Source organism: Mycobacterium sp. NGS35 (genome assembly GCF_059812855.1).
This window is the reverse complement of sequence record NZ_JCALDL010000015.1, coordinates 1-55748: the sequence shown is the minus strand read 5'-3', so window position 1 is coordinate 55748 and position 55748 is coordinate 1. Positions and strand designations below refer to the sequence as shown.

General features: G+C 67.0%; 58 protein-coding genes (1 of these 58 running past the window's edge). 32 read left to right on the top strand and 26 right to left on the bottom strand.

All coding sequences use genetic code 11. The features are described 5' to 3' along the window. The 4 genes from AC5Y4C_RS19875 to AC5Y4C_RS19860 form a co-directional block, all read left to right on the top strand. Positions 1-707: the 3' end of a fatty acid--CoA ligase gene (locus tag AC5Y4C_RS19875; protein WP_499964747.1), read on the top strand. It extends 919 nt beyond the left edge of the window; 707 of the gene's 1626 nt are visible here — the last part of the coding sequence; its start codon lies beyond the left edge, outside the window; its stop codon occupies positions 705-707. 14 nt (positions 708-721) lie between these two features. Beyond that, the gene (locus AC5Y4C_RS19870) at positions 722-2353 is read left to right on the top strand and encodes a fatty acid--CoA ligase (protein ID WP_499964749.1); all 1632 of its coding nucleotides are present in this window, start codon (positions 722-724) and stop codon (positions 2351-2353) included. Positions 2354-2501: 148 nt separating this feature from the next. After that, positions 2502-3368 (top strand): patatin-like phospholipase family protein, encoded by an 867-nt coding sequence (locus AC5Y4C_RS19865; protein WP_499964682.1) that lies wholly within the window; start codon positions 2502-2504, stop codon positions 3366-3368. Positions 3369-3452: 84 nt separating this feature from the next. Next, positions 3453-3944, top strand: a complete 492-nt coding sequence (locus AC5Y4C_RS19860; protein ID WP_499909449.1) for a DUF4383 domain-containing protein — start codon at positions 3453-3455, stop codon at positions 3942-3944. 14 nt (positions 3945-3958) lie between these two features. On the opposite strand, the gene AC5Y4C_RS19855 is transcribed toward AC5Y4C_RS19860, so the two are convergent. Both AC5Y4C_RS19855 and lpqV read right to left on the bottom strand, forming a co-directional pair. Next, positions 3959-4987 (bottom strand): patatin-like phospholipase family protein, encoded by a 1029-nt coding sequence (locus AC5Y4C_RS19855; RefSeq protein WP_499964683.1) that lies wholly within the window; start codon positions 4985-4987, stop codon positions 3959-3961. Between the two features lie 19 nt (positions 4988-5006). After that, positions 5007-5432: a lipoprotein LpqV gene (gene lpqV, locus AC5Y4C_RS19850; RefSeq protein ID WP_499964685.1), complete on the bottom strand. Its 426-nt coding sequence runs from the start codon at positions 5430-5432 to the stop codon at positions 5007-5009. Positions 5433-5564: 132 nt separating this feature from the next. On the opposite strand from lpqV, the gene AC5Y4C_RS19845 reads away from it, so the two are divergent. Beyond that, entirely contained in the window at positions 5565-6110 is a 546-nt protein-coding gene (locus tag AC5Y4C_RS19845; RefSeq protein WP_499964750.1) for a cysteine dioxygenase, read from the top strand. Then, entirely contained in the window at positions 6107-6577 is a 471-nt protein-coding gene (locus AC5Y4C_RS19840) for a rhodanese-like domain-containing protein (protein ID WP_499947611.1), read from the top strand. Before AC5Y4C_RS19845 ends, AC5Y4C_RS19840 begins: the two co-directional genes overlap by 4 nt. Here the strand turns inward: AC5Y4C_RS19840 and AC5Y4C_RS19835 are convergent. The 3 genes from AC5Y4C_RS19835 to AC5Y4C_RS19825 are packed head-to-tail and all read right to left on the bottom strand — an operon-like array spanning position 6489 to position 10044. Further along, complete coding sequence (locus AC5Y4C_RS19835) at positions 6489-8195, bottom strand: alpha/beta hydrolase (RefSeq protein WP_499964687.1); 1707 nt, start codon at positions 8193-8195, stop codon at positions 6489-6491. The genes AC5Y4C_RS19840 and AC5Y4C_RS19835 overlap by 89 nt on opposite strands. Before the next feature lie 10 nt (positions 8196-8205). Continuing rightward, on the bottom strand, positions 8206-8979 hold the full coding sequence (locus AC5Y4C_RS19830) for an enoyl-CoA hydratase (RefSeq protein ID WP_499964688.1): 774 nt from the start codon (positions 8977-8979) through the stop codon (positions 8206-8208). Positions 8980-8985: 6 nt separating this feature from the next. Next, entirely contained in the window at positions 8986-10044 is a 1059-nt protein-coding gene (locus tag AC5Y4C_RS19825) for an enoyl-CoA hydratase/isomerase family protein (RefSeq protein WP_499964689.1), read from the bottom strand. Between the two features lie 136 nt (positions 10045-10180). Here AC5Y4C_RS19825 and AC5Y4C_RS19820 point away from each other — a divergent pair, with 136 nt between their 5' ends. Continuing rightward, positions 10181-11023 carry a Bax inhibitor-1/YccA family protein gene (locus AC5Y4C_RS19820; protein ID WP_499964691.1) on the top strand — a complete coding sequence of 281 codons (843 nt, stop codon included), beginning with the start codon at positions 10181-10183 and terminating at the stop codon, positions 11021-11023. A 138-nt stretch (positions 11024-11161) separates the two neighbouring features. After that, positions 11162-12010: a type IV toxin-antitoxin system AbiEi family antitoxin gene (locus tag AC5Y4C_RS19815; RefSeq protein ID WP_499964692.1), complete on the top strand. Its 849-nt coding sequence runs from the start codon at positions 11162-11164 to the stop codon at positions 12008-12010. 65 nt (positions 12011-12075) lie between these two features. Here the strand turns inward: AC5Y4C_RS19815 and AC5Y4C_RS19810 are convergent, their stop codons facing one another. Beyond that, on the bottom strand, positions 12076-13293 hold the full coding sequence (locus AC5Y4C_RS19810; protein WP_499964694.1) for an acetyl-CoA C-acetyltransferase: 1218 nt from the start codon (positions 13291-13293) through the stop codon (positions 12076-12078). Positions 13294-13334: 41 nt separating this feature from the next. After that, complete coding sequence (locus AC5Y4C_RS19805; RefSeq protein ID WP_499909842.1) at positions 13335-14294, bottom strand: SGNH/GDSL hydrolase family protein; 960 nt, start codon at positions 14292-14294, stop codon at positions 13335-13337. Positions 14295-14489: 195 nt separating this feature from the next. Between AC5Y4C_RS19805 and AC5Y4C_RS19800 the strand changes: the two genes are divergently transcribed. From AC5Y4C_RS19800 to AC5Y4C_RS19780, 5 genes are all read left to right on the top strand, one after another. Beyond that, positions 14490-15542, top strand: coding sequence for an alpha/beta hydrolase fold domain-containing protein (locus AC5Y4C_RS19800; RefSeq protein WP_499964695.1), 1053 nt, complete (start codon positions 14490-14492; stop codon positions 15540-15542). Positions 15543-15594: 52 nt separating this feature from the next. Next, the gene (locus AC5Y4C_RS19795; RefSeq protein ID WP_499909473.1) at positions 15595-17001 is read left to right on the top strand and encodes a cystathionine beta-synthase; all 1407 of its coding nucleotides are present in this window, start codon (positions 15595-15597) and stop codon (positions 16999-17001) included. Between the two features lie 106 nt (positions 17002-17107). Then, a complete protein-coding gene (locus AC5Y4C_RS19790; RefSeq protein WP_499909475.1) occupies positions 17108-17458 on the top strand; it encodes a DUF4190 domain-containing protein in 351 nt (116 codons plus the stop codon). 52 nt (positions 17459-17510) lie between these two features. Continuing rightward, a complete protein-coding gene (locus AC5Y4C_RS19785) occupies positions 17511-17699 on the top strand; it encodes a hypothetical protein (protein WP_499964696.1) in 189 nt (62 codons plus the stop codon). A 195-nt stretch (positions 17700-17894) separates the two neighbouring features. Further along, the gene (locus AC5Y4C_RS19780) at positions 17895-18488 is read left to right on the top strand and encodes a hypothetical protein (protein WP_499964697.1); all 594 of its coding nucleotides are present in this window, start codon (positions 17895-17897) and stop codon (positions 18486-18488) included. Positions 18489-18508: 20 nt separating this feature from the next. On the opposite strand, the gene AC5Y4C_RS19775 is transcribed toward AC5Y4C_RS19780, so the two are convergent. Beyond that, a complete protein-coding gene (locus tag AC5Y4C_RS19775; RefSeq protein ID WP_499964699.1) occupies positions 18509-19678 on the bottom strand; it encodes an acyl-CoA dehydrogenase family protein in 1170 nt (389 codons plus the stop codon). 107 nt (positions 19679-19785) lie between these two features. Next, complete coding sequence (locus AC5Y4C_RS19770) at positions 19786-20745, bottom strand: NADP-dependent oxidoreductase (protein ID WP_499964752.1); 960 nt, start codon at positions 20743-20745, stop codon at positions 19786-19788. Positions 20746-20843: 98 nt separating this feature from the next. Between AC5Y4C_RS19770 and AC5Y4C_RS19765 the strand changes: the two genes are divergently transcribed. Further along, positions 20844-21431 carry a TetR/AcrR family transcriptional regulator gene (locus AC5Y4C_RS19765; RefSeq protein ID WP_499964700.1) on the top strand — a complete coding sequence of 196 codons (588 nt, stop codon included), beginning with the start codon at positions 20844-20846 and terminating at the stop codon, positions 21429-21431. Between the two features lie 152 nt (positions 21432-21583). Continuing rightward, positions 21584-22732: a cystathionine gamma-synthase gene (locus AC5Y4C_RS19760; RefSeq protein ID WP_499909483.1), complete on the top strand. Its 1149-nt coding sequence runs from the start codon at positions 21584-21586 to the stop codon at positions 22730-22732. Here the strand turns inward: AC5Y4C_RS19760 and AC5Y4C_RS19755 are convergent. From AC5Y4C_RS19755 to AC5Y4C_RS19745, 3 genes are all read right to left on the bottom strand, one after another. After that, complete coding sequence (locus AC5Y4C_RS19755) at positions 22724-23380, bottom strand: GOLPH3/VPS74 family protein (RefSeq protein WP_499964702.1); 657 nt, start codon at positions 23378-23380, stop codon at positions 22724-22726. The genes AC5Y4C_RS19760 and AC5Y4C_RS19755 overlap by 9 nt on opposite strands. 30 nt (positions 23381-23410) lie before the next feature. Beyond that, a complete protein-coding gene (gene greA / locus AC5Y4C_RS19750) occupies positions 23411-23899 on the bottom strand; it encodes a transcription elongation factor GreA (RefSeq protein ID WP_499909487.1) in 489 nt (162 codons plus the stop codon). A 221-nt stretch (positions 23900-24120) separates the two neighbouring features. Then, complete coding sequence (locus tag AC5Y4C_RS19745; RefSeq protein WP_499964704.1) at positions 24121-24537, bottom strand: DUF4307 domain-containing protein; 417 nt, start codon at positions 24535-24537, stop codon at positions 24121-24123. A gap of 86 nt (positions 24538-24623) precedes the next feature. Between AC5Y4C_RS19745 and mca the strand changes: the two genes are divergently transcribed. From mca to AC5Y4C_RS19725, 4 genes are read left to right on the top strand one after another with little or no spacing between them, the layout of a single operon-like run. Then, positions 24624-25496 (top strand): mycothiol conjugate amidase Mca, encoded by an 873-nt coding sequence (gene mca / locus AC5Y4C_RS19740; RefSeq protein ID WP_499964706.1) that lies wholly within the window; start codon positions 24624-24626, stop codon positions 25494-25496. After that, complete coding sequence (locus AC5Y4C_RS19735) at positions 25493-25759, top strand: hypothetical protein (protein WP_499964708.1); 267 nt, start codon at positions 25493-25495, stop codon at positions 25757-25759. Before mca ends, AC5Y4C_RS19735 begins: the two co-directional genes overlap by 4 nt. Further along, the gene (locus tag AC5Y4C_RS19730) at positions 25743-27737 is read left to right on the top strand and encodes a thioredoxin domain-containing protein (protein WP_499964710.1); all 1995 of its coding nucleotides are present in this window, start codon (positions 25743-25745) and stop codon (positions 27735-27737) included. The genes AC5Y4C_RS19735 and AC5Y4C_RS19730 overlap by 17 nt, the downstream gene beginning before the upstream one ends. A gap of 10 nt (positions 27738-27747) precedes the next feature. Further along, positions 27748-28113 carry a nuclear transport factor 2 family protein gene (locus tag AC5Y4C_RS19725; RefSeq protein ID WP_499964711.1) on the top strand — a complete coding sequence of 122 codons (366 nt, stop codon included), beginning with the start codon at positions 27748-27750 and terminating at the stop codon, positions 28111-28113. Positions 28114-28207: 94 nt separating this feature from the next. Here AC5Y4C_RS19725 and trhA read toward each other — a convergent pair whose 3' ends face one another. After that, positions 28208-28948: a PAQR family membrane homeostasis protein TrhA gene (gene trhA / locus AC5Y4C_RS19720; RefSeq protein ID WP_499964754.1), complete on the bottom strand. Its 741-nt coding sequence runs from the start codon at positions 28946-28948 to the stop codon at positions 28208-28210. A gap of 154 nt (positions 28949-29102) precedes the next feature. Between trhA and AC5Y4C_RS19715 the strand changes: the two genes are divergently transcribed. Together AC5Y4C_RS19715 and AC5Y4C_RS19710 are read left to right on the top strand one after the other, a co-directional pair. Further along, positions 29103-29897, top strand: a complete 795-nt coding sequence (locus AC5Y4C_RS19715; protein ID WP_499909499.1) for a (2Z,6E)-farnesyl diphosphate synthase — start codon at positions 29103-29105, stop codon at positions 29895-29897. Positions 29898-29947: 50 nt separating this feature from the next. Then, positions 29948-31339 (top strand): hypothetical protein, encoded by a 1392-nt coding sequence (locus AC5Y4C_RS19710; RefSeq protein ID WP_499964712.1) that lies wholly within the window; start codon positions 29948-29950, stop codon positions 31337-31339. Here the strand turns inward: AC5Y4C_RS19710 and AC5Y4C_RS19705 are convergent. From AC5Y4C_RS19705 to AC5Y4C_RS19685, 5 genes are all read right to left on the bottom strand, one after another. Next, the gene (locus tag AC5Y4C_RS19705; RefSeq protein ID WP_499964714.1) at positions 31324-31800 is read right to left on the bottom strand and encodes an Rrf2 family transcriptional regulator; all 477 of its coding nucleotides are present in this window, start codon (positions 31798-31800) and stop codon (positions 31324-31326) included. The two genes, AC5Y4C_RS19710 and AC5Y4C_RS19705, sit on opposite strands and share 16 nt — an antisense overlap. 12 nt (positions 31801-31812) lie before the next feature. Beyond that, positions 31813-32541 carry a 3'(2'),5'-bisphosphate nucleotidase CysQ gene (locus tag AC5Y4C_RS19700; RefSeq protein ID WP_499964716.1) on the bottom strand — a complete coding sequence of 243 codons (729 nt, stop codon included), beginning with the start codon at positions 32539-32541 and terminating at the stop codon, positions 31813-31815. Then, entirely contained in the window at positions 32538-34397 is a 1860-nt protein-coding gene (gene cysC / locus AC5Y4C_RS19695) for an adenylyl-sulfate kinase (RefSeq protein ID WP_500008519.1), read from the bottom strand. Before cysC ends, AC5Y4C_RS19700 begins: the two co-directional genes overlap by 4 nt. Further along, positions 34397-35314 (bottom strand): sulfate adenylyltransferase subunit CysD, encoded by a 918-nt coding sequence (gene cysD, locus AC5Y4C_RS19690; protein WP_499909509.1) that lies wholly within the window; start codon positions 35312-35314, stop codon positions 34397-34399. The genes cysC and cysD overlap by 1 nt, the downstream gene beginning before the upstream one ends. A 172-nt stretch (positions 35315-35486) precedes the next feature. Next, positions 35487-35699, bottom strand: a complete 213-nt coding sequence (locus AC5Y4C_RS19685; protein WP_499909511.1) for a (2Fe-2S)-binding protein — start codon at positions 35697-35699, stop codon at positions 35487-35489. 129 nt (positions 35700-35828) lie between these two features. Between AC5Y4C_RS19685 and AC5Y4C_RS19680 the strand changes: the two genes are divergently transcribed. From AC5Y4C_RS19680 to AC5Y4C_RS19670, 3 genes are read left to right on the top strand one after another with little or no spacing between them, the layout of a single operon-like run. Beyond that, positions 35829-36617 carry an SDR family NAD(P)-dependent oxidoreductase gene (locus AC5Y4C_RS19680; protein WP_499964720.1) on the top strand — a complete coding sequence of 263 codons (789 nt, stop codon included), beginning with the start codon at positions 35829-35831 and terminating at the stop codon, positions 36615-36617. Next, positions 36614-37429, top strand: a complete 816-nt coding sequence (locus AC5Y4C_RS19675) for an SDR family NAD(P)-dependent oxidoreductase (protein WP_499964722.1) — start codon at positions 36614-36616, stop codon at positions 37427-37429. The genes AC5Y4C_RS19680 and AC5Y4C_RS19675 overlap by 4 nt, the downstream gene beginning before the upstream one ends. Continuing rightward, positions 37426-38523, top strand: a complete 1098-nt coding sequence (locus AC5Y4C_RS19670; protein ID WP_499964723.1) for a phosphotransferase family protein — start codon at positions 37426-37428, stop codon at positions 38521-38523. Before AC5Y4C_RS19675 ends, AC5Y4C_RS19670 begins: the two co-directional genes overlap by 4 nt. Here the strand turns inward: AC5Y4C_RS19670 and AC5Y4C_RS19665 are convergent. Continuing rightward, positions 38508-39983, bottom strand: coding sequence for a class I adenylate-forming enzyme family protein (locus AC5Y4C_RS19665; RefSeq protein WP_500008518.1), 1476 nt, complete (start codon positions 39981-39983; stop codon positions 38508-38510). The genes AC5Y4C_RS19670 and AC5Y4C_RS19665 overlap by 16 nt on opposite strands. After that, the gene (locus AC5Y4C_RS19660) at positions 39980-41149 is read right to left on the bottom strand and encodes an acyl-CoA dehydrogenase family protein (protein WP_499964726.1); all 1170 of its coding nucleotides are present in this window, start codon (positions 41147-41149) and stop codon (positions 39980-39982) included. The genes AC5Y4C_RS19665 and AC5Y4C_RS19660 overlap by 4 nt, the downstream gene beginning before the upstream one ends. Positions 41150-41244: 95 nt before the next feature. Between AC5Y4C_RS19660 and fabG the strand changes: the two genes are divergently transcribed. Genes fabG through AC5Y4C_RS19635 form a run of 5 tightly spaced genes read left to right on the top strand, consistent with a single transcriptional unit; the run spans position 41245 to position 46253 of the window. Further along, positions 41245-41994, top strand: coding sequence for a 3-oxoacyl-ACP reductase FabG (fabG, locus tag AC5Y4C_RS19655; RefSeq protein WP_499964728.1), 750 nt, complete (start codon positions 41245-41247; stop codon positions 41992-41994). Beyond that, positions 41994-43208, top strand: a complete 1215-nt coding sequence (locus AC5Y4C_RS19650; RefSeq protein WP_499964730.1) for an acetyl-CoA C-acetyltransferase — start codon at positions 41994-41996, stop codon at positions 43206-43208. Before fabG ends, AC5Y4C_RS19650 begins: the two co-directional genes overlap by 1 nt. Beyond that, a complete protein-coding gene (locus tag AC5Y4C_RS19645) occupies positions 43205-44395 on the top strand; it encodes a CoA transferase (protein WP_499964732.1) in 1191 nt (396 codons plus the stop codon). Before AC5Y4C_RS19650 ends, AC5Y4C_RS19645 begins: the two co-directional genes overlap by 4 nt. Further along, positions 44392-45585, top strand: a complete 1194-nt coding sequence (locus AC5Y4C_RS19640) for an acyl-CoA dehydrogenase family protein (RefSeq protein WP_499964734.1) — start codon at positions 44392-44394, stop codon at positions 45583-45585. Before AC5Y4C_RS19645 ends, AC5Y4C_RS19640 begins: the two co-directional genes overlap by 4 nt. Beyond that, complete coding sequence (locus tag AC5Y4C_RS19635; RefSeq protein ID WP_499909531.1) at positions 45582-46253, top strand: GntR family transcriptional regulator; 672 nt, start codon at positions 45582-45584, stop codon at positions 46251-46253. Before AC5Y4C_RS19640 ends, AC5Y4C_RS19635 begins: the two co-directional genes overlap by 4 nt. A 55-nt stretch (positions 46254-46308) precedes the next feature. On the opposite strand, the gene AC5Y4C_RS19630 is transcribed toward AC5Y4C_RS19635, so the two are convergent. From AC5Y4C_RS19630 to AC5Y4C_RS19605, 6 genes are read right to left on the bottom strand one after another with little or no spacing between them, the layout of a single operon-like run. Further along, the gene (locus tag AC5Y4C_RS19630) at positions 46309-47853 is read right to left on the bottom strand and encodes a class I adenylate-forming enzyme family protein (RefSeq protein WP_499964736.1); all 1545 of its coding nucleotides are present in this window, start codon (positions 47851-47853) and stop codon (positions 46309-46311) included. Further along, positions 47846-49414, bottom strand: a complete 1569-nt coding sequence (locus AC5Y4C_RS19625; RefSeq protein WP_499964738.1) for a class I adenylate-forming enzyme family protein — start codon at positions 49412-49414, stop codon at positions 47846-47848. Before AC5Y4C_RS19625 ends, AC5Y4C_RS19630 begins: the two co-directional genes overlap by 8 nt. Beyond that, a complete protein-coding gene (locus AC5Y4C_RS19620) occupies positions 49404-50849 on the bottom strand; it encodes a class I adenylate-forming enzyme family protein (protein ID WP_499964740.1) in 1446 nt (481 codons plus the stop codon). The genes AC5Y4C_RS19625 and AC5Y4C_RS19620 overlap by 11 nt, the downstream gene beginning before the upstream one ends. Beyond that, positions 50846-51625, bottom strand: coding sequence for an enoyl-CoA hydratase/isomerase family protein (locus AC5Y4C_RS19615; protein ID WP_499909538.1), 780 nt, complete (start codon positions 51623-51625; stop codon positions 50846-50848). Before AC5Y4C_RS19615 ends, AC5Y4C_RS19620 begins: the two co-directional genes overlap by 4 nt. Next, on the bottom strand, positions 51622-52428 hold the full coding sequence (locus tag AC5Y4C_RS19610; RefSeq protein ID WP_499964742.1) for an enoyl-CoA hydratase/isomerase family protein: 807 nt from the start codon (positions 52426-52428) through the stop codon (positions 51622-51624). Before AC5Y4C_RS19610 ends, AC5Y4C_RS19615 begins: the two co-directional genes overlap by 4 nt. Positions 52429-52443: 15 nt before the next feature. Next, complete coding sequence (locus AC5Y4C_RS19605) at positions 52444-53259, bottom strand: enoyl-CoA hydratase/isomerase family protein (RefSeq protein WP_499909542.1); 816 nt, start codon at positions 53257-53259, stop codon at positions 52444-52446. A gap of 96 nt (positions 53260-53355) precedes the next feature. Here AC5Y4C_RS19605 and AC5Y4C_RS19600 point away from each other — a divergent pair, with 96 nt between their 5' ends. Genes AC5Y4C_RS19600 through AC5Y4C_RS19590 form a run of 3 tightly spaced genes read left to right on the top strand, consistent with a single transcriptional unit; the run spans position 53356 to position 55701 of the window. Further along, positions 53356-54009, top strand: a complete 654-nt coding sequence (locus AC5Y4C_RS19600) for a hotdog family protein (RefSeq protein WP_499964744.1) — start codon at positions 53356-53358, stop codon at positions 54007-54009. Then, on the top strand, positions 54006-54803 hold the full coding sequence (locus AC5Y4C_RS19595) for a FadR/GntR family transcriptional regulator (RefSeq protein ID WP_499909546.1): 798 nt from the start codon (positions 54006-54008) through the stop codon (positions 54801-54803). The genes AC5Y4C_RS19600 and AC5Y4C_RS19595 overlap by 4 nt, the downstream gene beginning before the upstream one ends. A 28-nt stretch (positions 54804-54831) precedes the next feature. Further along, positions 54832-55701 carry an enoyl-CoA hydratase/isomerase family protein gene (locus AC5Y4C_RS19590; RefSeq protein ID WP_499964745.1) on the top strand — a complete coding sequence of 290 codons (870 nt, stop codon included), beginning with the start codon at positions 54832-54834 and terminating at the stop codon, positions 55699-55701. Positions 55702-55748 lie beyond the last annotated feature (47 nt).

Below are 55748 nucleotides of genomic sequence, written 5' to 3'. Positions count from 1 at the left end.
TGGCGATGATGAAAGAGTTCCAGCACAAGCACGGCGTCGAGATCCGCCAGGCCTGGGGAATGACCGAGACCTCGCCGCTGGCGTCCATTGCCCGGCCGCCCGGCGACGTCGGCGAAGAAGAGCATTGGGCGCTGCGGAACACCGCGGGCCGGCCGATGTGCGGCGTGGAAGCGCGCATCGTCGACGACGACGGCAACGTGCTGCCCAATGACGGAAAAGCCGTCGGCGAGGTCGAAGTTCGCGGACCGTGGGTGACGGGCTCGTACTACCTCAATGCCGACGAGTCGAAGTTCCATGACGGGTGGCTGCGCACCGGAGACGTCGGCCGCATCGACGGCCGGGGCTTCATCACGCTCACCGACCGTTCCAAGGACGTGATCAAGTCCGGCGGCGAGTGGATCTCGTCGGTCGAGTTGGAGAACCACCTGATGGGCCACCCCGGCGTGTTCGAGGCCGCCGTGGTCGCCGTGCCCGACGAGCGCTGGCAGGAACGCCCACTGGCCGCGGTCGTCGTCGACAAGGGCGCCGACGTCACCGCCCACGAACTGCGGAAGTTCCTGAGCGACAAGGTCGCTCGATGGTGGCTGCCTGAGCGGTGGACTTTCGTCGACGAGATTCCCAAGACCAGCGTCGGCAAGTTCGACAAGAAGCTGATCCGCGCCCGGTACGCGGATCAGCAATACGACATCGTCGAGTGTCATCACTGATCGGAGAAGCCGTGTTGTACAGCACGATGCAAGACATTCCGCTGACGCTGACGTCGATGCTGCGGCACGGCACCACCATCCACGGCGACCGGGTAGTGATCACCGCGACCGACGACGGCTACCGCGAGATCAACTACCGCGAATTCGGGGTACGCGTCGCGCAATTGGCGCACGGCTTGCGCGCGTTGGGTGTGCGGCCCGGCGACCGCGTCGCCACGTTCATGTGGAACAACCAGGAGCATCTCGAGGCGTACTTCGCGATCCCGTGCATGGGTGCGGTGTTGCACACGCTGAACATCCGGCTCTCCGACGACCAGATCGAGTTCATCGCCTACGACGCCGAAGACACCGTGGTGCTTGCCGACACGTCGCTGGCGAAGCAACTAGCGGCTGTGCTGCCGAGGATGGAGACCGTGCGGGCGGTGGTGGCTGTCGGTGACGGCGACACCGCGGTGCTGGAGACCGCGGGCAAGGACGTCATCCGCTACGACGAGCTGCTCGCCGCCCAGCCCGGCGACTTCGACTGGCCGGACATTGACGAACGAGCCGCTGCCGCAATGTGTTACACCAGCGGCACCACCGGCCACCCGAAAGGCGTGGTGTACGGGCACCGGTCGACATATTTGCACAGCACGTCGGTGTGCAGCACCAACGGAATGGCTTTGGCCGAGGGGGACCGGGCGCTGCCGGTGGTGCCGATGTTCCACGCTAACGCGTGGGGCATCCCGCATGCCGCGCTGATGGCAGGCGCCGACCTGCTGCTGCCTGACCGCTATGCGCACGCACCCCGCTTGGTCGAGATGATCGAGAAATGTCGCCCGACGGTGGCCGCCGCGGTGCCGACTATCTGGAACGACATTTTGCACTGCTTGGAACAGGACCCAGCGCATGACATCTCGTCGCTGCGGCTGATCCTCTGTGGTGGCTCGGCGGTGCCGGAATCGCTGATGCGCGCCTATGACGAGAAGTTCGGCATCACCTTGATGCAGTTGTGGGGCATGACCGAGACGTCGCCTGTCGCGTCGATGGCATGCCCGCCGCGCGGGGTGGACGGTGACGCGGCGTGGCAGTTACGGGCGACGCAAGGCCGACCGCTGTTCGGGGTCGAAATGCGCATCGTCGACGACGATGGCAATGTGCTGCCCAACGACGGGAAGTCGGTGGGGGAGTTGGAGGTTCGCGGTCCGTGGATCACCGGCAGCTATTACCGGAACCGGGATGCCGAGAAGTTCGCCGACGGATGGCTGCGCACCGGTGACGTCGGGCGCATCGATGCGCTGGGCTATGTCACGCTGACCGACCGCGCGAAGGACGTGATCAAGTCCGGCGGCGAGTGGATCTCCTCGGTGGAGTTGGAGAACCACTTGATGGGCCATCCCGACGTGCTGGAGGCGGCGGTGGTGGGCGTGCCCGACGAGCGCTGGCAAGAGCGGCCGCTGGCTGCGGTGGTGCTGAAGCAGAACGCAACCGTCACTGCTCCGCAGCTGCGAGACTACCTGCGCGACAAGGTTGTTCGGTGGTGGCTGCCGGAACGCTGGGCCTTCGTCGACGAGGTGCCGCGCACCAGCGTGGGCAAGTTCGACAAGAAGGTGATCCGCGCCCGCTACGCCGACGACGCCTACGACGTCGTCGAATGCGCTGACTGACCTACGGCGAGCAGACACCAAATCGCATCGCGCAGCGCCTTCTCACGCAATTCAGCGTCTGCTCGGCGTAGGTCGGGGCTCGGTAGCCACGGCAATCGCCCGTCAGTCATGATGTTTAGGTGGCCTCACAATTCGGACGGAGGGCGCTGTGACTGGGACCGAGCGGCTGGCACTGGTACTCGCAGGCGGCGGCGTCGCTGGGATCGCATGGGAGACCGGGTTTTTGCTCGGCGTACAGGACGAGGCGCCAGGTGCCGCCCGGCGCCTGCTCGACGCGCAGCTTCTCCTCGGCACGTCGGCGGGTTCGGCAGTCGCAGCGCAGATCTCCAGCGGCACGCCGTTGCAGAGCCTCTACGAGCGCCAGCTCGAACCGGCTACGCACGAGATCGCACCCCACATCGACGTCGACGAGCTGATCGAGCTGTTCGAGCATGCCAGCGACCCGACAGTCTCGCTCTCCGAACGCTTGAAATGGATCGGCTCGCAGGCCCTTTCGACAAATACGGTCACTGAAGAGGCCCGGCGGGCCGTGATCGAGCATCGGCTGCCGTCCCATGATTGGCCGCAGCGTCGGCTCGAGGTCACGGCAATCGACGTCGGCACCGGCGAGCGTGTGCTGTTCGACCGAGACAGCGGCGTGTCGCTGGTCGACGCCGTCGCGGCCAGCTGCGCCGTACCGATGGTGTGGCCCCCTGTGACGATCGGGCAGCGGCGATTCGTGGACGGCGGCATCGGCAGCAGCGCCAACGTGGACGCGGTCACCGGCGCCGACGCGGTGGTGATGCTGTCACCCAGTCCGGAACCGGGGTTTTCGCCGTTCGGGCGGAGTCTGGCCGACGAGCTGGCCGAGTTCCCGGGCCGGGCGCTGGGCATCTTCGCCGACGAGGGGTCGGTCGCGGCGTTCGGGCGCAATCCGCTAGACCCGGACTGTCGCGCGCCCTCAGCGGTCGCGGGCCGCCAGCAAGGACGGCGCGACGCCGCCAAGGTTGCCGCGTTCCTCGACGCCGCTGGTTGACGCGGCTGTCCCGCGTTTGTACCCACCTCCTGGGGGTACCTCTCTATCTTGCTTGTTTGACGAAAGAAGAAGAGAGGTGCAGCGATGGCGACATCTCCTGCCGGCGGCGCCACCGGTCGGGCTGACCGCTGGGCGACGGTTCAAGGCGCCGCGCTCGTCGTCGGCGCGGTGTTTCTGTTAGTGGGCGTCTTGGGCTTCATCCCGGGTGTCACCGACTACGACGGCGGAATGAAAGTCGCCGGTCACCAGTCGGGTGCGATGCTTCTGCATCTCTTCCACGTATCGGTGCTGCACAACATCGTCCATCTGCTGTTCGGCGTGGCGGGGCTGTTGATGGCGCGCACCTTCAACGGAGCACGGACGTTTCTGATCGGCGGCGGCCTCATCTATTTGGTGCTGTGGATCTACGGGCTTCTCATCGATCAGCACAGCGCCGCCAACTTCATCCCCGTCAACACCGCCGACAACTGGCTGCACTTCGCTTTGGGTGTCGGCATGGTCCTGCTCGGGCTGCTCCTCGGCCGCACCACAGGGAACCGGGCGAGCGCTACCGGCCCGACCGGAACGGGAGTCTGATCGGGCGCAAAGGATCAGTCGCGGGACTCAGCGGGTGAGTCGTTGGCTGCGTCGTCGGTCGAATGATCGTGCGCCTCAAACGAATCCAGCGACTGGGCGGCGAGTGTGCGTCCCACGTCGATCACATCTGCGGCGCGATGGAAATCCAGACTTCGCGACGACGTGCGCGGCACCTCGATGAGGATGTCCGGTGGATACGCGGCGAGCTGATGACGGGCCAGCGCCGCCTGCATCACATCGATGGTGCGGTTCATCACCTCGAAACTGCCGAGTTTGGGCACCATCGCCGACGCCGTGGCCACGTCGTCGGATTCTGGGTCGGCCTCGGCCAGTTCCTCCTCCGCCTCGTCCTCGGCGGTCGAGCTGAACCGGCCGAGTACCGAACGCGCGGCCGGAGTTTCCAGAAGCGCCGACGTGCTGCGCACCAACCGGGTGAACCACTCCGCTGCCGCGTTGGGCTCCTCTGAGCGGCGGTAGCGCTCACTGCCGATGTCGTCGCCGTTGAGACTCACCGCGATCGTCACGTCGGCGTTCGCGCCCGCCAGCGGCCCGACCGGCAGCGGGTCCAGGATGCCGCCGTCGGCCAGGACCCGACCGTCGGCGACGTACGGCGCGATCATCCCCGGTATCGCGATCGACGCGCGAATCGCCACATCGAGCGGACCGCGTTGCAGCCACAGCGATTTACCGGTGAGCAGGTCAGTGGTGACCGCGGTGTAGGGGATCGGCAGCTTCTCGATCTCCGCCTCGCCGACCAGGTCGCGAACCACGTCGAGCACCTTCTCCGCGCGGAAGAACCCCGGACCGCGCCAGGCCGGGTCGAGCAGCCGCAGTACCCCGCTCTGGCTCAGCGTCTTGGCCCAGTCCGTGAATTCGTCCAGGGCGCCGGCCACATGCAAACCGCCGACCAGCGCGCCCATGGATGAGCCTGCGACACCGACGATCTCGTAGCCGCGGTCCAGCAGCTCGGCGATCACCCCGATGTGGGCGTAGCCGCGCGCGCCGCCGCTTCCGAGTGCCAGCGCGACGCGCTTGCCGTCCATTTGGCCATTGTGCGCGCGCTCAGTCACAGCCGGCGTCCGCGGCCGCCTTCGCCGCCACGATCACCCCGGCCTGGCGTTCCGGAGTCAGCTTGGTCCACGGGGTGTTCCACGTGCCCTTCTCGCCGGTCGCCGACGCCTGCACCATCGCCAGGTACGGCTCGATCTGAGCGTGCGGGTCGCCGGGCTTGTCCTTCATCCATTCCCGCGCCCAATGGCAGGCCTGGTAGTACTCCTCTTCGGTGGAGCTCGCGGGCACGTTCACGGCGGTCGTCACGCCGGCCGGTGAGACCTCCACCTGCGCCGGCGCGGTCGACGGCGCGGCCTGCGGGGCGGACGTCGGCTTGGCTTGATCTGACGGTTCCTCCGACGTCGAGCAGCCGGCCAGCAGCGTCACGACCCCGACACCGGCCAACAGCAGACCCTGGAAGCAGCGCGCAGCAGTCATGTGTGCCAGACTATTGGCCGTGATGGGACTCATCGGCACTCGGGAGTGTTGTCGGGCCTGACTGCCCGCCCCCGATTCGTCCACCCATCCTTCGGAGTTTCTCCCATGTCTTTGGCTCTTCGCGCGAGCGGCTTGTCGTCGCCCGCCCGCCCCGCCGCGCTGCGTCCGTCGACCATTCCGGCGGTGCCCGGTCCCACGAGACTGCGGCTGCCCGATCTTCTGCACATCACCGACCGCGACGCCGACCACGTTCTCAGCGGCGACTACGACCACCTGTTCCCGCGCCACGGCATACCGGTGAACCAACGGTGGTTCACCCGGCTGCGCAGCGACGACGAACTCGACGTCTGGCTGATCAGCTGGGTGCCGGGTGAATCCACCGAATTGCACGACCATTGCGGCTCGCTGGGCGCACTCACCTTGCTCAGCGGTGCATTGACCGAAACCCGTTGGGCCGGTGAGACATTGCGCCGACGACGGCTGGTCGCCGGTGACCAGGCAGCGTTCCCGCTGGGATGGGTGCACGACGTCACCTGGGCCCCGTCGGACCACGCGCCGACGCTCAGCGTGCACGCGTATTCGCCGCCGCTCACCGCGATGTCCTACTACGACGTCACCGAGCACAACACGTTGCGGCGGGTCCGCACTCAACTCACCGACACTCCGGAGGGACAGTGAGCCGCATCGACGACGTCCTCTTCGCCGCCCGGCAGCGGCTCCAGCGGTTGGCTGCGCCGGAGGTGCCCACCGCGGTCCGCCGCGGAGCGGTGCTGGTGGACATCCGCCCGCAGGCCCAGCGCGAGCGTGAGGGCAGGGTGCCGTCCGCGCTCGTCGTCGAGCGCAACGTGTTGGAGTGGCGCTGCGACCCCACCAGTGACGCACGGCTGCCGCAGGCGGTCGACGAGAACGTCGAGTGGGTGGTGGTGTGCTCCGAGGGCTACACGTCGAGCCTCGCGGCCGCCGCGCTGCAAGACCTCGGCCTGCACCGCGCCACCGACGTCGTCGGCGGTTACTGGGCGCTTCGCGAGTCCGGTGCTCTGGTCGCGTTGAGGTCTGCTACTCGGGCGCTTTCACCACGTCGCGCAGGCGCCCGGTCTTCCCCGGCGTCCATCCGGGTGGCTGCAGCACTGCGGCCCACGCGTTGACCACGTCTTTGACGTAGCGGTGCCCGTGCCCGTCGGGCACGTCCACGGCGACCGCCATGTCGGCCGACACCTGCAGGAACGTCACCACCGGGAACCAGAACATGTCCTGCGGCCGGTCGTAACCCGGCGGTTCCTTCAGCCAGTCCGGTTCGGAGAAAAGCAGATCCGGATTCCACCACGTGATCGGGTCGGATGCGTGCTGCAGGTACACGATTCGCGGAATGCCCCACGGTTGGGCCGGACGAGCGAGGTTGTCGGACTGGGCGGCGAAGCGAACGTTGTAGCCCTGCTGGTAGATGGGCAGCCACTCGGGCGAACCGGGATCCCGGTTGTCGGTGGCCTCCTGCCACATCGTGTTGTTGAACGTCGGCCCGGAGAACAGCGCCCCGTCGGTGCGGGCCACGATGTTGTTGACCGACAGGAACGGCGCTTCTCCGCCGAACGACCCCAGGCTTTCCCCGAACACGACGAGCTTGGGCCGTTGGCCTTCAGGTAGCGCCCGCACCCGTGCGGCCACCGCCTCGAACAGCGCCTGCCCGGCATGCCGGGCGTTTTCCTTGTCGACCAGAAACGACAGCCAGCTAGGCAAGAACGAGTACTGCATCGACACGATCGCGGTGTCGCCGTTGAACATGTACTCGAGCGCGTCGGCCTCGGCCGCGTTGATCCAGCCGGTCCCGGTGGTCGTCGCGACGGCGACGACCTTGCGCTTGAGGCCACCTGTGCGGTCCAGCTCGCGTGCTGCGAGCTCCGCGGCGGCCTCGATGCCGTCGGCGGATTCCAGTCCGGCGTACGCGCGGATCGGCTCGGTAGCCGGTGCGCCGTTGAACTTCGACAGCTGCTCCACGGTCGGTGCGCCGTCGACGAAGATGCGGCCCTGATTGCCCAGCGATGCCCAGCTCACCAGCGAACCGGGTCCGCCCGAGCGCAGCGGGCTGGTAGGCGGCGGGCTGTCGGGATCCTGCTCGTTGTTGACCGCTTCGAAGGTGTTGTTCATCGTGCTCATCGCGAACCGCAGCACCACGCCGTTGAGTATCGCGACGAACAGCACGACGACCAACAGCACTGCGACCACAGCCGAAACCCGCGGCGGCGCAAGACGATTGAGTTGTCGCACCAGGAATCGGATGAAACGCCCGATCAGCTGGCCGATTTCGACGAGCACGAACAGCGTGACGATGGCCAGGACTGCGGCCAGCGGATAGTCATGCCACTTCAGCCGGGGCACGCCGATGAGATCGCGGACGTGGTCCTGCCACACGTGAAACCAGACGATCATCGCCAGCGTGCCGACCACGCCGGCCACCACCAGCACGAACCACGCGGCGCGCGGCGGCTTGGGGCTCCTGTCCCGCGACATCATGAACCGCACCAACCAGACGGCGAACACGCCGACGGCGTAGCCGGTGGCGCCGGCGGCGCCGCTCACGAGTCCCTGGAACAGCGGTCCGCGCGGCAGCAGCGACGGCGTCATCGACAGCCACAAGAACACCAGCCCGACAGCCGTTCCGGTGAACGTGTAATGCCGGACCCACCAATCGGGCTTTGCGGCCGTCTTTTCGGACGGCTCTTCGGCGGGCGCCTCGGGTGTTTCCTCCGGGGCCTCGGCTTCGGTCATGTCCCCATCTTCAGCGATGGGTGAAGTTGGGGGCGCGTTTCTCGACAAACGCCGCCATGCCCTCGCTTTGGTCGTCGGTGGCGAACGCGGCATGGAAAAGCCGTCGCTCGTACAGAAGTCCTTCGGACAGCGGCGTTTCGAACGCGCGGTTGACGGCTTCTTTGGCCATCCGCGCGGCCGACAACGACATCTGCGCGATGGTGGTCGCCACCGACATCGCTTCGCGCTGCAGGTCATCGGCCGGCACCACCCGCGACACCAGCCCACTGCGTTCCGCCTCGGCGGCATCCATGTTGCGCCCGGTCAGAATGAGGTCCATCGCTTTGGCCTTACCGATCGCGCGGGTGAGCCGCTGAGAACCGCCCATGCCCGGCAGCACACCGAGTTTGATCTCGGGCTGCCCGAATTTCGCGGTGTCCGCGGCGATCAGCAGATCGCACATCATCGCCAGTTCGCAGCCGCCACCCAGTGCATAGCCGGCCACCGCCGCGATCGTCGGCGTGCGCACGGCCGCGAACTTGCCCCAGGCGGCGAAGTAGTCGGACGCGAACACGTCGGCGAACGACAGCTCCGCCATCTCCTTGATGTCCGCCCCGGCGGCGAACGCTTTGGCGGATCCGGTGAGCACGATCGCGCCGACGCCCGGGTCGTTGTCGAATTCTGCTGCGGCCGTAGTGACTTCGGCCATCACCTGGCCGTTGAGGGCGTTGAGCGCCTCCGGGCGGTTCAGCGTGATCGTGGCAACGCGGTCCTGGCGGTCGACGAGGATGGTCTGGTAGGTCATCGGCTTTCAGCTTTCGTTCTCGAACGACAGGTCATTGTCGGCGGGGGCGAAGAACGCTTCGACGTCTTCGGCGCTGACCTCCGCCAGGGAGGCCGGCGACCATTTGGGGTTGCGATCTTTGTCGATGACCTGTGCGCGGATGCCCTCCACCAGGTCGTGTGAGCGAAGCGTCGCGCACGACACCCGATACTCTTGGCGCAGAACGTCTTCCAGCGTTTGCAGGTTCGCAGCGCGGCGCACCGCCTCCCGGGCCACCGAGACGGCGGTGGGGGAGCGGGTGGCGATCAGGTTGGCGGCGTCATTCGCCGGGCCGGCGTCGTGTCCGCGCAGCGCGGCGACGATGTCGGTGACGGTGTCGGGCGCGAAGCATTCGTCGATCCAGTTCCGTTGCACCACAAGCTCACTGGGCGGCGGTGCGACGGCGTGACGCTTCACCGCCGCGTCTACGCCGTCGTCGACGAGGGTCTTGACGAAGTCGTCGAGCGCAGTGTGCGGGACGTAGTGATCGGCGAAGCCCATCGCGATCGCGTCGGACCCGGAGAACGGTGCGCCGGTGAGCGCGGCGTGCAAGCCCAGTCGACCGGGCGTGCGTGCCAGGTAGTACGTGCCTCCGACGTCGGGGACGAAACCGATGCCCACTTCGGGCATCGCGATCTTCGACGTGTCCGTCACCACCCTGGTGTTGCCGTGCACGGAGATCCCGACGCCGCCGCCCATCACGATGCCGTCCATCAGCACGATGTAGGGCTTGGGATAGCGGGCGATGTAGGCGTTCAGCAGGTATTCGTCGTGCCAGAACTGCCGAGCCTCGGCGCCGCCGTCGTTGTGCACGCTGTGGTAGATCGCGACGATGTCGCCGCCCGCGCACAGCCCCCGGTCGCCGGCACCGCTGACCACCACCGCCCGCACGTCGTCGTCGTGAGCCCATTCACGCAACGCCTGGTGCATGGTGGTGACCATCGAATGGGTCAGAGAGTTGATCGCCTTGGGCCGGTTCAGCGTGAGGAAGCGGACACCGTCTTGGGCGCTGGTCACGATCTCGTCGGCAGAGCGGTCACCCGTCACGGGAAAGCAATCTAGATCGTCTCCCCAGGTGGCGCGGCCCCGGGTAAGGTTTGCCTGGGAAGAGGCCGGGAACTGATGACGAGGTGTCAATCGTTAAACGTTTGTTCTCGGTACACATTTAGGAGAGGAACCGACGGTGCGGGAGACCAGCAACCCGGTATTTCGATCGCTGCCTAAGCAGCAAGGCGGATACGCGCAGTTCGGGCCCGGCTACGCCGCCGGAGCACAGCAGGTGTATCAGGGCTATCAAACCGAGCCCTACGTGCAGCAGGGCGTTTCGCGCCCGCTGACCGTCGACGACGTCGTCACCAAGACCGGCATCACGCTGGGCGTGTTGTCACTAGTCGCGGTGGTGTCGTACTACCTGGTGGGTGTGAACACGGCCTTGGCTGGGCTGTTCACCATGGTGGGCGCACTCGGCGGCCTGGTTCTGGTTCTTGTCGCCACGCTCGCCCGCAAGCAGGACAACCCGGCGATTGTGTTGAGCTACGCGGCGCTCGAGGGCTTGTTCCTCGGTGCGGTCTCGTGGGTGTTCGGCAACTTCGTCGTCTCGGGCGTCAGCGCCGGGACGTTGATCACGCAAGCCGTCCTGGGCACTTTAGGCGTCTTCGCCGGCATGCTCGTCGTCTACAAGACGGGCGCCATCCGCGTCACCCCGAAGCTCACCCGGATGGTCGTGGCCGGCCTCTTCGGTGTGCTTGTGCTGATGCTCGGCAACCTGGTGTTGTCGCTGTTCGGCGTCAACGGAGGCGCTGGCATGGGGCTGCGTAGCGGTGGCGCACTGGCGATCGTGTTCTCGTTGGTTTGCATCGCGCTGGCGGCGTTCATGTTCTTGATCGACTTCGATGCCGCCGACCAGATGATCCGCGCCGGCGCGCCGGAGAAGGCCGCATGGGGCATCGCGCTGGGCCTGACGGTCACGCTGGTGTGGCTGTACCTGGAGATTCTGCAGCTGCTCAGCTACTTCTACCGCGATTGATTCTCTGCACGGAAGGGCCGGCACTACGGTGCCGGCCCTTCGTCGTTGAGTGTGCGTCGAGGGCGCGGCCTACTCGACCTCTTGCACCCTCGCTGCACACTCAACTGCTCTGTCGGTCCGCGGTGGCAGCCTGCCGGCATGGGGGAGGGTCAACCGTTCATCGGCACCGAGGCGCTGGCCTCCGGTGCGCTGACACGGCATGAGCTGCGCCGGTACTACCGGGCCATCATGCCGAACGTCTATCTCGACAAGCGGGTGCAGCCAACCGTGCTCGGCCGCATCGCTGCCGCATGGCTCTGGTCTGGTCGAGCGGGGGTGGTAGCAGGCCTTGCAGCATCAGCACTGCATGGGGCGCGGTGGATCGACCGCGAAGTCCCTGTCGAGCTCGTGTGGTCGAACCCGCGAGCGCCACGCGGCGTCGTGACTCGCCGTGATGTCTTGCGAGACAACGAATTCGGCGTGGTGAGGGGCTTCCCCGTGACCACGCCGGAGCGCACAGCGTTCGACTTGGGGCGGCGCGGGCGGCTCGATGAAGCCATTGCTCGACTCGACGCCCTAGGCAATGCCACCGGCATCAAGGCCGCCGACGTTCGTCGCGTTGCGGCTGATCATCCGCGCGTTCGCGGTCTTCGTCAGCTGGAGAAGGCGCTCGATCTGTACGACCCTGGCGCGGCGTCTCCAAAGGAAACGTGGCTGCGGCTATTGGTCATACGAGCTGGCTTTCCGCGACCGCAGACGCAGATACCGGTGCTCAGTCCCGACGGCCTGCGGACGTACTTCCTCGACATGGGTTGGAAAGACCTCAAACTGGCAGCTGAGTACGAGGGCGACCATCATCGCGCCGACCCTGAACAGTACGGCTACGACATCCGCCGCCGAGACGATCTGCACGAGCTGGGCTGGACCGACATCAGGGTCACCAAACGACACGATTCCGCCGACGTCTTATGCCGACTCCGGCGGGCTTGGGACGCACGAACCCGTTGACTGTGCGCTAACGGCGCGGCCCACTCGTACTTTGGCGCCATAGCCGCACAATCAACGCCGCGATTTCAGCTCAGCCGCTCGATGACCATCGCCATGCCCTGACCGCCGCCGACGCACATGGTCTCCAGGCCGAACGTCTTGTCGTAGGTCTGCAAGTTGTTCAGCAGCGTCGCGGTAATGCGCGCACCGGTCATCCCGAACGGATGCCCGAGCGCGATCGCCCCGCCCGACACGTTCAGCTTGTCCTCGTCGATGCCGAGTTCACGCGCCGAGCCCAGTACCTGCACCGCGAACGCCTCGTTGATTTCGAACAGGTCGATGTCGCCGATCGACATGCCCGCATTCGCCAGCGCTTTGCGCGTCGCCTCGATCGGGCCGAGCCCCATGATCTCCGGCGAGAGCCCCGAAACGCCGGTTGCCACAATGCGCGCCAGCGGGGTCAGCCCCAGTTCGCGGGCCTTCTCGTCGGACACGATCACCACCGCCGCCGCGCCGTCGTTCAGCGGGCACGCATTGCCTGCGGTCACGGTCCCGTTCGGCCGGAACACCGGCTTGAGCTGGCTCACCTTCTCGTAGGTCGTCCCTGCCCGCGGGCCGTCGTCGGTGCTGATCACCGACCCGTCCGGCAGCGTCACCGGGACGATCTCGCGCTCGAAGAAGCCGTTGGCGATCGCCTGCTCGGCCCGGTTCTGCGAGCGCACCCCCCAGTGGTCCTGGTCCTCGCGGCTGATACCGGTAAGCAGCGCAACGTTTTCCGCAGTTTGGCCCATCGCGATGTACACGTCCGGTGGGACGCCGTCCTCGCGGGGATCGTGCCAGGAGTCGGCGCCCGCAGCGGCTTGGGCGGTGCGCTCCTCGGCCTCGGCGAACAACGGGTTGTGGGTGTCCGGCCAACCGTCCGAGGTGCCCTTCGGAAACCGCGACACGGTCTCGACGCCCGCCGACACGAATGCGCTGCCCTCGCCGGCCTTGATCGCGTGAAACGCCATCCGGGTGGTCTGCAGCGACGACGAACAGTAGCGGTTCACCGTGGTGCCCGGCAGGAAGTCGTAGCCCAGCTGGACCGCCACCGCGCGGCCGATGTTGAAGCCTGCTTCACCGGCGGGCTGGCCGCACCCCATGATCAGGTCGTCGAGGTCACGCGGGTCGAGCGCGGGCACCTTGTCCAGGGCGGCGCGCACCATCTGCGCGGCCAGGTCGTCGGGACGCATGTCGACCAGCGATCCCTTGGCAGCGCGGCCGATGGGGGAGCGCGCGGTCGAGACGATGACGGCTTCGGGCATGACGCCTCCTGAGGTCAGAGTTACCCCGAACCTAGTCCGCGTCAGTTGGCAGGCACCACGACGGGTGCCGGAACCCCAGTCGTGTGCCGGACAATCCGCGCGAGGCGCCGCAGTCTGTTGCGGAACGTCCTGGCTTCGGCCGCTTGCGACACCCACGGCAGCTCAGGCACCGGCCCGCCGGTCCACTCGCCCAACGCACTGCACAGGGCGGGAAACAGCTGTTTGGCCGCCAACGCATAACCTGCCGCGGACGGGTGGTACATGTCCTCGGAGAACAGCAACTCGGGAGCCTGCAGGAACTCCGGTGCCAGCAGGTCGGCCAGTGGCACCGGAACTCCCCCGGCGTTGCGCACCGCGGCGGCCTGCGCCCGCGCCAGCCGCAATCCCCGGGTCCGCGCGGCCCAGCGCAGCGGTTGCGGAATCGCGGTGATCACCCCGAAGTCGGGACAGGTGCCGACGACCACGACGGCGCCGCTGTCCCGCAAACGCTTGACTGCCGCGCCGAGACGACGCGCCGACGGGCCGACCCCGTTGAGCGCGGTGATGTCATTGGCGCCGATCATGATGACCGCGGCGTCCGGCGGCGGTCCCGCCACGAACATCGCGTCGACTTGACCGGACAGCCCTTTCGACGTTGCACCCGAAATTGCCTTGGTGCTCAAGCGAATTCGCTTACCGGTCTCTTCCGCCAGACCGCGGGCCAGAAGTACTCCGGGAACTTCGTCGGCGCAGTGGCAGCCGAAACCCGTTGCGGTCGAATCGCCGAAGACCATCAGGTGCAAGTCGAACGGCACATCTCGCGACCAGCGCTCGACGGGACCGCCTCCGGGGGAGTAGACGCCGTCGGCGCGCGGCGGCGGTTCCCAGATCCGCGGGATCACGCTGCGCGCCTGATCTGCTTGCCCGTTCAAGAAGTTTCGCGCGCCCACATAAGCCCCGCCGGATGATGCGATGACGCCGATGGCCGCCAATGCGATGGTTGACCGCCGCGGCGCGCGCATGTGCACGAGCCGAGTTTACGTGGCGCACCCGCATCGACGCGCAGGTGAAACTCGGTGCGATCACGGAGAAATAGGAATCCGATATCAAAACACCTCAGCCGATCGTTGAACGCGCCGAAGGTGTCAAGCTAAGTTACCGGGAACTGACGGCGTGACCCCGTGGGGTACCGGCCTACAACGGCGTAGGAGTGTGAAATGACCGCACCAAGCAAGGTCTCGGGGTCGCCCCGCGCACACATCGGCGCAGCTCGCGCCCTGAAATCCCGTCGCTACCCAGTCAGCGACGGCGCGCCCGTCGAGGTCGTCGAAGACGGTCCTAGCATCGCCGGGCGGCTGGCTTGGCTGGGCGCCCGGCTAACAATTCGTCCGACGCTGACAGTTGGCAGCCACGTTCCGTTTCTGCCATGGCCGTGGGGGCTGATCGATTTCGCGGCGCGGGCGTTGCTGCCCATCCCCGGCACTGTGCGGGCAACCGTGAAGCTGCCGCAGTGCACCGCGCAGCTGGTCCGCGCCAAGGGTGTGCTGCCCGCCGACGGCAAGCGGCGCGTGGTCTTGTACATGCACGGCGGCGCGTTCCTCACCTGCGGAGTGAACACGCACGGCCGGCTGACGACGATGATCTCGCACTACGCCGACGCGCCCGTGCTGGTGCTGAATTACCGGATGATTCCCAAGCATTCGATCGGCCAGGCCATCGACGACTGCTACGACGGCTATCAGTGGCTGCGTGACCTCGGGTACGGGCCGGATCAGATTGTGCTGGCGGGAGATTCGGCCGGTGGCTACCTGGCCCTGGCGCTCGCCGAACGATTGCTTGCAGACGGCGAAGAACCGGCCGCAATGGTATCCCTGTCGCCGCTGATGCAACTGGAGACCGAGGCCAAGAAAGAGCACGCGAACATCCGCACCGATGCGATGTTCCCGCCCAAGGCTTTTGACGCACTGCTCGATCTCATCGCGATGGCAGCGTCTCGACGCATGGTCGACGGCGAGCCCGAAGACGTCTACGAGCCACTGGATCACATCGAACCCGGCTTGCCGCGCACACTGATTCACGTTTCGGGTTCTGAAGTTCTGCTGTACGACGCACGGTTGGCTGCGCGGCGGTTAGCCGCTGCCGGGGTGCCGGTCGAGGTGCGGGTGTGGCCGGGGCAGATGCACGTGTTCCAGCTGTGCGCGCCGCTGGTTCCCGAAGCTGTGCGGTCGCTGCGGCAGATCGGCGGCTACATCCGCGAAGCCACCGACTAGCCTCGTTCGGTCCGCGCGACGGGCGCCGAACCGCGGCTGCGATCATGGACCCATGCGGATTGCGCAGCACATCGGCGAACTGATCGGCAACACCCCTCTGGTCGAGTTGCACTCGGTCGTGCCTGAGGGCGCCGGCCGGGTCGTGGCGAAGGTGGAATACCTCAATCCCGGCGGCAGCGTGAAGGACCGGATCGCCGTCAAGATGATCGACGCTGCCGAAGCGAGTGGTGAATTACGCCCTGGCGGAACGATTGTCGAGCCGACGTCGGGCAACACCGGCGTCGGCTTGGCGCTGATCGCCCAGCAGCGCGGCTACAAATGCATCTTCGTCTGCCCGGACAAGGTCAGCGAAGACAAGCAGAACGTGCTGCGCGCCTACGGTGCAGAGGTGGTGGTCTGCCCGACGGCCGTACCGCCCGGCCATCCCGACAGCTACTACAGCGTCTCGGACAGATTGGTCGACGAAATCGACGGCGCGTGGAAGCCAGACCAGTATTCGAATCCCAACGGACCCGCCAGCCATTACGAGACGACCGGACCGGAAGTGTGGGCTGACACCGACGGCGCCGTCACGCATTTCGTCGCCGGCGTGGGCACCGGCGGCACGATCACCGGCGCGGGCCGATACCTCAAGGACGTCTCGGCTGACAGACCGGAAGGACCGGTGCGCGTCATCGGTGCCGACCCGGAGGGCTCGGTGTATTCCGGCGGAAGCGGTCGCCCGTATCTGGTCGAGGGGGTGGGCGAAGACTTCTGGCCCGCCGCGTACGACCCGACTGTTCCCGACGAGATCATCGCGGTGTCGGACGCGGATTCGTTCGAGATGACCCGGCGGCTGGCCCGCGAGGAAGCACTGCTCGTCGGTGGGTCATGCGGCATGGCCGTGGTCGCGGCGGTGAAGGTGGCTGAGCGGGCCGGGCCGGATGCGTTGGTGGTAGTGCTGTTGCCCGACGGCGGCCGCGGCTACCTGTCCAAGATCTTCAACGACGACTGGATGTCGTCGTACGGGTTCTTGCGCACCCGCCTCGACGGCTCGGTGGCGCAGCCGACCGTCGGAGATGTGTTGCGCGGCAAGTCAGGTGCTCTGCCTGACCTGGTGCATACCCATCCGTCGGAGACGATCCGCGATGCGATCGGCATTCTGCGTGAATACGGTGTGTCACAGATGCCGGTCGTCGGAGCCGAACCGCCGGTAATGGCAGGCGAAGTCGCGGGCAGCGTGTCGGAACGCGAACTGCTGTCGGCGGTGTTCGAGGGCCGCGCCAAACTCGCCGACGCGGTGGCGCAGCACATGAGTCCGCCGATGCCGATGATCGGCACAGGGGAAATGGTCGGAACCGCCGCGAAGATGTTGCGTGAGTGCGACGCGCTCATGGTGGTCGAAGAGGGAAAGCCCGTCGGCGTCATCACCCGTCAGGATTTGCTCGGATTCCTGTCTGGCGCTGCGGCACGCAGCTAGCGGCGCAACGTTTTCGCCGTTTCGTCGCTTATACGGTTCTCCGACATCTTCTCGGGTATGGTGAGCACCGCTTCACCCGGCTACTTCACCTGAGTGGGAAGGCACCATGACCGACCAGCCGCCAGGAAGTTATCCGCCACCACCGCCCGGGGGCTACCCGCCGCCACCGCCACCTTCCGGGGGTGGGTATCCGCCACCTCAGTCGGGCTATCCCGGCGCTGCGCCGGCCGCTGGCACCAACGGCCTGGCGATCGCGTCGCTGGTCTGCTCGCTTCTGGGCGTTTTCTGCATCGGTGTCCTGTCCATCGTCGGCATCGTCCTCGGCATCGTCGCGCTGAACCAGGTCAAGCAGACCGGCCAGCAAGGGCGAGGACTTGCGTTAGCCGGCATCATCGTGGGCGCCGTCTCGTTGATCATCGGCATCATCGTCGCTGTCGCCTTCTACTTCCCGAGCTGAGTCAGCCGCCGAAATCTGAAGGCGCACTGGTTAATTCGATCAAAGAGGAATCATGACCGAGCAACCACCCGGCGGGTATCCGCCGCCGCCTCCGCCGTCTTCCGGTGGTTATCCGCCACCCGGCCCGCCGCAAAGTGGTGGCTATCCACCACACCCAGGTGGGTATCCGCCGCCGCCACAACAGGGTGGCTATCCGCCGCCACCGCCAGGCGGTTACCCGCCGCCTCCGCAAGGCGGTTAGCCGCCGCCTCCGCCGCCCGGTGGCTATCCACCGCCCACTGCAAACTATCCGCCTGCCGCCGGCCCGGGCTACGGCGGCTACGGGGCAGGGCAGGGTTTCGACTTCGGCGAGGCGTTCTCGTGGGCGTGGAACAAGTTCAGCAAGAACGCCGGCCCGCTCGTCGTCGCAACGCTCATCTACGGCGTCATCGAATTGGTGGTTCTCGGCATCCTGATCGGGTTGATGATCGCGTTCTCGCCGGGAGCCGATTACACGTCGTCGGATTCCGGGTTCAGCTACTCCTGGAGCGCTTTCAGCGCCACCGGATTTCTCATCAACATCGTCGTCTCGTTCATCCTGATGCTCGTCGCGTACACGATCCAATCCGCCTACATCAGAGGCCTTCTCGAGCTCGCGGACGGGCATCACGTGACAGTGGGAACCTTCTTCCGGCCGCGCAACGTCGGCAACGTGGTCATTGCAGCGCTGATCGTCAGCGCGATCGTGTCCGTCGGCAACGCGCTGTGCTACCTTCCCGGCCTGATCGCGAGCTTCTTGCTCATGTTCACGATCATCGCGCTGCTCGATCGCAACCTCTCGCCAGTCGACGCGATCAAGAACAGTTTCGACACGGTGAAGAGCAATGTCGGTAACGCGTTGCTGGTCTGGCTTGTCGCCGGCATCATCACGGCCGTCGGCGCATTGCTGTGCGGTGTCGGTTTGCTGGTGGCGGCACCGTTGGCAAGCCTGCTGCTGGTGTTCACCTATCGCAGGCTCACCGGCAATCAGGTAGCGCCGATCACCCCGTAGCGAGCGGTCATCCCGAGCAGCTACCGAAACGCGCTGACTCCCGTCAGCGCTTCTCCGATCACGAGTTGATGCACCTCGGAGGTGCCCTCGTAGGTCAACACCGACTCCAAATTGTTGGCGTGCCGAATCACCGGGTACTCCAGCGTTATCCCGTTGGCGCCCAACAGAGTTCGGCACTGGCGGGCGATTTCGATCGCTTCTCGGACGTTGTTGAGTTTGCCGACGCTGATCTGCTCCGGCCGGATCTTGCCCGCGTCTTTGAGAGCTCCCAGATGCAGCGCAAGCAGCTGCGCCTTGGCCAGTTCCACCGCCATGTCGGCGAGCTTGGCCTGCGTCAGCTGATAAGCGGACAGCGGCTTGTCGAACACCTCACGGGTTTTCACGTAATCAAGTGTCGCCTGCAGGCAATCCCGGGCCGCACCGACCGCGCCGAACACAATCCCGAACCTGGCTTCCGACAGGCACGCCAACGGTCCCGACAATCCCCGCGCCTCAGGCAGTTTCGCGTCTGCGGGCAACCGTAGATCGTCGAACGCCAACTCCGAGGTGACTGAGGCCCGCAGGGACAACTTGTGTGTCATCGTGCGCGCCGAAAAACCCGGGGTGTCCGTCGGAACGACGAAGCCCGCGATGCCTTCCTCGGTCCTCGCCCAGACGATCGCAACATCTGCGACGGTGCCGTTGGTGATCCACATCTTCGAGCCGTTGAGAATCCAATCGCCGCCGTCGCGCCGGGCGGTCGTGCGCATTCCCGCCGGATTCGACCCGAAGTCGGGTTCGGTCAGACCGAAGCAACCGATCACGTCACCGGTGGCCATCGCCGGCAACCACCGCTGGCGCTGCTCTTCGGAGCCGTGGCGGTAGATCGCGAACATCGCCAGCGACCCCTGCACCGACACCAGGCTGCGCAGCCCGCTGTCGACCGCTTCCAATTCCTGGCACACCAGCCCGTAAGCGGTGGCGCTCGAACCGCCGCAGCCGTAGCCCTTCAGGTGCATGCCGAGCAGTCCCAGCTTGCCGAAGTCGGCGGCCAACTCACGCACCGGAACCTCGCCGGCTTCGAACCAGTCCGCGATGTGTGGGCGCAAGCGCTCCTCGCCGAATCGGCGGACGGTGTTGCGCAACTCGATGTCCTCCGGCGACAGCAGCGAGTCGACGTCGAGGAGGTCGTCAATCCTGGCGGTACTCATGCCCCATGTGTACACCGCCGACACCGCACAGCGGCCAAGCGCACCCCCGAGCGCACGCGGACGTAGGCCCGTGAGATGGCGCCGGGGGGATGGCCGTCTGCTACGGACTAGATATCGATGACGACTTTGCCGTGCACATGCCGGCTGGCTTGAAGCTCGACCGCGGCGCGGATCCGCTCCATGGGGAAGGTGGCCGCGATGGGCACTCGAACCTGACCCGCTGCGACAAGACGAGCAATCTCCTCGACTGCGCCGGGAGCGGCGTTGGCGCCGGTGGCCCACGTAATGCCGTCGACCTGTGCGGCGATGGTGGCGATCCGCTCGTCGGGCACACCGAGTTCCCGGGCCGCCTGAACTGTCTCGGTTCCATACAGGTCGATAGCGGCGGTGAGGCCGGCGGGAGCCAGGGCGCGGACCCGCTCAACCAGGCCGTCACCGTAGGCGACGGGCTCGGCCCCGAGGGCGCGTAGGGCGTCGGCCGACGAGGGCGATCCAGTCCCAATCACTCGCGCGCCCGCGATCCGCGCGAGCTGGACGACGAACACACCGACTCCGCCTCCCGCGCCGCCGATGAGTAGCGTGTCGCCCGGGCCGGGATTGACCACGTCGAGAGCGGCGGCGGCCGTGGACCCCGCGATGGCGAGGGTGGCGGCGGTGCGGTCGTCGAGGCCGTCGGGAGTGTGGTGGGCATCGCCGCCTGCCGAGACGGTTCCGCCGACATCGATGACCACGTAGTCAGCAACCGCGCGGGAGAGGGCGCCGCCGAACACCCGGTCACCGACCGCGAAGCCGGTTACACCCTCGCCGACCTGGTCAACGACGCCAGCGTAGTCAGTGCCGAATCCGCACGGCAGGCTCAGGCCGAATCGGGCGGCGGTGTCTGCATCAGAGGTAATGATCCAGTCCATGGGATTCAGTCCGGCGTTCTTGACTCGCACGCGGATTTGCCCTGCGCCGGCGTTCGGTGTTGGCGCTTGGCGGAGGGTCAGCACCTCGGGGCCGCCGAACGAGTCGAGGCGGACTACGCGGCCGGTGGACACCGGCGTGTCGACGCGTTGTTCCTGAATGCTCACTGGTCTCTCCTTCGAATGGGATGAGTGCAGCGAAAGTGGACTATGCTCCGGTTGTAGAAGTGACCTTACCACAAAACGGAGCGCGATCCACTTTGGACGACTCGGAGGATCGTCGGCCGCGAGCGGACGCGGCGCGCAACCGCGCCCAACTTCTCGAGGCGGCGACGCGCGTGTTCGCGTCCGCGGACATCGAGCCGTCGATGCGCGCAATCGCGCGCGAAGCCGGGGTCGGCATCGCCACCCTCTACCGGCACTTTCCGACCCGCGAATCGTTGGTCGACGCGGTTTATCGCGATCAGGTCGCGCGACTCACTACGGGCGCGCGTGATCTGCTCGCGCAGCTTCCCCCGCCGGCGGCGCTGCGGCGCTGGATGGACCTGTTCGGTGACTGGATCGCGACGAAGAACGGCATGCTCGACACGCTGGTCGCGATGGTCGAAGCCGGCGAGATCACCCACGCCCAAACCCGGACCCAATTGCTCGCGGCCATCGACGACATCCTCGAAGCCGGTCGCGCGACGGGCCAACTCCGTGCCGATGTCAGCGCCGAGGACATCGCCGCGGGCCTCATCGGGATCTTCACCATGGCGAAGCCGCCCGACCACGACGCCCGGGCGAGCCGCCTGTTGGACATCTTCATGGACGGCCTCCGCTCCACATCTTCCGCCGACCCGCTGTAGTTCCGTCCCGAGGAGATGACCGGGCCTCACTTCAGAGAGCCGCACCCCGGGCAGGCGAACGCTGGGCAGCTGGGATCCGACGAACAAGACGAACAAGTCGTGTCATGAACTGCTTCTATCGGGGCCAGCGGGTCCCCATAGGCTTGTGGCTCATGAGCGAACAGCGCAAAGGCCTGTCCACGCGGCTGATCCACGCCGGCTACCGGCCCGATCCGGCGACCGGCGCCGTCAACACCCCGATCTATGCCAGCTCGACGTTCGCCCAGGACGGTGTCGGCGGCCTGCGCGGCGGCTTCGAATACTCACGCACCGGCAACCCCACCCGCGCCGCGCTGGAAACCGCGCTGGCCGCAGTCGAGGAGGCAACGTTCGGCCGAGCCTTCAGTTCCGGCATGGCGGCGACCGACTGTGCACTGCGGGCGATGCTGCGTCCCGGCGATCACGTCGTGATCCCCAACGACGCGTACGGCGGAACATTCCGGCTCATCGACAAGGTGTTCACGCTGTGGGGTTTGACGTACACCGCGGTGCCGCAGTCCGATCTGGACGCAGTGCGCGACGCAATCACCGGCGCGACGAAGCTGATTCTCGTCGAGACGCCGACGAATCCGCTGATGTCGATTGCCGACATCGCCGCAATTGCCGAACTGGCCCATGCGCACTCGGCAAAGGTGTTGGTGGACAACACTTTCGCCTCACCGGCGTTGCAGCGTCCGCTGACGTTGGGCGCTGACGTGGTCCTGCATTCCACCACCAAGTACATCGGCGGGCACTCCGACGTGGTGGGCGGTGCGCTGCTGACCAACGACGAGGAACTCGACACGGCATTCGGCTTCTTGCAAAACGGCGCCGGGGCGATCCCCGGCCCTTTCGACGCATACCTGACCCTTCGGGGTCTCAAAACGCTCGTGGTCCGGATGCAGCGGCACACCGAAAACGCCACCCACGTCGCCGAATTCCTCGCCGACCATCCCGCGGTCACCCAGACGCTCTACCCGGGGCTGCCAGGCCATCCCGGCCACGACGTCGCCGCGCGCCAGATGAGCGGATTCGGCGGCATGCTGTCTGTGCGGCTGCGCGGCGGTCGCCAAGCGGCACTTGAATTATGCTCTCGCACAGAGGTTTTCATTCTTGCGGAGTCGCTCGGCGGGGTGGAGTCGCTCATCGAGCACCCCGGCGCGATGACCCATGCCTCGGCAGCCGGGTCGCTGCTCGAAGTGCCCGACGACCTGGTCCGGCTGTCTGTCGGTATCGAAGACGTGGCGGATCTGATCGGCGATCTCGAGCAGGCGCTAGGTTAACGCGGGTCGCAGCGCCGACGCCGTCACCGCGAGGTTCACCTGGGGCAGGCCCGGCGCACCCGATTCGTCGACCCAGCATCCGGCGGCGATGTCGCCGGCACGGGCCTGCACCCAGCGCCAGCCTCGGTCGTTCAGGCTCAGCAGGGCGCCCAGGCCGTCCGTGACGTGCAACAGCGAGATGATCGCCGCAGTCGCCGGAGTGGGGGCGCGCATGTCGAACAGCACGGAAAGCAGCTGCGCCCGGGCGTGGTCGACACGGGACCGATCAGCAATCGGCCACAGCCGAGAACCGTTGCGCTGCAGGTAAATCGGCCGAACATAGCCGCGGCCTTGCAGTGTGGTCAACAATGCCGGCTCGACGCCGCGGCGCAGCTTGGCCACCGCGGTCTGCGGTGTCAGCGGCCGGCGCTGCAGCCGCTGCGCCGCCGGATCAAGGATCGGGTCGCCCAGCTCCGGCCCCGCGAGCAGCAACAGCCTTCCCGGCGGGATCGGTTCGCCGTCGACCGACGGGCGGATCCTGCACGCGTACGCCAGATCCAGCAGCACCGCAGCGGCCAGCAGCTTCTCGCGGCGCTCTCGTGCCAGCGCCGGCCGATTGGTCGCGTTGTCGAGCAGCAGCAGTAGAAGGTCTTCGGCGATGTGCGCCATGGGCGGGAACTCTAACCGCCCCGGGATCCCTTACTCGTGGTACGGCTCGGCGCTGAGCAGCTCTACTGTGGCCGTCTTTCCACTCGGCAGCTGATAGCTGCATTTCTCGCCGACCTTTTTGTCGATCAGCGCGGCGCCCAGCGGCGAGTTCGGCGAATACACCTCGAGCTTTCCGTCGGTGATGCCCTCCTGGCGGGTGCCGATGAGGAACTCCTCTTCGTCGCCGTCGTCATAGCGCACTTTGACCACCGAGCCCGGCAGCGCCACGCCTGACTGCTTGGGTGCCTCACCGACCTTGGCGTTGCTCAGCAACTCCTGCAGCTGACGAATGCGCGCCTCCTGCTGGCCCTGCTCCTCACGCGCGGCGTGATATCCGCCGTTCTCACGCAGGTCGCCCTCTTCGCGCCGATCGTTGATCTCGGCGGCGATGACCGGGCGGTTGGCGATCAACTGGTCGAGTTCGGCCTTGAGGCGGTCATACGCCTCCTGGGTCAACCAGGTCACCTGGGTATCGGTCATCTTGTCGCGCTCCTTGCTCCTCGTGCCGCGAATGCTCGCGACAGCGGTTCACCGCCTCACTGCCGGGAGCATGCGGACACCCCGCGTGTATTGCCGTTTTGGCGGACTCGTAATCAGCGCAAATGCAGCAATACACGGTCCCAGCAGGAACCGTGTATTCATCGAGGGTACCACCGCGGCGTCACCGGGAATTCAGCGTTCGGCAATATTCGGGCCGACGCTCACGGCGCCACCAAATAGCCGGGGACGTCGTAGCCGCAGCCGTACACGTCGCCCATCACCGGTGGCCGGCTGGTCTTGACCACGGTGGTCACCTGCACCGCAGCTGATGTCGACGGCGGCACCAGGACCTCGCGCCGGCCCGTCTCGCTGCCGTCTTTGGATTTGGCGCGCACGATGCAGACGGCCGGTCGCGACGGGTCGTCGCGGGTGAGGTTGACGGTCACCTCCACGGTCTGGTCGTCGATCAGCCGGTACCCGGCAAGCGTGCCCTCGATGTCGCTGCGGCCGAGCCGGTGGTAACCGACCAGCGCGACCGTGACACCTATCGCGAGGACCGCCAGAGTCAGGCCGACGACGATCCAGCGGCGGGCGCGCCGTGGGGTTCGCCCGTACCGGGTGGACGGACGCTCGGTCATGTTTGGGTGCCCATCGGTCGAGGGGAGACAGTAGGACTGGAACTATAGGAACCGTCAAGACAGCGAAGGACCAGGGTAGAGCAGACGTGAGTGGATTTCGGTTGATGGCCGTGCATGCGCACCCGGACGACGAGTCCAGCAAGGGCGCGGCCACGACGGCGCGCTATGCCGCGGAAGGCAACCGCGTGCTGGTGGTCACGCTGACCGGCGGCGAGCGCGGCAGCATCCTCAACCCCGCGATGGATCTACCCGAGGTCAAGGCGCGAATGGCCGAGATCCGGCGCGACGAGATGGCCAAGGCCGCCGAGATCCTCGGCGTCGAACACCGTTGGCTCGGCTTCGTCGACTCCGGGCTGCCCGAAGGCGACCCGCCGCCGCCGCTGCCGGAAGGCTGTTTTGCGCTCGTCCCGCTCGAGGAGCCCACGGAGGCGCTGGTGCGCGTCATCCGCGAGTTCAAGCCGCACGTGATGACCACCTACGACGAGAACGGCGGCTATCCGCACCCGGATCACATTCGCTGCCACCAGGTTTCCGTCGCGGCGTTCGAAGCCGCGGGTGATCCGGACCGGTTTCCCGACGCCGGCGAGCCGTGGGAAGTGAAGAAGCTCTACTACAACCACGGGTTTCTGCGCAAGCGGATGCAATTGCTTCAAGACGAATTCGCCAAGCACGGTCAGAAGGGTCCGTTCGAAAAGTGGCTCAAGCATTGGGATCCCGAGCACGACGTGTTCGCCCACCGCGTCACCACGCGCATTGAATGCTCTGAGTACTTCAGTCAGCGTGACGACGCGTTGCGGGCCCATGCCACCCAGATCGACCCCAACGGCGACTTCTTCGCCGCGCCCATCGAATGGCAGCAACGGCTCTGGCCGACAGAGGAATTCGAGCTCGCTCGATCCAGGGTGCCGGTGGAATTGCCGGAGACCGACCTGTTCGCCGGAATCGAGCCCGAAGCATGACCGGCATGGCGGCCGCGGCGCTGGTGCTGCTCGCCGACGACGCACCGCGCAACACCGGTCCGGATTTCGGCAAGGCGAGCCCGGTCGGCCTGCTGATCGTCGTGCTGTTGTTGATCGGCACATTCGCCTTGATCTGGTCGATGAACCGGCATTTGAAGAAGCTTCCGTCGCGATTTGACGGCGAAGAGACCAAAGCCCGAGAAGCCGACGCCGACGCCGACAGCGCCGACAGTGAGGACTCGCGCCGTGAACCCGGCGGCTAACACTCTCGGCCAGGCCACGAGCCCGTATCTGCGTCAGCACGCCGACAATCCGGTGCACTGGCAGCAGTGGACGCCGGACGCGCTCGCCGAAGCCGCCGAACGCGACGTGCCGATCCTCCTGTCGATCGGTTATGCCGCCTGTCACTGGTGCCACGTGATGGCGCACGAGTCGTTCGAGGACGACGAGGTGGCGGCCGTGATGAACGCCAACTTCGTCTGCGTGAAGGTCGACCGGGAGGAGCGCCCCGACCTCGACGCGGTGTACATGAACGCTACGGTGGCGCTGACGGGGCAGGGCGGCTGGCCGATGACGTGCTTCCTGACTCCCGACGGCCGGCCGTTCTTCTGCGGCACCTACTACCCGAAACCTCAGTTCCTGCAATTGCTTTCGGCGGTGACCAACACCTGGCGCACGCGCCGCGACGACGTCGAGCAGGCCGGTGACCAGATTGCCGTCGAATTGCGCCGCATGTCGTCGGGACTACCGAGCGGCGGACCGGACGTCACGCCGGCGCTGTGCGACGGCGCGGTGCAAGCGATCTTGGCCGACGAGGACGTGGCGCGCGGCGGGTTCGGCGGTGCGCCCAAGTTCCCGCCGTCGGCGCTGCTGGAAGCGCTGCTTCGGACCTACGAACGCACGGGCGGCCCTGCGCCGCTGGCCGCAGTGCAGCGCACGGCGACCGCGATGGCCCGCGGCGGCATCTACGACCAGCTGGCTGGCGGCTTCGCCCGCTACAGCGTCGACGCGTCGTGGGTGGTGCCGCACTTCGAGAAGATGCTGTACGACAACGCGCTGTTGTTGCGGGCCTACGCGCATTGGGCGCGACGCACCGGTGACGCGCTTGCCCGCCGGGTCGCAGCCGAGACCGCGCAGTTCCTCCTCGACGCGCTCGAGACCGGCGGGATGTTCGCGTCGTCGTTGGACGCCGACGCCGCGGGCCGGGAGGGCTCCACCTATGTCTGGACGCCAGCCGAGTTGCGCGACGTTTTGGGTAGCGACGACGGAGCCTGGGCGGCAAAGGTTTTCGCGGTCACGCCGGAGGGCACGTTCGAGCACGGCAGCTCGGTGCTGCAACTCCCGGAGGATCCCGACGACGACGACCGGTTCGCCCGCGTGCGTGCCGCACTGCTGGCCGCGCGGCAGCGCCGCGTGCAGCCCGACCGCGACGACAAGGTGGTCACCGCCTGGAACGGCATGGCGATCACCGCGCTGGCCGAAGCGGGTGTCGCGCTGCGTCGCCCCGAGCTGATCGACGCAGCCGCGCGGTGCGCGGATGCACTGCTGATCCTGCATCTGGTCAACGGACGACTGCGGCGTGCGAGCCTCGGCGGCGTGGTGGGGGACAGCCCCGCGATCTTGGAGGACTACGGAGCGCTGGCCACCGGTCTTCTGAATCTGCACCAGATCACCGGCGAAGCGTCGTGGCTGATGGCCGCCACCGACCTGCTCGACACCGCGCTGGCGCAATACGCCGACCCGGACAGCGCCGGCCGGTGGTTCGACACCGCAGCCGACGCCGAGCAACTGGTGGCCCGGCCCTCGGATCCGGCCGACGGCGCCACCCCCTCCGGCGCGTCGCTGATCACCGAGGCGCTGCTGACCGCCGGCTATCTTGCGCCTGATGGCGACCGGTACCGGCAGGCCGCCGAGCAGACACTGGCCGCACACGCTCTGCTGATCGAGCGGGCACCCCGCGCAGCCGGGCACTGGCTGGCCGTCGCCGAAGCGGCAGTCCGTGGGCCGCTGCAGATCGCGGTGGCATGCGAGTCTTCGTCGTCGCAGCTGCTGGCACGGGCTCGCGTGCTGGCACCCGGCGGCGCGATCGTCGTCGGCGGTCCCCCCGATTCGTCGGAACTACTCGCGGGCCGTGGCCGCGTCGACGGGGCCGATGCCGCCTACGTGTGCCGCGGGCCGGTCTGCGACGTGCCGGTCACTAGTGCCGAGCAGCTGGCGTCGGCGCTGGGCGCGCCCGTGTAGCCTGCGGCTCATGCCGAGTGACCCCGCCGCGACTGTGAACCGCTATCTCGACGTACTCGCCAAGGGCAGCGCCGACGACGTCGTCGCACTCTATGCGCAGGACGCCACGATCGAGGACCCGGTCGGCTCTGAGCTGCGCCGCGGGCACGCAGCCATTCGCGAGTTCTACGCTGCGATCGAGAAGCTGGGCAAGCAAACCGAATTGGTGGCGCTGAAAGTCGGCCCAAACGAGGCGGCGTTCCTGTGGCGGCTGACCGTCGATATGGGCGACAACCGGACCCGCGTCGAGCCGATCAGCGTGATGACGTTCGACGACGACTCCAAGATCACGTCGATGCGGGCGTTCTGGTCGTCGGACGACCTCGCCCTCCTCTAGTCGCGTCGACTACTTCCCCCGAGGGTGCGTGTCTGCCCACCGACACGCCGCCGGACGCGTACCGCAGCGCACGCTCGCGCCGATCGGCAGTGCGTCAGAAGACCGCGAACCACATCGCGACGTAGTGGCAGATCGCCGCCACCGCGGTGCACGCATGGAAGAACTCGTGATGGCCGAATGTGGTGGGCCACGGATCGGGCCACTTCAACCCGTACAGCACGCCGCCGACGCTGTACAGCGCACCGCCGACCGCCAGCAGCACCGTCGCCGCCACCCCGGCGCCTTCCGTGATCGGCCCGATGAACCACACCGCCACCCAGCCGAGCACCAGATACAGCGGCACGCCGACCCATCGGGGCGCCGACGGCCACAACATCTTGAGCGCCACCCCGGCCAGCGCGCCACCCCAGACGATCCAGAACAACACCATCCCGCTGCGCTGCGGCAGTGCGAGCAGCGCAAACGGCGTGTAGCTGCCCGCGATGAACACGAAGATCATCGAGTGGTCGGCGCGCTTCATCCACTTGCGCGCGGTCGCGGACGTCCAGTTGACGCGGTGATAGGCGCCGCTGACCGCGAACATTGCGACGATCGTGAACGTGTAGATCAGCGTGGCCAGCCCGGCACGCGTCGATTCGACCGCCCACGACACCGACACCAGCGCGGCGCCCGCGATCAATGCGACCGCCGCGGCGTACACGTGAATCCACCCGCGCGCCCGCGGCTTGTTGAGGAACTGGGCGACCCCGTCGACGACGGCTTCGGGGAAGTCCTCCGCGTCAGGCCCCCGCGGGGTCGACGAGGTGCGGGTGTCTCGCGTGGTTTCGAGGGCCATGTCACCTCCAGCGTCGTTCTTCGCGCGAGCGCTCATCGGCTCTTGTGTTCTCCTCGCGCGAGCGCTCATCGGTTGCTTGTTGCTCTTCGCGCGAGCGCTCATCGGCCACAGTTCACGACAGAATCTTCACCTCGTCACAGTAGTCTGGCTTCCCGTGGAGATCATTCCGCCGCGCCTCAAGGATCCGCTCTACCGGCTCTACGAGATGCGTCTGCGGCAGGGGCTCGAACGCTCGAAATCCGAGCTCCCCCGCCACATTGCGGTTCTCTGCGACGGCAACCGGCGCTGGGCCCGTGAGCTTGGTTACAACGACGTCAGCTACGGCTATCGCGTGGGCGCGGCGAAGATCGCCGAGATGCTGCGCTGGTGCGCCGACGCCGGCATCGAGATGGCCACGGTGTATCTGCTGTCGACCGAGAACTTGCAGCGCGATCGCGACGAACTCAACGCGCTGATCGAAATCATCACCGACGTCGTCGAGGAGATCTGCGCGCCGGCGTACCGCTGGAGCGTCCAGACCGTCGGCGACCTCGAGCTGATCGGAGAAGAGCCGGCCCGACGGCTGCGCGAAGCCGTCGAGTCCACGACGACGGCGCCTGCCGGAACCTTCCACGTCAACGTCGCGGTCGCCTACGGCGGCCGCCAGGAGATCGCCGACGCCGTGCGCGCACTGCTGTCCAAAGAGCTCGCCAACGGCGCAACGCCCGAGCAGATGATCGAGGCCGTGACCGTCGACGCGATCTCGGAAAACCTCTACACCTCCGGCCAGCCCGACCCCGACCTCGTCATCCGCACCAGCGGAGAACAGCGCCTGTCCGGTTTTCTGCTGTGGCAGAGCGCGTATTCCGAGATGTGGTTCACCGAGGCCTATTGGCCGGCGTTCCGGCGGGTCGACTTTCTGCGCGCGCTGCGCGACTACAGCGCTCGGCACCGCCGATACGGCATGTAGAGCCTTCTGCTCTTCGCGCACGCGGCTCACCGCGTGGGAGACTTTGAGCCATGGCTGCCCTGTCGGCGCTGGTGTTCACGCTGAGTTGCTGGCTGGGCCTCTACCTGCTGGCCCGCGACCCGCGTAAGCCGGTTCTGGTCCTCGCCGCGCTCGGGCTGACGAGTTTCGCAGCTGTGGTGGCGCTCGACGCGGTTCGGGTCGTCAGCACGGCGCACGCCGAGACGCTGAGCCGCGTCGAGATCTACCTCGTCGCGGTGCCCGCCGTCGCGTGGTTCGCGGTCCTTGTGGAGTTGTCACGGCCGTGCGACAGCTGGCGCAGCCGCGCTAGGGAGATCCTGCTGATTGCGGTCGTGGCCACCGGTGTGCTGGCGGCCGCGGTGATGGCCGGCAGCGTCGACGGGCCCCTGCGCGCCGGCCACTGGCTGATGTTCGCCGTGATCTCGGTGTCGACGCTCGGCGCGATGCTGGTCGCGGTCCTGCGCCGGAGGCAACCGGGCCCGGTCGCGGGTTTCGTGATCGTCGCGACGCTGTTCTTCGCGCTCGGCAACGCGATCCTGATCATCCCGCTGGGGTTGGTGCCCAGCTGGCTGGCCCTGGCGTCGACGGGGTTCGACGTGGCGCTGCTGGGAGTGGCGGTCGCGCTGTGGGACGCGTTCGACGAAGGCCAGGCGCTGCGCGCGGACATGCTGCGGTCGTTCGCAGCGACGGTCGTGGTCGCCACACTGTTCGGCGGGCAGGCGCTGATCGGGGTGGCCGTCGTCGCCGACGGCTCCGGCCGGACCGCGCTGACAGCGCTGCTGTTCACCAGCCTGGCCGTCGCGATCGGAATTCACGTATTCGCCGACCCGCTCGCCGGGCTTCTGGACCGGCTGGCGTTCTGGCGCTCACCGACCCTGCGGGCCGACCGGGCCACGCTTCGCAGCACCGAGGCCGCGCTGCCGTTGCGCAAGGCCAGCCCACTCGACGACCTCGACGACGAGACGTTCGTGCGCTTGACCCGCCGCGCACTCGGCCACTACGGCGACCTGTCCAAGCTCGTGGCCAGCCCGCTGACCGCGCTGCCGGAGATCGACGAGCGGCTGGCCCGTCGCGGCGCGCCCGACCAGCCGCTGGAACGGGCCAACGAATTGAAGGCCCTGCTCGCCGACAGCATCGCTCGGCTCAAGCCCCGCGACGGCGGCGACTTCGGCACCACCGACGAATGGCGGTACTACAACGCGCTGTATTTCCCCTACGTCGTGGGGGTGCGGGCCTACGCGCAGAACGCCACCGCCGCCGGGCTGGATCCGGTAGCGCGGCGGGCGTGGCAGTGGTTCGTCACCGAGGTACCGCAGCGGTCGCTGCACAACTGGCAGAACGCGGCGGCGCGGCTGATCGCGGCCGACCTGCGTGGCCGCATCCCGGTCGGCCAGAACAGTCAAGCACCTCAACCCGTGCGGTGACCGCGCTGCCCTTCCTGGTCGAGGTAGTCCTGGGCGAGCTTGCCGACGTGGGCGGGCAGCTGTCCCGCCGCGACGTCGGCGAGGCTGGTCTGCTCGAGCACCGAACGCATGCTGGCTCGCAATGCGCGCCACACGTCCGTCAATGCGGTGGTGGCGCCGGAATAGGGCAGATCTCCCAGCCCGGTGTCGTGCACGCTGGCCAGCGGGCCATCGATCGAGCGCAGCACGTCGGCGACGCTGATCTCCGCCGCCGGGCGCGCGAGCTCGTAGCCGCCGTCGCGGCCGCGGCGGCTTCGGACCAAGCGGTCAGTGCGAAGGTCGGACAGGATGTCGACCAGAAATTGCGCGGGAATGCCCTGAGCGTGCGCTAACTCGTCGGTCTTGAGCAGCACGCCTTCGTCGACGGTCGCCAACTCGACCATGGCCCGCACTGCGTACTCCGCCTTGGCCGACATCCGCATACGCCGATTGTCTCAGCTGACCGCGGCCAGCACAGCGTCGGCCAACTCGGGTCGACAGACCACGATGTCGGGCAGCAACGGATCGGGCCGGTTGTACTCGAGCGCAGAGCCGTCGATGCGCGACGCGTGCAGGCCGGCCGCGCGCGCCACCGCAACCGGGGCGGCGTTGTCCCACTCGTATTGGCCGCCGGCGTGGACGTACACGTCCGCGACGCCTTGCGCGATCGACGCCACCTTGGCGCCGGCCGAACCCATTTCGACCAGCGTGCCGCCGAGACGGTCCCGCACGTCGAGCGCGATCGCAGGCGGGCGGGTGCGCGACACCACGATTCGCGGAGCCGACGGAGCGGGCGGCGGCGTGGGCACGTGCGGTGTGGCAAGCGTAATCCCTTGCGCGGGAAGAGCAACCGCTCCGGCCACCAGGTCGCCCGAGTGCCACAGCGCCACGTGCACCGCCCAGTCGGTGCGGCCCAATTCGGAGAACTCGCGGGTGCCGTCCAACGGGTCGACAATCCACACACGGTCCGCCGACAACCGCGCGGGTTCGTCGACACCCTCTTCCGACAGCACCGCATCGCCGGGCCGCTCGGCAGCCAGCGCTGCCATCAAGAAGTCGTGAGATCGCTTGTCTCCAGCGGCTTTTCGCTCAGCGACGGACGCGTCGGCGAACTCTTCGCGCACGGCAAGCAGCAGTCGGCCGGCCTCGGTGGCCAACCGAGCCGCCACGTCATGGTCCGTCATTGCTGCGACTCGACCAGCGCGATGATCTCCTGCGCCAACTCGTCGAGGGTGCGATCGGGCGTCAGGCGCAGATCCGGGTTCTTCGGCGGCTGGTACGGGCTGTCGATACCGGTGAAGTGGGTGATTTCGCCGGCGCGCGCTTTGGCGTAGAGGCCCTTGGGATCTCGTCTTTCGCACTCGGCCAGCGGGGTATCGCAGAACACTTCGTAGAACGGTACACCGGCTTCCTCGTGGATGCGGCGGGCCATCGCCCGGTGCTCGGCCAGCGGGCTGATCGCCGGCACCAGCACCACCTGTCCGCAGTCGGCGAGCAGCGTCGCGACGTGCGCGAGCCGGCGCAGGTTCTCGGCACGGTCGGCCATCGAGAACCCGAGATCGGCGTTCAGGCCGTGGCGCAGGTTGTCGCCGTCGAGCACGTAGGCGGGGCGTCCCGATTCCAGCAACCGGCGCTCGGCCAGCATGGCCGCCGAGGACTTGCCTGAGCCGGACAACCCGGTGAACCACACCGTGACTCCTCGTGACAACCGATCTGCCGCTGTCACAAGGGATTTGTGCCTGACAGTGTTCGGGCTCGACGCGCGCACGGCGGCATCACGGGCCGACATGTCGCGCAGCACCATACCGGCGGCCACGGTGCCGTTGGTGGCCTGGTCGATGAGGATGAACGATCCGGTGCTCGAGTTGCGCGTGTACTCGTCGAGCATCAGTGGAACCTGAGTGCGAACCGTGATCCGACCGAGTTCGTTGAGCTGCAACGCCGTTGCCCTCTTGTCGCGGTGCAACGTGTTGACGTCGAGCCGGTAGTGCAGCGCGGTGACGATCGCGCGGGTGGTCCGGGTGGTCTGCTTGATGACGTACTCGCGGCCGGGTTCCAGCGCCGAGTCGTCGGCCATCCAGCACACGGTCGCGTCGAATTCCTGTGTCACCCGCGGCTGGTTGTTGGTGCGCGCGATCATGTCCCCGCGGGAGATGTCGATGTCGTCGGCGAGCGTGATAGACACCGCCATCGGCGGAAACGCTTCTGTCACAGGGCCGGTCGGCGAGTCGATCGCGGTGATGCGACTGGTCTTGCCACTCGGCAGCACCACCACGTCGTCGCCGACCTGCATCACGCCGCTGGCGACGGTGCCGGCATAGCTGCGGTGGTCGCGGTGCTCGAGGGTCTGCGGCCGGATCACGTACTGGACCGGAAACCTGACGTCGACGAGGTTGCGGTCGCCGGCGATGTACACCTCTTCCAGGTGCGACAGCAGCGAAGGCCCCTCGTACCACGGCGCCTTGTCCGACTTGCTGACGACGTTGTCGCCGTGCAGCGCCGACATCGGGATCGTCGTCACGTCGTGCACGTCGAGGCGCGCGGCGAACGTGTGGAACTCGTCGCGGATCTTCTCGAATCGCTCTCGGTTCCAGTCGATCAGGTCCATCTTGTTGACGGCCAGCACGATGTGCTGCACGCCCAGCAGCGACGCCAGAAAAGCGTGCCGGCGTGACTGCTCGAGCAGCCCGTGCCGCGCATCGACGAGCACGATCACCAGCTGCGCCGTCGACGTGCCGGTGACCATGTTGCGGGTGTACTGGATGTGGCCCGGCGTGTCGGCGATGATGAACTTCCGCTTGGCTGTAGCGAAGTAGCGATACGCGACGTCGATCGTGATGCCCTGCTCGCGTTCTGAGCGCAGGCCGTCGGTCACCAGCGCGAGGTCGGTGTAGTCGTTGCCTCGCTCTTTGGACGTCCGCTCGACGGCCTCCAACTGGTCTTCCATCACGGCCTTGGAGTCGTACAGCAGCCGGCCGATCAGCGTGGACTTCCCGTCGTCGACTGACCCGGCGGTGGCGATGCGCAACAAAGTGGTCATCAGAAATACCCCTCCCGCTTGCGGTCCTCCATGCCGGCCTCGGAGATCCGGTCGTCGGCGCGGGTGGCGCCCCGCTCGGTCAGCCGCGCGACTGCGGTCTCGGCGATGATCTCGTCGACCGTCGCAGCGGTGGATTCCACGCAGCCGGTACAGGTCACGTCGCCGACGGTCCGGAACCGCACGCTGGTTTCGAAGACCTCTTCGTCGGGCCGGGGCTGCATGAAGCGGTGCACCGCAAGCAACATGCCGTCGCGGACGAACACCGGCCTGCGATGGGCGTAGTAGATCGAGGGCAGCGTGATGTCTTCGGCACCGATGTAGGACCAGATGTCGTATTCGGTCCAGTTCGACAGCGGGAACACCCGGATGTGCTCGCCCTTGCGGTGCCGGCCGTTGTAGAGGTTCCACAGTTCGGGCCGCTGGGCTTTCGGATCCCACTGTCCGAACTCGTCGCGGAAGGAGAACACCCGCTCCTTGGCGCGGGCCTTCTCCTCGTCGCGACGGGCGCCGCCGAAAGCCGCGTCGAACTTGTTCTCGCGGATCGCGCGCAGCAGCGTTACGGTCTGCAGCGGGTTGCGCGAGGGCCCGGTCTCGACCACGCGGCCGGCGTCGATGTCGTCTTGCACAGAGGCCACCACCAGCCGGATGCCGTGGGTGGCGACCAGTTGGTCGCGGGTGGCGATGACCTCGTCGAAGTTGTGCCCGGTGTCGACGTGCATCACCGGGAACGGCAGCCGTGCGGGCCGAAAAGCCTTGAGCGCCAAGTGAAGCATGACGATCGAGTCCTTGCCGCCGGAGAACAGCAGCACCGGCCGTTCGAACTCGGCAGCGACCTCGCGGATGATGTGGATCGCCTCGGCCTCCAGAGATCTCAGGTGGCTGAGCTCGTAGTGGCCTGCTTCGAGCAATGAAGCCATTGCGCCATCTCCCGGGTTAATCTGGTAAAGCTAGCCAAGTTAATAATTTATGGAACCAGACGGCGCGCGGCGCTGTCAATATCGCGACTTCTTGCGCGAACGTGAGCTCACTGCGACGACACGCCGGAGCGGTCCGCAACCAGCTCACACTCGGGAAGATCGGTCGGCGCCGTCAGGCGCTGAGATGTTTGACCCGCGACCACAGGCCATGGCGCGGTGACGGGTCCGTCCGCGAGGCGATGATCGCCCGCACCGTGCGCCGGCAGCGGCCGCACTGGGATCCGGCGCCACAGGCCGCCGCCACCTGGCGTGACGTTGACGCGCCGCTGTCGACGGCATCGCGCACCGCCTCGGTGGTGACGCCTAGACACAGGCAGACGTACATCGTCGTGCGCGCTTCCCGTCGATGCGAGTAGGTAAGGCTACGTTAACGCACGTCGAACGGGTCCGTCCACCTTACCGAAAGACTTACGGTTACAGTCAGAACCCGAGTCCCTCGTCCGGATGGAGGCAGATGCCCGACAACAGCACCCACCGCGCTGCGCTGGTCATCGGCGGAGCCTCAGGCATCGGTTGGGCGGTCGCGAAAGGCTTGGCGGGGAACGGCTATCGCGTCACGGTCGCCGATCTCAATGCCGACGGCGCGACCGCCCGCGCCGACGAACTCGGCGCACCACACACGAGTGCCGCCGTCGACGTGACCGACGAAGACTCGGTGGCCACGCTGTTCGAGCGCACCGGGCCGATCGACGTCGTCGTCAACACCGCCGGCATCGGGGGAGTCGGCCGCATCACCGAACTGCCGGTCGAGCAGTTCCGGTCCGTGGTCGACGTCTGTCTGATCGGTGGCTTTCTGGTGATCAAGCACGCCGGAAGTCATCTGCGCGACGGCGGGTCGCTGGTGTCGCTGACGTCGTTGAACGCGCGGCTTGCCGCTCCTGGTATGAGCGCGTACTGCGCGGCGAAGGCCGGCTTGGCGATGCTGACCCAGGTGGCGGCACTGGAATTGGCGCCGCGGGGGATACGAGTCAACGCAGTCTCGCCGGGCTTCGTGGACACCCCGCTGACCGAAGGGGTGAAGCTGGTGCCCGGCACGCTCGAGGAGTACGTCGAGAACACTCCGCTCGGTCGCATCGGCACTCCGCAGGACGTGGCCGACGCCGTGCTGTTCATCGTGTCGGACAACGCCTCCTGGCTGACCGGCGAGGTGATGGACCTCAACGGCGGCGCGCACCTGAAGCGCTACCCAGATGTGTTGGCGCACCTGGACAAAATGATGTCGGCCGCGTCGGGGCCACAGTGACGGGCTTTCGCGGCAAGCAGGCCATCGTCACGGGCGGCGGCTCGGGGATCGGCGCCGCCCTGACGCGGGCCTTGGTGGCGGCCGGTGCCGACGTGCTCTGCACCGACATCGACGCGCAAGCAGCCGAACGCACGGTGTCAGAGGCGACGGGTCCGGGCAGTGCGATCTCCGCGCGCCTCGACGTCACCGACGCCGCCGCGGTACAGGCTGCCGTCGACGACGTCGTCGCGCGCACCGGCCGGCTGGACTTGATGTTCAACAACGCCGGCATCGTCTGGGGTGGCGACACCGAACTGCTCACGCTCGATCAATGGAACGCGATCATCGACGTCAACATCCGCGGCGTCGTGCACGGGGTCGCGGCGGCGTATCCGGTGATGATCCGGCAAGGACAGGGCACGATCGTCAACACCGCATCGATGGCCGGGCTGGTGCCGGCGGCCCGGCTCACCAGTTATGCCATGACCAAGCACGCCGTGGTCGGACTGTCCATGGCGCTGCGTTCAGAAGCCGCTGTGCACGGTGTCGACGTCCTCGTGATCTGTCCTGGAGCCGTGGAAACCCCGATCCTCGACAAAGGGGCTGTCGGCGACTTCGAAGGCCGCAACTTTTTTCTCACCGGCACCGGCAGGACGACGGGTTACGATCCCGACCGGCTGGCGCGCGACGTGCTGCGTGGTATCGAGCGGAAGAAAGGCATTGTCGTGGTTCCCAAACTCGCTTATGCCGGTTGGCTTTTCGTGCGGCTGTCACCGGCGCTGATGCAGCGCGCATCGCTGCGCATGATCGCGAGGCGGCGGCGGTCACGGTGAGTGTTCCGATTCCGCAACGGCCCACCGATGTGACCGCCGCGTGGCTGTCGGCGGCGCTGAGCGCCGGGGGGCAGGCGGTGCAGGTGCGCGACGTCGACGTCGCTGCGGTGGGCACGGGCCAGACCGGCGCGACGTACCGCGTGGCCGCCACCTACACCGCCAACCCTGCCGGTCTCCCTGAGACCTTCGTGATCAAGCTGCCGGTGCAGGACGAGGCCGTGCGGGGCGGCGTCACGCTCGGTTATCTCAGCGAGGTCGCGTTCTACGCCCGGGTGGCCGACAAGATGGGCGTGCCGACGCCGAAGTGCTTCTACTCCGACATCGCCGACGAGGGCGCGGAGTTCGTGCTCCTGCTCGAAGACATGTCGCCTGCGGTCCAAGGTGACCAGATCGCCGGTGCGACCGCCGACGAGGCACGGTTGGCGGTGACCGCGCTGGCCGGTTTGCACGGGCCGAGTTGGTGTGACCCGGCGTGGTTGAGCATGGCCGAGGTGGCGATGCCAATGCCGGGTGACGAGCAGGCGATCAAAGGCCTGGGCGACATCGCGAAGATGGCCGTGGACATGACGCTGGACAAGCTCGGTGCGCACCTCGATCCGGTCGACCACGAAACAGCAACGGCAGCAATGAATCTGGTGACGCCGTGGCTGATGGCGGAGCCTGACAGGTACTCGCTGATGCACGGCGACTACCGGCTGGACAACCTGCTGTTCGATCCCGACCGCAGCCGCGTCACGGTCGTCGACTGGCAGACCCTCGGCGTCGGACTACCCGCGCGGGACCTGTCGTATTTCACCGCGACCAGCCTGGTGCCCGAACTGCGGGCGCAGATCGAGCAGCAGCTCGTCGACGCGTACCACCGCGCTCTCATGAGCTACGCAGTGAGCGGTTACGACCGCGAAACCTGTTGGCGCGATTACCGATTGGGCATGCTGCAGGCTCCGCTGCTGACATGTCTGGGCTGCGCATTCGCCAGTACCACCGAGCGAGGCAACGCGATGATGGTGGTGATGCTGCAGCGTGGCTGCCAGGCCATCCGTGAGCTGCAGACGCTCGAACTGCTCGATCGGATCGCGGCTCACCGCGCCACGTAGAGCGCTGCCACATCGCCCGGCCTGACCTTCATCGCGGCGTTGCGCGGAAGTTTGTCGACGATCGTTACCGCCACCGGTACATGGTGGCTGGGCAGCTCCGCACGCACCCAGTCTTTGAGCTCGGCTTCCGGCGGTGCTGAGGCGCCTGGCCTGAGTTCGACTGCAGCGAAAGGCACTTGGCCGAGCCGCCGGTCCGGCACGCCGACCACGCAGGCGTCACGGACAGCGGGATGGTCCAGCAGCACCCGGCGCACGGTCTCGGGCAGGATCTTGAATCCGCCGCGGATGATCGCGCCGTCGCCGCGGCCGTGGATCGTGACGAAGCCGTCGGCGTCCACCGACGCGACGTCGGTGGTGCGGATCCAGTCCGGCCCGATCGCGTCGATGCAGGCCTCTAGAAACCCTTTCTCGTCCACGCCGAGTTCAACACCCGAGTCCGGGTCGACGATCCGGACGCGCACGCCGGGCAGGGGCTTGCCGACGCTGTCCCGCTTGCTGGCGCCGTACTGCCGGTACAGCTCGGGCGTCCACGCGCACGCCGATCCGGCGAATTCCGTTGCGCCGTATGCCCATAGCAGCGGTACCCCGTATCGCTGTTCGAACTCGTCACGCAAGCTGGGTTCCAACGGAGCCGAGCCGCCGGCGAGGTATTCCAGCGAGGCCAGGTCCTGTCTCGCGACGTCCGCGTCGAGCAGCATTCTGATGATCGCCGGCTGCACGCCATTGCGCCGGATGCGGTAGGTCTTGACGGCACGCACCCAATCGGTAACGGAGAACTTCTCCAGAAGTACGGTCCGCTTGCCGACGAACGGTCCGGTGAGCAGCTGGCATACCCCGATGCTGCCGAACGGCCAATACACCAGCTCGGGCGGATCGTCGGGCCGGGGATTCTGGCCGACGGTCATCGACAGCACCGTGTGATGCAGCACGTGGGTTTTCACCGGTATGCGTTTGGGCGGGCCGGTGGTGCCGCTGGTGAGAATATGGACGCCAGCTTCCGTTAGTGCCGGGTCGTACGCCGCCGCGCCGCGCCGTGGCGTGGCCAACTCGACACCGTCGAGCGACAAGACCACTGCCGCGACGCCGGTCCGGGTAACCGCTTGTGCGACAGGCTCACTCCAGTCGTCGCGATCCAGCACCACCGCGGGCAGGCGCAGCGATTCGATGTCGCGCGCGATTGATTGCGCGGACTGGTACGAGTAGATCATCACGACGGGCCGGCGTGCCGCGACGAAGCCGAGGATCGCTGCCGCGTGCGGAACGCGGTTGCGGACGACAACGCCCACAGGGTCGGCGGGCAGAACATCGGCCTTCGTCAAGGCAGCGTCGAGTGCGTCGATGTAACCGGTGAAGTGGTTGCCGGAATACCACTTTCGCGCGAACTCGATGAATGGCCGCTCGCCGTAGTCGGCCAGCCGCTGCGCAAGCACTGCGGCGAAGTCGGCCGACGCGTCCGTCATCGCTGACGCTGTGCAGCCCGAACGAGCCCGCCGCCGATGATCAAGCGCTGAATTTCACTGGTGCCCTCGTACAGCCGCAACAACCGGACGTCGCGGTAGATGCGTTCGACCGGTACTCCACGCATGTACCCGCTGCCGCCGTGGATCTGCACCGCGAGATCGGCCACCTTGCCTGCCATTTCGGTGCAGAACAGCTTCGCAGCCGACGGTGCGATCCTGCGGTCGGCGTTGGTCAGCCACAGCCGAGCGGCGTCGCGAACGAGAGCGCGTCCGGCCATCACCGCGGTCTGCTGGTCGGCGAGCATGGCTTGCACCAACTGGAATTCACCGATCGGTGTGCCCCCTTGGGTAGCGGTGGCGGCGTAGGAAATCGACTCGTCGAGCGCTCGCTGCGCGGCTCCCACCGCCAGCGCCGCGATGTGGATCCGGCCACGCGCCAGCGACGTCAGCGCCGCGCGGTAGCCGATGTCCTCGCTGCCGCCCACCAGCGCGCTATCCGGAACGCGCACATCGGTGAAGTTGACGTCGGCGGTCCAGGCGCCCTCCTGGCCCATCTTGTCGTCCTTGGCGCCCACCTCGACGCCGGCGGCGTCGGCCGGTACCAAAAACACCGCGATCCCGGCGCCCTTGTCGTCGGCGGGCCGCGTGCGGGCGAACACGACGAACAGCTGGGCCACCGGCGCGTTGGTGATGAACCGCTTCTGTCCGGAAATCACCCAATCACTGCCGTCGCGAATTGCTTTGGTGCGCAACCCCGAAGGGTTGGAACCGGCGCCGGGTTCGGTCAATGCGAACGACGCGACCACTTCACCGGAGGCGATGCCTTCCAACCAGCGCGCCTTCTGCTCGTCGGTGCCGAAGCCGACCAGCACCTGGCCCGCGATGCCGTTGTTGGTGCCGAACATCGAACGCAGCGCCAGCGATGTGTAACCCAGCTCCATCGCCAGCTCGACGTCCTGCGCGATGTCGAGTCCCAGCCCACCCCACTCCTGCGGGATCGCGTAGCCGAACAGGCCCATCTTCTTCGCCTGGTCGCGCAGGTCGTCCGGAACGCGGTTGTCGGCCATGATCTCCTGTTCCCGCGGCACGACGGCGGAGCGGACGAAGTCGCGGGTCTGCGCCAGGATGTCCTGAAAATCTTCGTCGCTGATCGCGTCAGTGGTCACGACTGCAGGCTCCTCTCGGCGCAGCGAGGCGGCAACAGCGCCGAATCATATATGAAATATGATGCTCGTCGACCAGTGGGGCGGAGCGAGGAGAGGTGGCAGGAGTGGGGTTGCTGGACGGTCAAACTGCGGTCATCACGGGCGGCGCGCAAGGTCTGGGTTTCGCGATCGCGGAGCAATTCGTCGGCGAGGGCGCCCGGGTGGTCCTCGGTGACGTCAACCTCGACGCCACGGAAGCGGCCACGCAGCGCCTGGGTGGCCATGGTGTCGCGGCCGCCGTGCAGTGTGACGTCACCCGAGCCGCCGACGTCGAAACCCTGGTGGCCGCCGCGGTGGAACGGTTCGGCGGGCTGGACATCATGGTGAACAACGCCGGGATCACCCGCGACGCAACCATGCGCAAGATGACCGAGGAGCAGTTCGACCAGGTGATCGCCGTACATCTGAAGGGCACCTGGAACGGCATGCGAAGTGCTGCGGCGATCATGCGGGAGAACAAGCGCGGCGCGATCGTCAACATGTCGTCCCTGTCGGGCAAGGTCGGCTTGGTGGGCCAGACCAACTATTCGGCCGCAAAGGCGGGCATCGTCGGGATGACGAAAGCCGCCGCGAAGGAGCTCGCTCACCTCGGTGTGCGGGTGAACGCGATCGCACCGGGGCTCATCCGGTCGGCGATGACAGAGGCGATGCCGCAACACATTTGGGATCAGAAGGTAGCCGAGGTGCCGATGGGCCGGGCCGGCGAGCCGCGTGAGGTCGCGACGGTAGCGCTGTTCTTGGCCAGCGACATGTCGTCATACATGACCGGCACGGTGCTGGAAGTGACCGGCGGAAGGTTCATGTGATGCGCGAGGCCGTGATCTGTGAGCCGGTGCGGACGCCGATCGGCCGGTACGGCGGAATGTTCAAGTCGCTCAGCGCCGTCGAGCTCGCTGTCGCCGCATTGAATGGTCTGCTCGAGCGCACCGGGATTGAACCCGACGCCGTGCAGGACGTCATCCTGGGCCACTGCTATCCGAGCAGTGAGGCACCGGCGATCGGCCGAGTCGTTGCGCTGGACGCAGGGCTGCCGGTCAGCGTGCCGGGCATGCAGATCGACCGCCGCTGCGGCTCGGGTCTGCAAGCGGTGATCCAAGCGTGCCTGCACGTGGCCTGCGGTGACCACGACGTCGTCGTCGCCGGCGGAGCCGAAAGCATGAGCAACGTCGCGTTCTATTCCACCGACATGCGCTGGGGTGGTGCGCGAACCGGAATCACCGTGCATGACGGGCTGGTTCGCGGCCGGACCACTGCCGGTGGACGCCACTACCCCGTGCCGGGAGGGATGCTCGAAACGGCCGAAAACCTACGGCGCGAGTACGGCATCTCACGCGAGGAGCAGGACGAACTTGCGGTGGCCTCGCATCAGCGGGCGGTGGCCGCACAGAAGGACGGCATCTTCGCCGAGGAGATCATTCCTGTAGCGGTCCGTAACCGCAACGGTGAGGAACTCGTCGACGCCGACGAACATCCCCGCGCCGACACGTCCATGGAGGCGTTGAGCAGGCTCAAACCTGTTCTGCTGGAACAGGATCCAGAGGCCACCGTGACCGCCGGCAACAGCAGCGGCCAGAACGATGCCGCGTCGATGTGTGTGGTCACCACACCACAGAAAGCTGACGAGTTGGGTCTCACGCCGCTGGTGCGGCTGGTGTCGTGGGGCGTCGCGGGTGTACCGCCCAACGTCATGGGCATCGGGCCGGTGCCGGCCACCGAGGTCGCACTCGCCAAAGCGGGTCTGAAGCTGGCCGACGTCGACCTCGTCGAACTCAACGAAGCGTTCGCGGCACAGGCGTTGGCCGTGATGCGGGAGTGGAAGTTCACCGCCGCAGATCGGGACCGGACCAATGTGCACGGCTCGGGGATTTCGCTCGGGCATCCGGTCGGCGCGACGGGCGGACGGATGCTGGCGACGCTGGCGCGCGAAATGAAACGGCGCGCAGTGCGTTACGGCCTGGAAACCATGTGCATCGGCGGCGGCCAAGGCCTGGCGGCGATCTTCGAACGGTGTGAGAGGTGACGTTGCCGCTGGCCGGCGTCACCGTCGTCGAAGTGTCGAGCTTCGTCGCCGCGCCGTTGTGCGGTGTGACGCTGGCGCAGCTCGGCGCTGAGGTGATTCGCGTGGATCCTATCGGCGGTGCGGCCGATTACCGCCGTTGGCCTCTCGCCGACAGCGGCACGTCGATCTACTGGACCGGCCTGAACAAGGGAAAACTTTCGGCCGCAATCGATTTGCGCAGCCCAGACGGCCAGCAGCTGGTGCAGCGGCTGATCGTCGAGGGCGACGGGATCGTCGTCACCAACGCCGCAGGCCTGGCCTGGCTGTCCTACAGCCGGCTCGCCGCCATGCGTGGTGATGTCATCGCCGTCCAGTTGCTCGGCCGGGGCGACGGCTCCACCGGCGTCGACTACACCGTCAATGCCGCGATCGGGTTCCCCTACGTCACCGGACCGGCAGACCACGCCGCGCCGATCAACCACGTGCTGCCCGCCTGGGATGTCTGCTGCGGCCTGTACGCGGCGCTTGCGGTCACTGCGGCGGTACGCCGGCGCGACCACAGCGGCGACGGCGCCGACGTCAGGATCGCGCTCGAGGACGTCGCACTCGCCGTGGGCGCAACGCTGGGCTTCCTCACCGAGCCGCAGATCACCGGTACGCAGCGGCCGCGGCTGGGCAATGCGATCTACGGCCAATACGGCCAGGACTTCACCAGCCGTGACGGCGCATCGTTCATGGTTGTGCTGTTGACGGCCAGGCACTTTCGCGACCTGGTCGAGGTGACCGGCACCGGGCCGGCGGTGTCGGCTGTGGCCGAGGCGCTCGGCGCGGACTTCACCTCGGAGGGCGACCGCTACCGCAACCGCGATGTGCTGTCGGGGTTGTTCAGGCCGTGGTTCGCCGAGCATTCGGCCGCCGAGATCACCGCCGAACTGTCGGCCACCACGGTCCTGTTCGAGCGGTACCGCACATTCGCCGACGTAGCCGCCGACGACCGGGTCGTCAACAACCCACTGTTCAGCCGCCTCGACCAGCCCGGCGTCGGCGAATACTTCGCGCCCGGCATGCCGGCGTCGTTCGACGGCCAGCACCCCGCCACCGGGCCCGCCCCCGAGCTCGGCGCGCATACCGCCGACGTGCTCGCCGAGCGCCTCGGACTGAGTTCCGACGACATCACCAGCCTCAAAGACACTGGAGCCATCGCATGACCAGACTCGCCCAGACGTTGGGCCTCACCGAGTTTCAGACCGAGATCATCGCGGCGGTAAGGCAATTCGTCGACAAGGAGGTGATTCCCAACGCAGCGCACCTGGAGCGCACCGACACCTACCCGCAGGAGATCGTCGATCAGATGCGGGAGATGGGTCTGTTCGGGCTGATGATCCCGCAGGAGTACGGCGGCCTCGGTGAATCGTTGCTGACCTACGCGCTGTGTGTCGAGGAGCTGGCCCGCGGGTGGATGAGCATCTCCGGCGTGATCAACACCCACTTCATCGTCGCGTACATGCTTCGCCAGCACGGCACCGATGCGCAAAAGCAGCGCTTCCTGCCGCGCATGGCGACTGGTGAAGCGCGCGGCGCGTTCTCGATGTCCGAGCCGGAGCTGGGCAGCGACGTCGCGGCGATCCGCACGAGGGCCAAACGGAACCCCGACGGCAACTACACCATCGACGGCCAGAAGATGTGGCTGACCAACGGCGGCAGCTCGACGTTGGTCGCGGTGCTGGTGCGCACCGACGAAGGGGCGGACAAGCCGCACCGCAACCTGACCGCGTTCCTGGTCGAAAAGCCGGTCGGCTTCGGCGAAGTGCTCCCCGGGCTGGTGATCCCGGGCAAGATCGACAAGCTCGGGTACAAGGGCATCGACACCACGGAACTGATCTTCGACGGCTACGCCGCCAGCGCCGACGACGTCCTCGGCGGCACGCCCGGCCGCGGATTCTTCCAGATGATGGACGGCATCGAGGTCGGCCGCGTCAACGTGTCCGCGCGGGCGTGCGGGGTCGGTCTGCGGGCGTTCGAACTGGCGGTCCGGTATGCGCAGCAGCGCTCGACGTTCGGCAAGCCGATCGCCGAGCACCAGGCGATCGCGTTCCAGCTCGCCGAGATGGCGACGAAAGTCGAAGCGGCACATTTGATGATGGTGAACGCGGCGCGACTGAAAGACTCCGGTGAACGCAACGACCTGGCGGCCGGCATGGCCAAATATCTGGCGAGCGAATACTGCTCGGAGGTCACCCAGCAGAGTTTCCGCATCCACGGCGGCTACGGGTACTCCAAGGAGTACGAGATCGAGCGGCTGATGCGCGACGCGCCGTTTTTGCTCATCGGGGAGGGCACCAGCGAGATCCAGAAGCAAATCATCAGCAAACGGCTACTCGACGAATACCGGATATGAGTGCGCCGGAGTTCGTTGCGCGTCGGCAGTTGTCGCGCGATGTCGCACGGTACGTCCGGCGGCGCATCTTTCAAGGCGGCTACCGCGCCGGGGAGTACGTCCGTTTGGAGCAGTTGGCTGCCGAGTTGGGGGTGAGCGTCACGCCGGTGCGCGAGGCGCTGCTGGAACTGCGTGCAGAGGGCCTGCTGGTGCAGCAGCCACACCGCGGTTTCATGGTGGTGCCGGTGACCGGACGCGACATCGCCGACGTCGCAAGCCTTCAGGCGCACGTCGGAGGGGAATTGGCAGCGCGGGCGGCTACCAACATCACCGACGAGCAGCTGGTGGCGCTCAAAGACCTGCAGACTCGGCTGGAACAAGCCTATGAACAGCAGGACCACGAGCGCGCCGTGCGGCTGAACCACGAATTCCACCGTGCGATCAACGTGGCGGCCGATTCCCCGAAGCTCGCACAGCTGATGGGCCAGATCACCAGGTACGCCCCTGAAGCGGTGTTTCCCACCGTCGAAGGCTGGCCGGCCCAATCGGTCGATGACCACCGGCGCGTGCTTGCCGCGCTCGAGCAGCGCGAACCGGAGCGTGCCCGCGCGGCGATGGCCGAGCACTTCATCGCCGGGGTGGCGCCGCTGGTGGAACACTTGATGGCGCACGGCGTGGTCAGCCCCTGATTCATGCGCCTGCTGTGTCGTTGATACCCGGTTTTGCGCCGAAACCGTGTCTTGGCTACACACTCGACGCGGCCAGCAGGCTGCGCAGGGCAGCGACATCGACCTTTCCGGTGGCCCCGCGGGGAATCGCGTCGTCGCTGTCGAGCAGCAACCACACGGTCGGAATTTTGAACGCACTCAACAGCTTCCGGGCGGCTGACCTCAGCTGGCCCACATCTGTTGCCGTGGTGTCGCACACGACCACGGCGCCGACCTCCTCACCACGCGGGCCGCTGACGTTCGTGACGAACGCCTTACGCACCCCGGTGATCGACTGCAGCGCCTCCTGCACTTCGCTGGGGTAAACGCTCGCGCCGGAGACTTTGAACATGTCGTCGGACCGGCCGTGGTAGAACATGAACCCGTCCTCGTCGAGGCGGCCCAGATCGCCTGTGCCGTAATATCCGTCGGCCGTGAAGACGTCCTCGCGGCTACGGCGGTAGATGCCACGCATCGTGTTCGGCCCGCGGATCTGGATCTCGCCGACAGCGCCGGCTGGGACCGGCGCACCTGTTCCGGGGTCGACGACGCGGACCTGAACTCCCGCGAACGGCTTGCCGCAGCTGCCCCAGGCGGACCGCGGCATGTCGGTGTCGGCGCGGTAGCCGCAGTACGGCCCGAATGCCTCGGTCATGCCGAACAACTTCGCCCGCGCTCCGGGATGGGCTCGATGGGCGGGCGGCAGCAACGCTTCGAGGCTACCCGGACGCAGCGAGGAGAGGTCCGCGCCAAGCGACACCGCGTGTCGCGCAAGCGCTTCAGCCTGCTCGGGCCAGCCGCGAAACAGCGTGACTCGCTCTCGCTCGAGCAGCCGCAGAGTGCTGAGCGGTTCAGGAATCGCCTCGGTGACCAGAGTCGCGCCCGCGCTCAGCGCGGACAGGATGCCACCGCCGAAGCCCCCGACCCAAAAGAACGGCATCGGCAGGTACAGCCGGGTAGTGGCATCGATGCAGCGGGCGTCGAGACCGGATCGCACGGCCGCCAACGCGTTGCCATGGGAGTGGACGACTCCCTTCGGCGGACCGCTGCTGCCGGAGGTGAACATGACCGCCAACGGATCGCTGGGAGTCACCGCCGCCGTCAGTCCGTCGACGATCCGCATGGTCACGTGTCCTGAAGTCGGCAGGCTGTCGGTATCCCGAACACGCTGCAGGGCAGGCAGTGTCGGATTGCCGGCCAGACGCGGCCCGATCTCCGCACGCAACTCGTCGAGGTAGCGGTGACCACGGAACTCCTTGACGCTGATCAATTGCTGCACTGAAGCCTTCTGTAGCTGGGCTGTCAGCTCCCGCGCCTGCAGCAGTGTGCTCAACGGCACCAGCACCGCACCGATGCGCGTCAACGCCACCGCGATCTGCACCCAGCGCACGCCGTTCGGCATGATAAGCCCTACCCGCGTGCCCTTTGCCACACCTGTTTCGACGAACGCGGCAGCCATCTCGCGCGTCGTTACCTCCAGTTCGGCGTAGCTGATCCGGGTCGTGGTATCGACCACCGCGGTGGCGCAGGGCGTTTCGGCCGCGCGACTCCGCACCAGGGCGTCGAGGGTGTCGTCAGGCATCGAACATCTCTACCAGTCTGCGGGTGTCGACCTTGCCGTTGGCCAGGACCGGTAGCTCCGATGGCGGCACCGCGACGATTCGGGTAGGGATCTTGTACGGCGAAAGTTCGGATTTCAACGCGTTACGCAATGCCGGCGCGTCGAAGTCGTCGGGGTCGGCGACCACCACCACAGCCGCGACCGCCTGGCCCCGCTGAGCATCGGGGATTCCGACCACATAGGCGGTGGCCCCGGTGAGCTCGGCGATCGCCCTCTCGACTTCCGCCGGAGCCACATTCGCCCCGGAAGTCTTGATCATCGCGCCGCGGCGGCCGACGAAGTAGTAGAAGCCTTCGTCATCGACACGCACGAGGTCGCCAGTGTGGAACCACCCGTCGGCGTCGAAGCAGTCCTCGCGGCTGAGTTTGTAGTAGCGCTGCATCACATAGGGGCCGCGGATGCACAGCTCGCCCATCTCACCCGGCCGCACATCGACTGATGAGTCGGGATCTATGACCTTGACGTCGAAGCCGGGCGCGGGCTTGCCGAACGAACCGCGCCGATGTTCCGGCTGTTCACCCTCGTCCCCACTGATCAGCACCACGCTGCCCGCTTCGGTCAGGCCCAGCATGTTGTGGCGCAGTTCGGGATCGGCCGGACGCACCTCAGGCGCCATGATCGGGTACAGGTTGCCGCGTCGCATCGACGAGAGGTCGCGAGAGGCGAAGCTCGGGTGGCGCGCCAGGTGCTGTACGGTAGCCGCGAATCCATTTGCCATTGTGGGCTTCTCGGCTTGGAGAAGATCAAGTGTCTCGCCGGCGTCGACGGCATTCGAGCACACCAGAGTCGATCCGGCGACCAGCGTGGCCAGCAGCCCGAATGCGAACCCGCCGATCCAGAAGAACGGCGAGTTGCAGAACAGCCGGTCGACTGCGGTCAGTCCGCGAATGCGGTTGAGGTTGCGTTGGTGTCCCAGCAGTGCGGCGTGGGTGTGCATGACGCCTTTGGGGCTGGCGGTCGAGCCGGAGGTGTAGACGATCGCCAGTGTGTCGCAGCCGTCGACGTCGCGTTCGGTCGCCGAGAGCAGTGACTCGGTGACGGCGCCGGCAGACCCGATCAGGTGTTCGCAGGTGACGCCGACGTGCCGCAACAGAGGTACGGCGCCGAGGAAAAGCCTTCGGGCTGAATCGAACTCGATCTGCGGCGCTACGTCGGACAGCCGCTGGCGGTAATCGTGCGCGCGGAATGACGCGGTGGCGAGCAGGAATTCGACGTCGCTGTGACGCAGCTGCTGCTGGATCTCACGGCCGGTCGCCATGGTGGAGAACGGCACCACGACGGCGCCGATGCGCGCCGCGGCGAGCATGGCGACGACGAACGACACACCGTTCGGGTAGAGCAGCCCGACGTGGGTGCCCTTGCCGGCGCCGAGCGCGATCAACCCGCGGGCGAGCAGTGCCGAGCGTTGGTCTGCCTCTGCGTAGGTGATTCGCTCGTCGTCGCACACCAGAAGCAGGTGGTCGCCTCGGTCGCGTGACCGTACGGTCAGCACCTGGCCGACGGTCACCGAACTATCGGACATGCTCGCTGGCGAAGTACCGCCGAACCGCGCCGAGGTCGGGCTTGCCCGACGCAGTGCGCGGGATCGCATCGACGATCACGACTGCGGTCGGAATCTCGTACGGCGCCAGGCGATCACGCAGGAATCCGACCAGCTCGTCCATGTCGGCCGAGCAACCGCGTCTCAGTTCCACCATGGCGACCGGCGTCTCGCCGAGACGCTCGTCTGGTCGTCCGATGACGGCAGCACTGTGCACTGCCGGGTGTTGTTCCAGAGCAGCACGCACGGCGTCGGGAATGATCTTGAAACCGCCGCGGATGATCGCCTGGTCTGCGCGGCCGAGGACCCAGAGGAAGCCGTCGGAGTCGACGCGGGCGATGTCGGTGGTCCGGATCCACCCGGCGTCCGGTCCGAGCTGACCGGGTTTGACTTCCAACAGCCCAGCCTCGCCCGCCGGCAGTGGCGTGCCCGTCTCGTCGACCACACGCAGTTGTGCACCGAGCATGGCCCGGCCGGCGCTGCCGCGCTTGGCGGGCCAATATTCCTGATAGTCGGCGAGGGACCAGCCGGCCACGCCGCCGCCGAATTCGGTTGCCGCATAGGAAGTGAGCACCGGGATGCCGAACTTCTCCGTGAACGCGTCGGCATCGTCTGCGGACAGCGGCGCGGTGCCGGAGGTGACAGCGCGAATACCGGCCAGATCGTCACGGGTGAGGTCGGAGTGCAGCACCGTTCGCAGCGCTGCAGGAACCAGTGACACGGTCGCGGGGCGATGGGTGCGCACCGCCTGCGCCCAGCGGTGCAACTCGAAACGCTCCAGCAGCACGAACGACCTCGCCTCGGCGACACATTGCAGCACCCGGAACACGCCGCCGATATGCACCAGAGGCGAGTTCACGATCGCCACCCGACGCTGCAGCCCGGTTACCGGGGTCGGCCCCATGACGCTGTGCGCCAGCATGTCGTAGGTGAGGTCGATTCGCTTGGGCGGCCCCGTTGTTCCGCTGGTCAGCATCCGAACGGCGACACCGGCACGCCGAGCATCGAATCCAGCAACAGAGCGGGAAGCTCTGATGCGCGGCTCCTCGTCCACGGCACCGATCGCCACTGTCGTGGCGTCGGTGGTGACCTTCGCCAAGTTGGCGGCTTCACCGACGAGCAATGGCACGGCAAGGTCGGCGACATCTGCTCTGAGTCGGTCGTCGCCGCGGGAGGGGTTGACCACCACCACGCACCCGCCCCTCGACAACACACCGAGCAAGGCCGCCACATGCGCCGGCCGGTTGCGCAGCATCATCCCGATCTGCATGCCGGCGTCGGCGAGCTCAGCCAGCCGCCGAGCCGCGTCGCGAATCTCGCCCCACGAAACCCACTGCCCGTCGAACTCGATCGCGGGCGCCTGCGGATCGAGGTCGAGTACGTCGGCGATGCGGCGGCTGAGCCGGTGACCGCTCACCGGATCCTCGGTTCAGTCGGTGGGGGTGTAGTGTCCGCCAGCTCAGCCTTCCCAAGCGGGTTGCCGAGCCGGGTGTAGATCAGTCCCTGCTCCAGCGCCGCCCGGTACGGCTTGTCCAGAGACTCCCAGATCGCCTTGACCGTGCCCTGGGTCGCCGAAGGCGGCTTGGCGGCGATCGTCGCGGCGATCGCGTGTGCACGCTCCCAAAGCACTTCGGCGGCAACGACTTCCGACACCAGGCCGATCCGCAACGCGGTCTGCGCGCTGACGCGTTCGTCATTGCCCATCAAAGCCATTCGCAATGTCTCGCCCAGGCCGACGCGCCTCATCAACCCGATCGGCTCCAGCGCACAAACCAGTCCGGCGCTCACATGCGAATCGAAGAACGTGGCATCCGAGGAGCAGATGACGACGTCGGACTCGTTGACGAAGTAGAACGCGCCCGCCGTGCACATCCCTTGCACGGCGCACACCACCGGCTTCCACATCTTCTGCCATTTCGGGCTCAGCGGTTCCCCGGGATCTTCGTGATGCCAGACGCTGGCCGGCTGCCCATACGGTGTCTTGACGTCCAGCCCGGCACTGAACGCCCGGCCACCCGCGGCGCGCAGCACCACCGCATTGACCGAGTCGTCGTGCTTGACCAGTTGCCACGCCTTGGCCATCTCCTCACACATCAACCGGTTGAACGCATTCAACGACTGGGGACGGTTCAGCGTGATCGTCGCGACCCGATCGGAGGTGTCGACGTCGAGCAGGATGGTCTCGAAGGTCATCGGCACTGCCAATTGGGTTGGCGCTTTTCGACGAACGCCTTGGGTCCCTCGATCGAGTCTTGAGTGTGCAGGTTGCGTTCGCGGAACGATTCGGCGAGCATCTCGGCCTCGTGCAGCGGAAGGTCCAGCCCTTTCAAGATGGCTAGCCTGGTGCCGCGAACTGCCAGCGGCGCATTGGAATTCACGATGTCGGCAATCTCGTGGGCCCGTTCCAGCAGGCGGTCGTGCTCGACGATCTCGGAGATCATGCCGAGTTCACAGGCCCGCTGCGCGCTCATCCGCTCGTGCTTGCCCGTCAACGCCATGCGCAATGCGACCGACCGGGGCAGCACGCGGGCCAGCCGCACCATCTCCCGTGCGGCGACCAGTCCGATGCTGACGTGCGGGTCGAAGAACGTCGCCTTCTCTGATGCGATCACGATGTCGCCGGTGGTCACCCAGTCCAGGCCTGCCCCGCAGCACAGCCCGTTGATGGCCGCCAGCACCGGCTTGGCCATGGTCCGAAACGGTGGGGTGCCTTCCTGCGGGGCCTCCCACTGCTCGTAAGTGGACAGGTAGGACCGTTCGTTGACCACCTTGCCGTCGCCCGGGATGGCCTTCACGTCTGCGCCGGTGCAGAAGGCCCGGCCGGTGCCCGTGACGATCAGCAGCCAGATGTGGTCGTCGTTTTCGGCTTCGTGATAGGCGGAGCGCAACTCTGTGATCATGTGTGGGCTCAGCGCGTTGAGCGCGTCGGGCCGGTTCAGCGTGATGGTGGCGGTGTGCCCGTCGACTTCGTATCTGATGGTGTCGAACAACGACATCGAGTTCCCTTCGGGTCAGCGGCCTTGGAAGTCCGGCTCGCGCCGTTGCCGAAACGCCGTCAGGCCCTCTTTGAAATCAGCTGTGCGGCAAGATATTTCGAGGTTATACAACTCTCGGTTCATCGCTTGGCTCAGTGTCGCGTGCTGGCTGTCCTGAATCGCTTGCTTCGCCAGCCCGATGGCGACGGTCGGTCCACTGGCCAGACGCGCTACCAGGTTGTCGGCGGCTAAGTCGAGTTCGGACTCGTCGACACAGCGGTAGATCAATCCCCAGTTCTCGGCGTCGACGGCGGAAACCTTGTCGCCGAGCAGCAGCATCTGTCTGGCCCGGGTCAGCCCGACCAGTCGGGGCAGCAGCCAGGTGGCTCCGGAATCGGGGGTGAATCCGCGTGCGACGAACGGTTCCCAGAACACGGCGGAGGTGGAGGCGACGGTGAAGTCGGCGGCGAGCGCGAGGTTGCAGCCCAGGCCCACGGCATAGCCGCGCACACTGCAGACCACTGGCAATTGAATGCTGTGGACGAGTTCGACCACGCGGTGCGCGGTGTGAGGGATGCGACGGACCAGATCGCCCGTGCGCGGCCGCCCGCCCTGGTTGGTGGCGACCCAGTCGGCGCCGGCGCAGAAGTCGGCGCCCTCGCCGGTGACGTGGACCGCGCGCAGCGAATCGTCGGTGGCGGCCTGCGTCAGCGTGCCGACGAGCGTGTCGATCATGCTGCGACTCAAGGCATTACGGCTGGCAGGGCGGTGCAGCGTCAGCCGCAGCACCGCACCGTCGCGCTGCGTGGTCACCGAACCCTCGGAGCCGGTGCTCGCAGCGTCGTCACTCACCGGAGGACCGCCCTTTCCATAGCGATACGGTTGCCCATACAGTAGGGTACTTCAGCACTATCGTGTAAAAGTTAGCAAGGAAAGGCCTTCAGTGGAATGGCCGACGACGATCGCCGGTTCGGTGAGCTTCCCTTGGCGCAGACGGTCGCCGCCGCGGCCGCCATTCGCCGGCTCACCGGGCTGCTGCTGTCGCTGGAGCACGAGCACCCGACTGTGCAGGCCATGCTGAGCCAATTCGCGGCTTGGGAGCGCGAGCTCGAGTCAGCAGTCCCACCCGACAGCACGCCGCGGCTCCGCTCCGACACTGCGCCGTCGGGCCGCGTCTACCTCGGCCATGCGTTCGACATCGGTGCATACAACCCCTGTTTTCCCGAATACCGCTTCGATGACCTCGACAGCCGGACCGCGTCGGGAACGGTGACGTTCCCGGTGGTCTACGAGGGGCCGCCGGGGCTGGTCCACGGCGGATTCCTCGCAGTGTTCTTCGATTGCGTTACCCAGCACCAGAATTGCGCCGCTGCGCTGTCGGGCCGCACCCGCTCACTCACGGTGACGTTCCGCCGGCCCACACCGATTCTCACCGAGTTGCGGTTCGACATCACCCGGTCGGAGGTCGACAGCTCGGTCACGTCGACCGCCCGACTATTGCTCGACGACGAGGTGCTGTGCACCGGTGAGATCGCGGCGGTGGCGCTGCCACCCGAGAAGCTATCGGGATCTCGGCTCGGCCGGCGGGGGGAGATTCGATGAGGCCACAGCTGCAACGCATCCGCCAACCGCGAGTGGCGGAGATCGTGGCGTCGCGGTTGCGCGACGACATCTTGTCGGGGCGCCTCAAGGAAGGCGACGTGCTGCCCTCGCAGGAGACGCTCTTTCACGAGTTCGGCGTCAGTCCGCCGGCGCTGCGGGAGGCCATCCACATCCTCGAATCCGACGGCTTGATCTCGGTGCGCCGCGGCAACGTGGGGGGTGCGGTGGTGCATCTGCCCTCCGCCGAGCGGACCGCTCACATGATCGGCATGGTGCTGCAGTCGCGTGCAGCCACCCCGGCCGATGTCAGCGAAGCCTTGCTGCATCTGGAGCCGATCTGCGCGGGGATGTGCGCGGCACGCGCTGACCGCATGACCGAAGTGGTGCCGCATCTTGAAGCTGAGGTTCGCCGGCAGGCAGCAGAATTCGACGATGCCGCGCAGTTCGTCCCGAACGCGCGCAGCTTCCACGAAGCGATCGTCGCTCGATGCGGCAACGAGCCGATGATCCTGTTGATCGGTTCGCTGGAGCTCATCTGGTCTGCCCACGAGTCGGCGGTGTGGAGCGACGACGGGCACGGCGGTGCGCCGGCGGACGCCGCGGCGGCCCGCAGGACGAGGCGCGCAGCGCTGCGCGACCATCAGCTGCTGCTCGAGGCGATCCGCGACGGCAACCAGGCTCGGGCCATTCGCATCGCGCAGGCGCATCTGGCGGCGGCCCGGCGCACCACGCTTGCCTTCGGCAGCGATAAAACCATTGACGCCAGACGGATCTCGAGCAATGGCCAGCCATAGCAGCGGGCAAGAGGAAGGAGTCCGGCGGATGACTTCATCGGACGACGATCGCGTCCTGTTCGACGTCGATCGGGACAAGCGCATCGCCACGATCACGCTGAACAATCCGAAGCAGCGCAATGCCTACGACGCCACGATGCGCGACGCGATGGCCCGCTGCCTGGACGCGGTCGCCGACGACGACGACGTCACGGTGGCGGTGCTGCGCGGCGCGGACGGAGTCTTTTCGGCCGGGGCGGACATGAACAACGCATACGGCTGGTACGGGCGAAGTTCCGAACCGGCCAAGGGCCGTCCCAGCCAGCGCCGCCGACTTGCCGTGGACCGCAAGTCTTTTGGCTTCTACCACAACCTGATGGGCTTTCCGAAGGTCACGGTGGGGGAGATCAGCGGCTGCGCGTTGGGCGGCGGTTTCGAAATGGCGCTGATGACCGATATCTCGGTGGTCGCCCGCGACACCAAGATCGGCATGCCGGCCACCCGCTTCCTCGGGCCCGCGCTGGGCAGCCTGCACATGTTCTTCCACCGCCTCGGCCCGGTGCTGGCGAGGCGTCTGCTGCTCACCGGCGACATTGTCGAGGCCGGCACGGTGGAACATCTCGGGGTCTTCACCGAGACCTGCGACGCAAAGCGCGTCGGGGCGCGCGCCCGGTACTGGGCCGAGAAGGCTGCGAAGATGCCGGCCGACGGGGTCGTGATCGCCAAGGAGGCTTTCCGGCTGGTCGAGCAGAGCCAGGCCTACCAGGGGGAAGAAGTGGCCAGTTACCTGTTCCACGCGTTCGGCACCAACCTGCAATTCGCCCCGGGCGAATTCAACTTCGTCAAGACCCGCGCCGAGGTGGGCACCAAAGAGGCGTTCCGCCGCCGCGACGAGTATTTCCACGTCCCGGAGCCGTGACCAGGCCGGCGCGCTTCGTCGAACGTGAGTCCACTGCGAAATTCCGG

Bases quoted from the DNA above. Each gene is read 5' to 3' on its own strand.
- cysD (WP_499909509.1), bottom strand. From the start codon at position 35,314: ATGGCTTCATTGCTCGAAGCAGGCCACTACGAGCTCAGCCACCTGAGA.
- AC5Y4C_RS19810 (WP_499964694.1), bottom strand. From the start codon at position 13,293: ATGCCCGAAGCCGTCATCGTCTCGACCGCGCGCTCCCCCATCGGCCGC.
- lpqV (WP_499964685.1), bottom strand. From the start codon at position 5,432: ATGACTGCTGCGCGCTGCTTCCAGGGTCTGCTGTTGGCCGGTGTCGGG.
- AC5Y4C_RS19665 (WP_500008518.1), bottom strand. From the start codon at position 39,983: ATGACGGACGCGTCGGCCGACTTCGCCGCAGTGCTTGCGCAGCGGCTG.
- AC5Y4C_RS19700 (WP_499964716.1), bottom strand. From the start codon at position 32,541: ATGACGGACCATGACGTGGCGGCTCGGTTGGCCACCGAGGCCGGCCGA.
- AC5Y4C_RS19805 (WP_499909842.1), bottom strand. From the start codon at position 14,294: ATGCGCGCGCCGCGGCGGTCAACCATCGCATTGGCGGCCATCGGCGTC.
- AC5Y4C_RS19735 (WP_499964708.1), top strand. From the start codon at position 25,493: ATGACCGGCATGGCGGCCGCGGCGCTGGTGCTGCTCGCCGACGACGCA.
- AC5Y4C_RS19795 (WP_499909473.1), top strand. From the start codon at position 15,595: ATGCGGATTGCGCAGCACATCGGCGAACTGATCGGCAACACCCCTCTG.
- AC5Y4C_RS19640 (WP_499964734.1), top strand. From the start codon at position 44,392: ATGACCAGACTCGCCCAGACGTTGGGCCTCACCGAGTTTCAGACCGAG.
- AC5Y4C_RS19830 (WP_499964688.1), bottom strand. From the start codon at position 8,979: ATGACCTACCAGACCATCCTCGTCGACCGCCAGGACCGCGTTGCCACG.
- AC5Y4C_RS19785 (WP_499964696.1), top strand. From the start codon at position 17,511: ATGACCGAGCAACCACCCGGCGGGTATCCGCCGCCGCCTCCGCCGTCT.
- AC5Y4C_RS19855 (WP_499964683.1), bottom strand. From the start codon at position 4,987: ATGGACGGCAAGCGCGTCGCGCTGGCACTCGGAAGCGGCGGCGCGCGC.
- AC5Y4C_RS19755 (WP_499964702.1), bottom strand. From the start codon at position 23,380: ATGGCGCACATCGCCGAAGACCTTCTACTGCTGCTGCTCGACAACGCG.
- AC5Y4C_RS19745 (WP_499964704.1), bottom strand. From the start codon at position 24,537: ATGACCGAGCGTCCGTCCACCCGGTACGGGCGAACCCCACGGCGCGCC.
- AC5Y4C_RS19815 (WP_499964692.1), top strand. From the start codon at position 11,162: ATGGGGGAGGGTCAACCGTTCATCGGCACCGAGGCGCTGGCCTCCGGT.
- AC5Y4C_RS19650 (WP_499964730.1), top strand. From the start codon at position 41,994: ATGCGCGAGGCCGTGATCTGTGAGCCGGTGCGGACGCCGATCGGCCGG.
- AC5Y4C_RS19595 (WP_499909546.1), top strand. From the start codon at position 54,006: ATGAGGCCACAGCTGCAACGCATCCGCCAACCGCGAGTGGCGGAGATC.
- AC5Y4C_RS19600 (WP_499964744.1), top strand. From the start codon at position 53,356: ATGGCCGACGACGATCGCCGGTTCGGTGAGCTTCCCTTGGCGCAGACG.
- AC5Y4C_RS19615 (WP_499909538.1), bottom strand. From the start codon at position 51,625: ATGACCTTCGAGACCATCCTGCTCGACGTCGACACCTCCGATCGGGTC.
- AC5Y4C_RS19680 (WP_499964720.1), top strand. From the start codon at position 35,829: ATGCCCGACAACAGCACCCACCGCGCTGCGCTGGTCATCGGCGGAGCC.
- greA (WP_499909487.1), bottom strand. From the start codon at position 23,899: ATGACCGATACCCAGGTGACCTGGTTGACCCAGGAGGCGTATGACCGC.
- AC5Y4C_RS19725 (WP_499964711.1), top strand. From the start codon at position 27,748: ATGCCGAGTGACCCCGCCGCGACTGTGAACCGCTATCTCGACGTACTC.
- AC5Y4C_RS19710 (WP_499964712.1), top strand. From the start codon at position 29,948: ATGGCTGCCCTGTCGGCGCTGGTGTTCACGCTGAGTTGCTGGCTGGGC.
- AC5Y4C_RS19630 (WP_499964736.1), bottom strand. From the start codon at position 47,853: ATGCCTGACGACACCCTCGACGCCCTGGTGCGGAGTCGCGCGGCCGAA.
- AC5Y4C_RS19610 (WP_499964742.1), bottom strand. From the start codon at position 52,428: ATGTCGTTGTTCGACACCATCAGATACGAAGTCGACGGGCACACCGCC.
- AC5Y4C_RS19685 (WP_499909511.1), bottom strand. From the start codon at position 35,699: ATGTACGTCTGCCTGTGTCTAGGCGTCACCACCGAGGCGGTGCGCGAT.
- AC5Y4C_RS19635 (WP_499909531.1), top strand. From the start codon at position 45,582: ATGAGTGCGCCGGAGTTCGTTGCGCGTCGGCAGTTGTCGCGCGATGTC.
- AC5Y4C_RS19590 (WP_499964745.1), top strand. From the start codon at position 54,832: ATGACTTCATCGGACGACGATCGCGTCCTGTTCGACGTCGATCGGGAC.
- AC5Y4C_RS19625 (WP_499964738.1), bottom strand. From the start codon at position 49,414: ATGTCCGATAGTTCGGTGACCGTCGGCCAGGTGCTGACCGTACGGTCA.
- AC5Y4C_RS19760 (WP_499909483.1), top strand. From the start codon at position 21,584: ATGAGCGAACAGCGCAAAGGCCTGTCCACGCGGCTGATCCACGCCGGC.
- AC5Y4C_RS19835 (WP_499964687.1), bottom strand. From the start codon at position 8,195: ATGACCGAAGCCGAGGCCCCGGAGGAAACACCCGAGGCGCCCGCCGAA.
- AC5Y4C_RS19775 (WP_499964699.1), bottom strand. From the start codon at position 19,678: ATGAGTACCGCCAGGATTGACGACCTCCTCGACGTCGACTCGCTGCTG.
- AC5Y4C_RS19790 (WP_499909475.1), top strand. From the start codon at position 17,108: ATGACCGACCAGCCGCCAGGAAGTTATCCGCCACCACCGCCCGGGGGC.
- cysC (WP_500008519.1), bottom strand. From the start codon at position 34,397: ATGACCACTTTGTTGCGCATCGCCACCGCCGGGTCAGTCGACGACGGG.
- AC5Y4C_RS19705 (WP_499964714.1), bottom strand. From the start codon at position 31,800: ATGCGGATGTCGGCCAAGGCGGAGTACGCAGTGCGGGCCATGGTCGAG.
- AC5Y4C_RS19860 (WP_499909449.1), top strand. From the start codon at position 3,453: ATGGCGACATCTCCTGCCGGCGGCGCCACCGGTCGGGCTGACCGCTGG.
- AC5Y4C_RS19800 (WP_499964695.1), top strand. From the start codon at position 14,490: ATGACCGCACCAAGCAAGGTCTCGGGGTCGCCCCGCGCACACATCGGC.
- trhA (WP_499964754.1), bottom strand. From the start codon at position 28,948: ATGGCCCTCGAAACCACGCGAGACACCCGCACCTCGTCGACCCCGCGG.